At 50.6% G+C, this 57,671-nt stretch carries 52 protein-coding genes (1 of these 52 running past the window's edge); 17 read left to right on the forward strand and 35 right to left on the reverse strand.

What is annotated here, in order from left to right:
- Positions 1 to 53: 53 nt before the first annotated feature.
- The 4 genes from AAHB90_RS21785 to AAHB90_RS21800 form a co-directional block, all read right to left on the reverse strand.
- Positions 54 to 1,406, reverse strand: coding sequence for an amidohydrolase family protein (locus AAHB90_RS21785; RefSeq protein WP_342087326.1), 1,353 nt, complete (start codon positions 1,404 to 1,406; stop codon positions 54 to 56).
- Positions 1,407 to 1,507: 101 nt separating this feature from the next.
- Positions 1,508 to 1,801, reverse strand: a complete 294-nt coding sequence (locus tag AAHB90_RS21790) for a type II toxin-antitoxin system RelE/ParE family toxin (protein ID WP_342087327.1) — start codon at positions 1,799 to 1,801, stop codon at positions 1,508 to 1,510.
- The gene (locus AAHB90_RS21795) at positions 1,802 to 2,047 is read right to left on the reverse strand and encodes a type II toxin-antitoxin system ParD family antitoxin (RefSeq protein ID WP_342087328.1); all 246 of its coding nucleotides are present in this window, start codon (positions 2,045 to 2,047) and stop codon (positions 1,802 to 1,804) included.
- Between the two features lie 182 nt (positions 2,048 to 2,229).
- On the reverse strand, positions 2,230 to 2,985 hold the full coding sequence (locus AAHB90_RS21800; protein WP_342087565.1) for an MBL fold metallo-hydrolase: 756 nt from the start codon (positions 2,983 to 2,985) through the stop codon (positions 2,230 to 2,232).
- A 138-nt stretch (positions 2,986 to 3,123) separates the two neighbouring features.
- On the opposite strand from AAHB90_RS21800, the gene AAHB90_RS21805 reads away from it, so the two are divergent.
- Together AAHB90_RS21805 and AAHB90_RS21810 are read left to right on the forward strand one after the other, a co-directional pair.
- The gene (locus AAHB90_RS21805) at positions 3,124 to 3,909 is read left to right on the forward strand and encodes a hypothetical protein (RefSeq protein WP_342087329.1); all 786 of its coding nucleotides are present in this window, start codon (positions 3,124 to 3,126) and stop codon (positions 3,907 to 3,909) included.
- Positions 3,910 to 3,993: 84 nt separating this feature from the next.
- The gene (locus AAHB90_RS21810) at positions 3,994 to 4,632 is read left to right on the forward strand and encodes a hypothetical protein (protein WP_342087330.1); all 639 of its coding nucleotides are present in this window, start codon (positions 3,994 to 3,996) and stop codon (positions 4,630 to 4,632) included.
- Between the two features lie 110 nt (positions 4,633 to 4,742).
- Here the strand turns inward: AAHB90_RS21810 and AAHB90_RS21815 are convergent, their stop codons facing one another.
- Positions 4,743 to 6,110, reverse strand: a complete 1,368-nt coding sequence (locus tag AAHB90_RS21815) for an alpha/beta hydrolase (RefSeq protein WP_342087331.1) — start codon at positions 6,108 to 6,110, stop codon at positions 4,743 to 4,745.
- Between the two features lie 177 nt (positions 6,111 to 6,287).
- On the opposite strand from AAHB90_RS21815, the gene AAHB90_RS21820 reads away from it, so the two are divergent.
- The 3 genes from AAHB90_RS21820 (at position 6,288) to AAHB90_RS21830 (ending at position 8,542) form a co-directional block, all read left to right on the forward strand.
- A complete protein-coding gene (locus AAHB90_RS21820; RefSeq protein ID WP_342087332.1) occupies positions 6,288 to 6,737 on the forward strand; it encodes a glycine zipper family protein in 450 nt (149 codons plus the stop codon).
- A 293-nt stretch (positions 6,738 to 7,030) separates the two neighbouring features.
- Positions 7,031 to 7,684, forward strand: a complete 654-nt coding sequence (locus tag AAHB90_RS21825; protein ID WP_342087333.1) for a dihydrofolate reductase family protein — start codon at positions 7,031 to 7,033, stop codon at positions 7,682 to 7,684.
- Between the two features lie 93 nt (positions 7,685 to 7,777).
- Positions 7,778 to 8,542, forward strand: a complete 765-nt coding sequence (locus AAHB90_RS21830) for a methyltransferase domain-containing protein (RefSeq protein ID WP_342087334.1) — start codon at positions 7,778 to 7,780, stop codon at positions 8,540 to 8,542.
- Positions 8,543 to 8,598: 56 nt separating this feature from the next.
- Here the strand turns inward: AAHB90_RS21830 and AAHB90_RS21835 are convergent, their stop codons facing one another.
- Positions 8,599 to 9,489, reverse strand: coding sequence for an SDR family oxidoreductase (locus AAHB90_RS21835; RefSeq protein WP_342087336.1), 891 nt, complete (start codon positions 9,487 to 9,489; stop codon positions 8,599 to 8,601).
- A 79-nt stretch (positions 9,490 to 9,568) separates the two neighbouring features.
- Between AAHB90_RS21835 and AAHB90_RS21840 the strand changes: the two genes are divergently transcribed.
- The 5 genes from AAHB90_RS21840 to AAHB90_RS21860 all read left to right on the forward strand — a co-directional run bounded on the left by AAHB90_RS21840 (position 9,569) and on the right by AAHB90_RS21860 (position 13,520).
- Positions 9,569 to 9,955 carry a winged helix-turn-helix transcriptional regulator gene (locus tag AAHB90_RS21840; RefSeq protein ID WP_342087337.1) on the forward strand — a complete coding sequence of 129 codons (387 nt, stop codon included), beginning with the start codon at positions 9,569 to 9,571 and terminating at the stop codon, positions 9,953 to 9,955.
- Positions 9,956 to 10,043: 88 nt separating this feature from the next.
- A complete protein-coding gene (locus tag AAHB90_RS21845) occupies positions 10,044 to 10,454 on the forward strand; it encodes a DUF6157 family protein (RefSeq protein WP_342087338.1) in 411 nt (136 codons plus the stop codon).
- Between the two features lie 57 nt (positions 10,455 to 10,511).
- Positions 10,512 to 12,164: a PQQ-dependent sugar dehydrogenase gene (locus AAHB90_RS21850; RefSeq protein WP_342087339.1), complete on the forward strand. Its 1,653-nt coding sequence runs from the start codon at positions 10,512 to 10,514 to the stop codon at positions 12,162 to 12,164.
- Between the two features lie 48 nt (positions 12,165 to 12,212).
- Positions 12,213 to 12,794: a hypothetical protein gene (locus AAHB90_RS21855; protein ID WP_342087340.1), complete on the forward strand. Its 582-nt coding sequence runs from the start codon at positions 12,213 to 12,215 to the stop codon at positions 12,792 to 12,794.
- A gap of 30 nt (positions 12,795 to 12,824) precedes the next feature.
- Complete coding sequence (locus AAHB90_RS21860; RefSeq protein ID WP_342087341.1) at positions 12,825 to 13,520, forward strand: aspartate/glutamate racemase family protein; 696 nt, start codon at positions 12,825 to 12,827, stop codon at positions 13,518 to 13,520.
- 84 nt (positions 13,521 to 13,604) lie between these two features.
- Here the strand turns inward: AAHB90_RS21860 and AAHB90_RS21865 are convergent, their stop codons facing one another.
- The 17 genes from AAHB90_RS21865 to AAHB90_RS21945 form a co-directional block, all read right to left on the reverse strand.
- Complete coding sequence (locus tag AAHB90_RS21865) at positions 13,605 to 15,176, reverse strand: M81 family metallopeptidase (RefSeq protein ID WP_342087342.1); 1,572 nt, start codon at positions 15,174 to 15,176, stop codon at positions 13,605 to 13,607.
- 140 nt (positions 15,177 to 15,316) lie between these two features.
- Positions 15,317 to 16,363, reverse strand: a complete 1,047-nt coding sequence (locus AAHB90_RS21870; protein WP_342087344.1) for a PDDEXK nuclease domain-containing protein — start codon at positions 16,361 to 16,363, stop codon at positions 15,317 to 15,319.
- Between the two features lie 189 nt (positions 16,364 to 16,552).
- Positions 16,553 to 17,860, reverse strand: coding sequence for a glycoside hydrolase family 71/99-like protein (locus AAHB90_RS21875; protein WP_342087345.1), 1,308 nt, complete (start codon positions 17,858 to 17,860; stop codon positions 16,553 to 16,555).
- Between the two features lie 116 nt (positions 17,861 to 17,976).
- Complete coding sequence (locus tag AAHB90_RS21880) at positions 17,977 to 18,666, reverse strand: DUF3823 domain-containing protein (RefSeq protein WP_342087346.1); 690 nt, start codon at positions 18,664 to 18,666, stop codon at positions 17,977 to 17,979.
- Positions 18,667 to 18,772: 106 nt separating this feature from the next.
- A complete protein-coding gene (locus tag AAHB90_RS21885; RefSeq protein ID WP_342087348.1) occupies positions 18,773 to 20,668 on the reverse strand; it encodes a RagB/SusD family nutrient uptake outer membrane protein in 1,896 nt (631 codons plus the stop codon).
- A 12-nt stretch (positions 20,669 to 20,680) separates the two neighbouring features.
- Complete coding sequence (locus AAHB90_RS21890; RefSeq protein WP_342087349.1) at positions 20,681 to 23,824, reverse strand: SusC/RagA family TonB-linked outer membrane protein; 3,144 nt, start codon at positions 23,822 to 23,824, stop codon at positions 20,681 to 20,683.
- 226 nt (positions 23,825 to 24,050) lie between these two features.
- Positions 24,051 to 24,311 carry a hypothetical protein gene (locus AAHB90_RS21895; protein WP_342087350.1) on the reverse strand — a complete coding sequence of 87 codons (261 nt, stop codon included), beginning with the start codon at positions 24,309 to 24,311 and terminating at the stop codon, positions 24,051 to 24,053.
- A gap of 36 nt (positions 24,312 to 24,347) precedes the next feature.
- Positions 24,348 to 24,986: a hypothetical protein gene (locus AAHB90_RS21900; protein WP_342087351.1), complete on the reverse strand. Its 639-nt coding sequence runs from the start codon at positions 24,984 to 24,986 to the stop codon at positions 24,348 to 24,350.
- A gap of 248 nt (positions 24,987 to 25,234) precedes the next feature.
- Complete coding sequence (locus tag AAHB90_RS21905; RefSeq protein ID WP_342087352.1) at positions 25,235 to 27,472, reverse strand: TonB-dependent receptor; 2,238 nt, start codon at positions 27,470 to 27,472, stop codon at positions 25,235 to 25,237.
- A 106-nt stretch (positions 27,473 to 27,578) separates the two neighbouring features.
- The gene (locus AAHB90_RS21910; RefSeq protein WP_342087354.1) at positions 27,579 to 28,295 is read right to left on the reverse strand and encodes a LytR/AlgR family response regulator transcription factor; all 717 of its coding nucleotides are present in this window, start codon (positions 28,293 to 28,295) and stop codon (positions 27,579 to 27,581) included.
- Positions 28,292 to 29,311: a sensor histidine kinase gene (locus AAHB90_RS21915; RefSeq protein WP_342087355.1), complete on the reverse strand. Its 1,020-nt coding sequence runs from the start codon at positions 29,309 to 29,311 to the stop codon at positions 28,292 to 28,294. The genes AAHB90_RS21910 and AAHB90_RS21915 overlap by 4 nt, the downstream gene beginning before the upstream one ends.
- 102 nt (positions 29,312 to 29,413) lie before the next feature.
- Entirely contained in the window at positions 29,414 to 34,405 is a 4,992-nt protein-coding gene (locus AAHB90_RS21920) for an Ig-like domain-containing protein (RefSeq protein WP_342087357.1), read from the reverse strand.
- Positions 34,406 to 34,480: 75 nt separating this feature from the next.
- Positions 34,481 to 34,789, reverse strand: a complete 309-nt coding sequence (locus AAHB90_RS21925) for a DUF6916 family protein (RefSeq protein WP_342087358.1) — start codon at positions 34,787 to 34,789, stop codon at positions 34,481 to 34,483.
- Complete coding sequence (locus tag AAHB90_RS21930) at positions 34,771 to 35,268, reverse strand: GNAT family N-acetyltransferase (RefSeq protein WP_342087359.1); 498 nt, start codon at positions 35,266 to 35,268, stop codon at positions 34,771 to 34,773. Before AAHB90_RS21930 ends, AAHB90_RS21925 begins: the two co-directional genes overlap by 19 nt.
- 50 nt (positions 35,269 to 35,318) lie before the next feature.
- Complete coding sequence (locus tag AAHB90_RS21935; protein ID WP_342087360.1) at positions 35,319 to 35,837, reverse strand: phage tail protein; 519 nt, start codon at positions 35,835 to 35,837, stop codon at positions 35,319 to 35,321.
- Positions 35,838 to 35,884: 47 nt separating this feature from the next.
- Positions 35,885 to 36,400 (reverse strand): phage tail protein, encoded by a 516-nt coding sequence (locus AAHB90_RS21940; RefSeq protein WP_342087361.1) that lies wholly within the window; start codon positions 36,398 to 36,400, stop codon positions 35,885 to 35,887.
- Between the two features lie 46 nt (positions 36,401 to 36,446).
- A complete protein-coding gene (locus AAHB90_RS21945) occupies positions 36,447 to 36,953 on the reverse strand; it encodes a phage tail protein (protein ID WP_342087362.1) in 507 nt (168 codons plus the stop codon).
- 515 nt (positions 36,954 to 37,468) lie between these two features.
- Between AAHB90_RS21945 and AAHB90_RS21950 the strand changes: the two genes are divergently transcribed.
- The 4 genes from AAHB90_RS21950 to AAHB90_RS21965 all read left to right on the forward strand — a co-directional run bounded on the left by AAHB90_RS21950 (position 37,469) and on the right by AAHB90_RS21965 (position 46,169).
- Positions 37,469 to 38,836 carry a glycoside hydrolase family 140 protein gene (locus AAHB90_RS21950; RefSeq protein ID WP_342087363.1) on the forward strand — a complete coding sequence of 456 codons (1,368 nt, stop codon included), beginning with the start codon at positions 37,469 to 37,471 and terminating at the stop codon, positions 38,834 to 38,836.
- Positions 38,837 to 39,004: 168 nt separating this feature from the next.
- The gene (locus AAHB90_RS21955) at positions 39,005 to 42,268 is read left to right on the forward strand and encodes a DUF1553 domain-containing protein (protein WP_342087365.1); all 3,264 of its coding nucleotides are present in this window, start codon (positions 39,005 to 39,007) and stop codon (positions 42,266 to 42,268) included.
- An 11-nt stretch (positions 42,269 to 42,279) separates the two neighbouring features.
- Positions 42,280 to 43,758 (forward strand): DUF1501 domain-containing protein, encoded by a 1,479-nt coding sequence (locus AAHB90_RS21960; protein ID WP_342087366.1) that lies wholly within the window; start codon positions 42,280 to 42,282, stop codon positions 43,756 to 43,758.
- A gap of 218 nt (positions 43,759 to 43,976) precedes the next feature.
- Positions 43,977 to 46,169, forward strand: coding sequence for a glycosyl hydrolase family 95 catalytic domain-containing protein (locus AAHB90_RS21965; RefSeq protein WP_342087368.1), 2,193 nt, complete (start codon positions 43,977 to 43,979; stop codon positions 46,167 to 46,169).
- Positions 46,170 to 46,188: 19 nt separating this feature from the next.
- On the opposite strand, the gene AAHB90_RS21970 is transcribed toward AAHB90_RS21965, so the two are convergent.
- From AAHB90_RS21970 to AAHB90_RS21990, 5 genes are all read right to left on the reverse strand, one after another.
- Positions 46,189 to 46,632, reverse strand: coding sequence for a DUF3592 domain-containing protein (locus AAHB90_RS21970; RefSeq protein WP_342087369.1), 444 nt, complete (start codon positions 46,630 to 46,632; stop codon positions 46,189 to 46,191).
- 11 nt (positions 46,633 to 46,643) lie between these two features.
- The gene (locus tag AAHB90_RS21975; RefSeq protein WP_342087371.1) at positions 46,644 to 46,994 is read right to left on the reverse strand and encodes a hypothetical protein; all 351 of its coding nucleotides are present in this window, start codon (positions 46,992 to 46,994) and stop codon (positions 46,644 to 46,646) included.
- A 28-nt stretch (positions 46,995 to 47,022) separates the two neighbouring features.
- Entirely contained in the window at positions 47,023 to 47,517 is a 495-nt protein-coding gene (locus tag AAHB90_RS21980; protein ID WP_342087372.1) for a hypothetical protein, read from the reverse strand.
- A gap of 2 nt (positions 47,518 to 47,519) precedes the next feature.
- A complete protein-coding gene (locus AAHB90_RS21985; RefSeq protein ID WP_342087374.1) occupies positions 47,520 to 48,020 on the reverse strand; it encodes a DUF4468 domain-containing protein in 501 nt (166 codons plus the stop codon).
- Between the two features lie 157 nt (positions 48,021 to 48,177).
- Complete coding sequence (locus AAHB90_RS21990; RefSeq protein ID WP_342087375.1) at positions 48,178 to 49,149, reverse strand: GlxA family transcriptional regulator; 972 nt, start codon at positions 49,147 to 49,149, stop codon at positions 48,178 to 48,180.
- Positions 49,150 to 49,327: 178 nt separating this feature from the next.
- Between AAHB90_RS21990 and AAHB90_RS21995 the strand changes: the two genes are divergently transcribed.
- From AAHB90_RS21995 to AAHB90_RS22005, 3 genes are all read left to right on the forward strand, one after another.
- The gene (locus AAHB90_RS21995; protein ID WP_342087377.1) at positions 49,328 to 49,819 is read left to right on the forward strand and encodes a VOC family protein; all 492 of its coding nucleotides are present in this window, start codon (positions 49,328 to 49,330) and stop codon (positions 49,817 to 49,819) included.
- 8 nt (positions 49,820 to 49,827) lie between these two features.
- Positions 49,828 to 50,238 (forward strand): VOC family protein, encoded by a 411-nt coding sequence (locus AAHB90_RS22000; protein WP_342087378.1) that lies wholly within the window; start codon positions 49,828 to 49,830, stop codon positions 50,236 to 50,238.
- Between the two features lie 190 nt (positions 50,239 to 50,428).
- Positions 50,429 to 52,708, forward strand: a complete 2,280-nt coding sequence (locus AAHB90_RS22005; protein WP_342087379.1) for an excinuclease ABC subunit UvrA — start codon at positions 50,429 to 50,431, stop codon at positions 52,706 to 52,708.
- A gap of 78 nt (positions 52,709 to 52,786) precedes the next feature.
- On the opposite strand, the gene AAHB90_RS22010 is transcribed toward AAHB90_RS22005, so the two are convergent.
- From AAHB90_RS22010 to AAHB90_RS22040, 7 genes are all read right to left on the reverse strand, one after another.
- On the reverse strand, positions 52,787 to 53,143 hold the full coding sequence (locus AAHB90_RS22010) for a helix-turn-helix domain-containing protein (protein WP_342087381.1): 357 nt from the start codon (positions 53,141 to 53,143) through the stop codon (positions 52,787 to 52,789).
- Between the two features lie 14 nt (positions 53,144 to 53,157).
- Positions 53,158 to 53,463 (reverse strand): type II toxin-antitoxin system HigB family toxin, encoded by a 306-nt coding sequence (locus AAHB90_RS22015; protein ID WP_342087382.1) that lies wholly within the window; start codon positions 53,461 to 53,463, stop codon positions 53,158 to 53,160.
- Positions 53,464 to 53,616: 153 nt separating this feature from the next.
- On the reverse strand, positions 53,617 to 54,198 hold the full coding sequence (locus AAHB90_RS22020) for a hypothetical protein (protein ID WP_342087384.1): 582 nt from the start codon (positions 54,196 to 54,198) through the stop codon (positions 53,617 to 53,619).
- A gap of 1 nt (position 54,199) precedes the next feature.
- Entirely contained in the window at positions 54,200 to 55,063 is an 864-nt protein-coding gene (locus AAHB90_RS22025; RefSeq protein WP_342087385.1) for a metallophosphoesterase family protein, read from the reverse strand.
- 11 nt (positions 55,064 to 55,074) lie between these two features.
- Positions 55,075 to 55,464, reverse strand: a complete 390-nt coding sequence (locus AAHB90_RS22030; protein WP_342087386.1) for a hypothetical protein — start codon at positions 55,462 to 55,464, stop codon at positions 55,075 to 55,077.
- Positions 55,465 to 55,497: 33 nt separating this feature from the next.
- Positions 55,498 to 56,751, reverse strand: a complete 1,254-nt coding sequence (locus AAHB90_RS22035; protein ID WP_342087387.1) for a hypothetical protein — start codon at positions 56,749 to 56,751, stop codon at positions 55,498 to 55,500.
- Positions 56,752 to 56,882: 131 nt separating this feature from the next.
- Positions 56,883 to 57,671 carry the 3' portion of a hypothetical protein gene (locus AAHB90_RS22040; protein ID WP_342087388.1) on the reverse strand. It continues 105 nt past the right edge of the window, so the window shows 789 of its 894 coding nt (coding positions 106–894); its start codon lies beyond the right edge, outside the window; it ends in the stop codon at positions 56,883 to 56,885.

Below are 57,671 nucleotides of genomic sequence, written 5' to 3' on the forward strand. Positions count from 1 at the left end.
TTGCACGCTGTCAGCCTGAGCGGAGTCGAAGGCGAGCCCTACCGAAAGAACCCCTACCTAATCTTAAACAACTCAATCGCATTATCCCTCAGCAGCCTCCGCGCGATGTCGATCGCCTCGGCCTCCGTCAGATAGGCATCCCGGACCTTTTCACTCAGTACTTTTGAGACGATGGCCCTAGCGATGAGCGAATGGCCGTAGGTGCCTTCGACGTTGTGGTAATCGCCGCCGAATGCCATTATTTTGTTTGCGGGGACGGTTTCGAGCCATTCGTGGAGGTAGCGCTCGCTGTATGAGGGCGAGATGATGGCCGACCAGCACATGTCGATGTACACGTTGCGGAATGCCTTCGCCTGCGTGGAGAGGATGCCGCCGTACGGGAAGCCGCCGTGGAAGAGGACGAATTTCACATCGCGGTATTGGAGGAAGAGGTTGGCGAGGTGCGACGGGTTGGCGTTGTCGATGATGTTGCCGTCGCCGGATTGCAGGCCGGTATGGAACTGAAACGGTATGTTGTTCTTGCGTACGAGCTGGATGATCTGGTGCATGACGTAGTCCTGGAATGGTTTTACGTCGTTGAATGCGAACGTTTTATCGCCCGGACTGTTCATGAGCCTCGCGAAAACGCTGTCGGCGACGGGCTTGGGCGTGTCTTCATACTTCAACGTGCGGTGATAGGCCAATGCCGATTTGACGCCGATAATGCCCCGGCCCATCGCCTCCTGAAACGCCCCGGCGAGCATCGCAATGTAGGAATCGAGGTCGGAAACGGGCGCATTGTACTCCTTACCGAGCGCGAGCACTTCCTGTTTGGAATGAATGCGGATGAAGGCATCGAACTTCTCCACATACCGGAACATCGGGTTTGCCGAGCGGCTTTTCTCGACGTCCTGGATCGAATATTTGATCTTCGCGCGGTCTTTCAGCACATAATCGTACCATTTACCATTGTAAGATTCGCGCAGCTTTTGCGAAAGCGGCAACACCGTCGAATCGTTGAGGTCCTTTATGCCATAAAGCCTGTCGATCGCCAGCAGCACGGTACGATTATACGCGGTGTTTTTGGATGCTTCGAAAAACGGTTTGATCCGCTTCCATTTCTCGATCACGGTATATTTGTCGGTCAGCAGCTCGGCGAATTCCGGCTTGCTCATCCCGGCGGATTTAATGTCGTCATCGGCATAGTGAAAAAGCAAATGCATAAAGTCGATCGGCCCTTCTTTCGCCACGTCGGCTTCTTCCATCAAATGCTCGTGCGTGTCAACGATTTCGAGGTGATCGACATAGGTTTTAATGCGTGTTTCGAAGCCGGGTTTCGGTTTCGGGCGCAGGGCGATTTGGGAGAAGGTTAAAAAGGGCAGGAGGGTTAGCAATGCGGCGTTGCGTGTTGTTCGGAAAATGTTCATTGGGAAAGTGTCAGGATATTTTGGAGTGAAATAATTGCCTGACTTTATTACCGATGGTTTTGTGATTGATACCATTGGGAAATGAAAAATCCCTTTGAAGGTCAAAGATGCAGCTCGACATCCATGCTCACATGAAGAATGCGGATGATTTCGATGACGTAATCCGAGGACTTTCGGAAGAAGATATTATGCTTGACACAAAGGGTTTTATAATACCCTTTGCGAATCGAGTCGATTGGTTTGGCCTTCGCTTTGGCGTCCGCAATGGCTTGGAAGCAACTGAATAATCCATCAAGATACTTTTCCGCCTGCTCCACCGACCAAGTGTTTTCGGTATAATCCCAAATATCTTCCAAGTCAGATTCGGCTCGACGAGCCAAGCGGTATGATCCCATTTACGATTTCCTTTTTGTCCGCATTCTGGCTTTAAATTCCTCCGGGTCGAAGTCTTCCGCCCAGCCGCTTTGCTCGCCTTCTGCTAATGCCTGTCTCAAAAGCTTCAATTTTTCTTCTTCTCTTTCAAGCAACCGCAGACCAGCCCTTACAACCTCACTCGTGGAGGCATAGCGGCCAGTTTCAATCTGATTTTGAATAAATGTATCAAAATGAGGACCGATGGAAATGGATGTGTTCTTCGTCATGATAAATCTTGCTGAGTTGCTGATTTAATAAAAGTACCAAAAATTGGTAACATTTACGCACAAAAAAATCCCTCCGGAGATTGGAGGGAGGGGGCGTTGTTCGGTACGGACTGTCTTCAACCTCTTTCGCTGAGACTGACATTGTTCCGGTACGGACTGCCTTCGACTGCGCATACCCAATGTCACTTCACCGTATACCAATCCCTAACCCGCACATCAATCTTGCTATCCTTCTCATTCACCAATTTCTTGAATGCCTCGGTATCACTGAACCCATTCTGCCCGCGATAGTGATATGGATAAACCACCTTCGGTTTGAATGCCAAAACAGTAGTGGCAGCCTCGTTGATATCCATCGTATAAGGCAGATTCATGCAAACAAACGCGACATCAATGTTTTTCAATGCCTTCATTTCCGGAATGCCCGATGTGTCGCCGCTGAGGTAAACCGACTTGCCCCCCAATTTGAGGACATAGCCGTTACCGCGACCTTTGGTGTGGCGCGAATCTGCGGTTTCGGGGAGGTTGTACATCGGGATGGCGGTGATGCTAATGCCGAGCTTTTCCGTGGTCTGGCCGTTGGCGAGGACGGTCGTTTTGGCTTTCAATGCATCGGACATCTTATCGACTACGGCTTGTGGGGCGACGATGATGGTGTTGGCCAAGTCGAGGGCGTCCAGCGAGGCTGGGTCGAAATGGTCGCCGTGGATGTCGGTGATCACGATCAGGTCGGGTTTGGCGATGCCTTTGAAGGTCTTATCGCCCTGGTACGGGTCGGCGTAAATGGTTTTGCCGTTCCAGGTCAATGCGAGTGTGGCGTGGTTGAGCGGCTGGATTTTGAGCGGACCTTTGGAGGTCGGAATATCGTCAGGTTTGGGAAGTTGGGCCCAGCAAAGCGAGACCGCGAACAGGAGTAAAAGTGTGAACGTAGTTTTCATCATGTGTTTCATTTTTAGTTGATCAAATTTAGGGTTTGCCGGACGTCAATCAAGCTTTGCGATAATTTTTCATTGCTTTTTAATCGCGAAGTGAGAGAACTGGCTAGCTTGCAAGTCGATCGGTTACAGCTTAATCAAATGACTGGATATTGTAAAGTAGCGCCGCGATGGGCGCGGTTTGTGTTTTGTTTTATATCAATTCTCATCACTAGTCGTGCCTATGAGGGGCTGGCCCAGGAGTTTGTTGTAGCGCCATTTAATTTCAATATCCAAAATGGCTCCTACACGCCCGCAAGTACGAATGCAAAAGCGCTTGCGGAAGTGAAAACGGAAATTCCGCCGCAGACTTTCATGCAAAAGCCTGATCCGAATTTATCGCTACTATATCCGCAGCCGGGCGGTATTTTGCTTTTTAAGTCAAAGAATTTGAAAGACTTAACCAATGTAGCGGGCAAGCTGAGCGGCCCGTCTATGGCTGTGGTTGATACAATTTTTTACAATCAGGTTTATGTCCAGAAAAGTGCTAATGGCGAAGACTATTCTTTTGATATGGTTTATTCTTTACTAATTGACGGAAAGCGCTACTATACCGATTTCCGGCCGCATACCGTCGATTACAGATATCCGCTGGTGTACCACAAACAACTTTTCATGATAGCTTCGCAAGACATGGGCTACGATATGTACGCAGATAAAGGCTATCCCGAACATTTCCACATCGCAGTTTTCGACCTGCAAAATGGCGGAATCAAAACGCGTTTCGTGAGAGAGGAATTGCCATTTCATTATGGTTACGAATTTCTGGATGAAAGCGACGAGGCCATTAAATCGGAGTACAAAGCCGCAGACCAGAGTTTTCGGATTGAAATTAAAGGACTTAATGAGACCTACAAAGGTGTTTGGGATGGGAAGGAGTTAAAATGAAGGAGCCTAACTGTTTTCCAAAAAGTCACTTTTTAACGCAATCCGTCTATCTTCGCGCCCTATTTTTAATTCTAAACAACACCAATGAAGCATTTTACCCGCATTACTTTTCTAATCCTGCTCCTGATACCGATGCTGACCGTCGCGCAGCAAAACGAGGAAAAGCAAGTCAAGAAGACATTTGACGATTACAAATCTGCTATCCTGAATGATAAGGGCGAGGAGGCTGTCGAACAGGTTGATACGAAGACGATAGCCTACTATGGCAGTATTCTGGAAAAGGTGAAAACAGCGGATTCGTTGCAGGTCGATAAGTCTTCTTTAATGGATAAACTGATAATCCTGATCATTCGCCACCGCATTTCGAAGGAGGAAATTATGACTACGAACGGCAAGCAGTTGCTGGTAACGGCCATCAAAATGGGTATGGTTGGGAAGAGTTCTGTGATGAACAATGAGGTGGGTGCCGTGAAAGTGAATGGAAATTTTGCTTCGGGAGAACTTTTGGTGCGTGGGCAGAAAACGCCGCTCGCATTTGAGTTTCATAAAGAAAGCGGCGTATGGAAGCTGGACCTCACGGCACTTTTCCCGGCGGGTGAGGCGGCGTTTCGTCAAATGGTGAAGCAAAGTGGCGAGCCTGAAAATGAGTATTTGCTGTCGCTGATCGAAATGACATCGGGCAAGGAGCCAGGGGCGGATGTTTGGGTGCCCACCCAGCGATGAACGTGCTTCATGTCAAGCTGAGCAGACGCGGCCAACGGAACGATTGTCAGCCTGAGCGGACCGGGCCGCCGGGCGGTCGCTCAGGCTGACAACTAGATTCAATACATCCTCTACACAATCGGCGCCTCTTCTTCCGGCACTGGCGGTTGCACGGTCGCTCCTTCGAGTTGTTTCAAAACGTGCGCCACAACAGGCCTGCAACTGAATAGGTATGCGTGGTGGCTCATCAGGAAGTTCTTCTCCCAGAAGGTTTTGAGAAGGTTAATGTCGCTGTAATCGCCGTTTCTGGCCTTGGTCATTGCTTCGTCGTCATTGTTCAGGAAGCCGTAAAACAGGGGATCAGGCGTGGGGTCAGCGCTTTCTTGGATGATATCCAGCACATTATGGAAATTAAAACCTTCTTCGAGTTTCAGATTAGGGTCTTGTTTGAAGATTTCGTCGCCGTAAGAGCCTAGGTTACGGAAATCGGCGGTGAGACCTTCGGCATCGGGACGGGGATCAAAGCTGGCGGTGTTTTCGTTCAGGTTGAACTGTTTGGAGCTCACATACAGCAGGTAGTCGCTCGGGTCGTAGTAAATGTGAACGTGTTTGCCGAGCTGTTTCAATGGCGTGTAATTGTAATGAAAATGCGGTCCTTTGAATTTTCTCCGCATATTTCTCAACTGCACGCCTCCCTGCTGCACGGCCAGGTGCGTCACGTCCGGGGCCATAAGGAAAATGTTCTCGAAAATGCCCGTCGGAATGCTATGGCCCTCGCCCGGATTGATCATGCCGTTCAGCAACTGATGGCCGAATGAATGCACGACAAGGTTCAGCGTTTTTCCAGCTTCTTTCAGCTTTCGCGAGAGCACTTCAAAATATTCAAACAATCCATTTCGCGTAAACTGCTCCCCATAACCGATCGAGCGGTCGTCGGCTTTTTTGCGCCAGCCATATGACGGCCAGCCGAAGTAAAGCACATTCGCCACGCTGTTTTCGGGGTGTGCGAGGTAGCTTTGGACGAATTGGGGAACAAGTTCCAGTTTGAGGCCCGGTTCCCAGTCGAACCCGTGAATGTAAACAAAAACGTGTTTTCTCGATTCCGGCAATCGGCTCACAGCCTGTGTCACGCCCGTTGCCCATACCTCCGGAAACAGTTCAGTAACCCGGAAATCGCGGTTTGGGGAAGGAGGGAGGTTGGCGAAAAAGAGCTTGTTCGGCGCATCGGCCATATCAATGATCGGTATGCCAGCATTGTGGGCGCGGTAGCAAATGAAGAAATTGGATTTATCAAGGTCGGAAAGGCCTGAATACGCATCCAATTCGACCTTATTACCGATCACCTTCGTGCCGTCAGCGGTAATGTACCAGCGCTCACGATTGTCATACATAGCGCCGGTGATCAGCACGGTGGTGCCCCGGGTCAAAAATGGTTTCGGGCCATTCGGGCCGGGACGCTGGGTTTGCCGGTCGAGGTCGTCATTGATAATGCCTTTCATGTGAGGTGGTTGTTTTGGTATCAAGGTAGTTCTACAAGTTACCCAGTATTTGGATTCTACTCAATCGTTTGTTATTAAGCGGTAGCCAGTTTGTGGTTAAGATAATTCAAGTGGGTAAAACGGCACCTGTGGCACAGTTTTGGATCATTTATTGGCATAACCATCCAAACACCAAAGATGAAAGCTGTTATTTCGATGTTATTCGCCGCCTCAGTTCTGGTAGCTTGTAACACGCAGTCAGACAAGCAAGAAGCCGTTCTCAAAGCTCAGCAAAAAACCATTGATTCCATGCGCGTAGCGATGGAAAAACAGGCTATTATAGATTCGATGAATGCATTGCAGGCTCAGCATAAGGAGGCTGAAAAGTGGGAAGAAATCGAGAAAAATGAGGCAACAAGCCACACACAGGCCGTTGCTAACGCCCCTGCGCCTGCCCCGGCTAAGAAAAAATGGAGCCATACCGCCAAAGGAGCGGTCGTAGGTGCGGGTACCGGTGCGATCACCGGCGCGATCATCAACAAAAAGAGAGGCGAAGGTGCGTTGATCGGTAGTCTCATCGGTGCCGGCGTAGGTGCGGGTACCGGAGCGATCGTCGACCACCAGAAGAAAAAACGCCAGGGACAATAATCTTCACATACGCTATATAAAAATCGATTGCCGGTCGTGAGGCCGGCAATTTTTTTGTGTATTGGTTTCTAAATCCGCTGGTTGGCTGTTTGTTTACCTGTGTTGATGGCTCTGCATCAGCATTTCCCTTTCGCCGTTTCCGGAAACCTAGGGTTAATTGCCGGTAGCAGGACAAAATTTGTCGCAAATGGCCCGTCCGAAAGACGTTTTGACACCCGCTGTAAGTCTCAGGGCACCGGTAACTTTGCATTATCGGAATCAAAGACTATCAACCAATTAACTTTTCGGAAACCATGAGAAAGATCATCACCAACACATTCGTCACATTAGATGGTATAATCCAGGCACCCGGCGGTCCGGAAGAAGATCGCGCCGGCGGCTTCGAATTCGGCGGCTGGTCGTTCCATTATTGGGACGACGTCATGGGCCAGGTAATGGGCGAGGGGATGAGCCAGCCCTATGACCTCCTGCTGGGCCGCAAAACGTATGACATTTTCGCCGCCCACTGGCCATTTATCGAAAACGACCCGACGGCTGACCAGTTCAACGCATGTAACAAATACGTGGCCACCCAAACCTTGAAAGACGCGACCTGGCAAAATACGGTGCTGCTCAATGGCGACACCCTCGAACAAGTAAAAGCGCTCAAAGCCGAAGAAGGCATCGATTTGCAGGTGCACGGAAGCTGCGATTTCATCCAGACGCTCCTGCGCCATAACCTGATCGACGAAATGAATATCTGGATCTTCCCGCTCGTGATCGGTCATGGCAAGAAGCTTTTCGCAGACGGAACGATACCTTCCAATCTCAAATTAACCAAACACGCGATATCCAGCACGGGCGTCATTATCACAACTTATGTGCCCGATGGCGAGATCAAAACGGGGTCGTTTGCATTGGAAGAGCCGACGGAGCTGGAAACGAAGCGCCGGGAAGGGGTTTCTTGATGCTGGTTAATGTTACTTTACCTTGTAATTATAACACCAACTGTTATAATTACAAGGTAAAATCGTTTTCGAGCAACTGTACAATCGTAGCTAATGGCCTGGAATCCGGATGTATACAATCAATTCAAAACGGAGCGCTCGGCGCCGTTTTACGATCTGCTCGCGCTTTTGAAAGTGCGGTCCGGGCTGGAAGTGATTGACCTGGGCTGCGGTACCGGCGAGCTCACTGCCAAAATCGCCGACAAGTTGCCGCATTCAAATGTCCTCGGCGTGGATTCGTCTGCGGAAATGCTTGGGGAGTCGGTTCAGGCGGGTGGAAGTACTCTGCGATTTGAATGCATTCCCATTGAGGAAAAACTCAAAAATGACCGGCAATGGGATGTCGTCTTTTCTAATGCAGCCTTACAATGGATTCCCGATCATGAAAGCCTTTTCCCAACGATCATTTCGCATGTCAGGCCCGGCGGCCAGCTGCTCGTGCAAATGCCTGATCAACCACATAATATAACCAACCGCCTGCTCGCCGAACTCGCGGAAAAGTCACCCTATGCCGATGCATATCAAGGCTGGAACCGGGCATCGAACGTACTTACCATCGACCGGTACGCTGAAATCCTCTTCGAATGCGGCTGTAAATCCATGCAGGTGTTCGAAAAGGTGTATCCATTGATCTTAGATGACATCGACGCATTGGTGACCTGGGTGTCCGGCACCGCACTGCTGCCTTACCTGGAACGCCTGCCGGAGCCATTGAAAAAGCCTTTTCTGGATGATTATAGGGACTTACTAGGGAAACATTTCTCGAAAAAGCCTGTGTTTTATGCTTTCAAAAGAATTCTGATGGAAGCGGAGTTTTGACAAAAACGATGACCGATGCAGCACCACCAGTCATCGTTTTTAACTCTAAACTTTAACTATTGTCCATAAGCCCCCGCAAACCGCTTCGCAAAGTCTTCCAGCTTAAAAGTCCCCTTCACACCCCCACCATTTTCCCAATAATCCTCCTGCATTGTGCCGTTCTGCAACGCCTGCCCCATGTCGCGGTAGAGGCCGGCGAAGCTTTCGTTGAGGCCGGCTTGGAGCATGCCGTTGTAGGCGTCTTCGTCGGAGAATGTGATCCATGGCGTGCCTTCTTTCCCTACGGCTGCACCCAGCACGGCTGCGATTTCGGACGGATGGCGTTCGTCGCTGGAAATGTAGGTAATGGTTTGTGCCTCCGTAAATGGCGCGAGAAGCTGCTCGGTGGCGACTTTGGCGATGTCGTCCGTGTCGGTAAGCACCAGTTTCTCTTCCGTACCGCCGAAGTTACTACCCGCAATGCCCGCGTTTTTGATCAGGCCGATCTGTGCATACAGGTTATTGAAGAAGTAGGACGGACGAAGGATTTTAACCTCCAAACCGGGAATAGCTGCTAGTTTTTCTTCCATATAACCCAATGCATCGATGGGTCCCGCGCCCTTACGCAGGTGTGCGCCTATGCTGCTCAGGAGCACAATACGTGTGATACCGGCAGACTGAATAGCTTGCAGATATTTATCGGCCACTTCGAGCTGGAATGCGGCATAATCGGTAACTGAGAAATCACTCGGGATCATTAAATAAGCGATATCGCCGCTATTAAATGCGCCTTCGAGGAATGCCTCGTCCTGCACGGAACCAATGGTCGCTTGCGCACCGAGGTTTTCTATCTGCTCCTTTTTGGTTGGATTACTGCTGATTACCGTCACTTCATGACCGGCTTTGATAAGGTTTTGAGTTACCGGCAAACTGATATTTCCAAGTGACCCTGTGATGATGTATTTCATGTTCTTTTCGATTTGTTTTTTGATGCGACAAAGCTATATTTGTACTTACTTTTTGACAAGTACTTACCCGAGAGTATGTATGACTAAAATCAAGGAAAACTCTACCTACAATGCCAATCGCGAAATAGTAATGCAGGAGTGCCCGGTTACCTATGTGATGAACAAGATAGGAGGTCACTGGAAGCCCATCATTCTGTACCACCTGTTGGCTGGGAGCAAGCGTTACAGCGAGATAAAAAAGGCAATGCCGCACATCACCGAGAAAATGCTGATCCAACATTTGAAACAGCTCGAAAATGATTGCCTCCTCATCCGCGAGGCCAAGCCGGTGGTGCCGCCATTTGTTACTTACACGCTTACAGAGGCCGGCCGGGAGCTCGAATCGGTGATCAATGCGATGGCTGAATGGGCATATAAGGACATGAAACGGAGCAACTTGCCGGTGGCTGAGGAAATGGCCATATGACCGTCGGGCAAAGTTTTTTTGCTGAGCTGCTTGTCTGCTGACATACTGTTGTCAACAGCGCCATTATTTTGCGCCAAAATAATCCGTCATGAAAGTCCATACCACCAACTACGAAAACACATTCATCGAAGTGGCCGACGATTGTCCCGCTGCGGGCGGTGAAGTGCCGCCGATGAAGGGCGACGCTAAAACTGTGGCCGCCATCGAGTACGAGATGATTAGTAAAAATCCTTACAAATTCACCTCCGACGATGTGCTGTTTCAGGTTTTTGCGGAACGAAAAGACCTCACAGAGAGTGAATTGGAAGAGGCCCGGAAGCAATTCTTTTCAAAAGGACAGGCTTGTATGCGCGCCTCGCCTTTAACCAAACGCTATGGTTGGGGCGTTCACAGCGATAAGGACGGGAAGATCGCGTTGTATGCATGCGACAGTCCGGAATACAAAAAATTCACGTCCGGTGACATAAAGACGGTGAAGGCGATGAAATCGAAGCGGTAATCGTAACGGTTTGGGAAAGAGTTTTTTATATTTACAATCCGCCTCTAACCCGAATCCATGAAATCTCTCTTTTGCCTAGTCTTACTGCTGACCATCGCATTTCATCATGCCTTTGCGCAGCCTCAGCTCGCCATTGAGCCAGTGGCATCGGGGTTTACACGGCCTGTGAAGGTCACGAATGCGTCGGACGGCCGCCTTTTTGTGGCGGAGATTGGCGGGAAGATTAAAATCCTTAAAAACGGCTCGGTTCTCTCACAACCCTTCCTGGATATTGGTGCTAAAATCAATGACCCGGATTGGGCAGGCATTTTCAGCATCGCATTTCCGCCCGATTACCAGGCCTCTGGCTTTTTCTACGTCATGTATGTAGTGAAAAGTAAAACCGAGGTGCAGATATCGCGGTTCTCCCGACAGCCAGCCAATGCCGATCTGGCCGATGCCAACTCGGAGGTGAAAATCCTGACGATCCCGTACGAAGATGTCCTCGGCGGCCATCGTGGAGGTGATATGGCATTTGGTAAAGACGGGTTTTTGTACATCTCAACCGGCGACAATGGTCCCGGCTCCCGCGGCGTGTTGGGAGATCCTTCGAACAATTCGCAGAACATGGGCAAGCTATTTGGCAAGCTTCTCCGATTAGATACCAGCAGTCCGACGCCGGGCGACAACCCGCTGAGCAAGATATTTGCGCTCGGCCTGAGAAACCCCTGGCGGTTCGGCTTCGATCGGCAGACAGGCGATTTGTGGATTGGGGATAACGGGCAGGATGGCTGGGAAGAGATTAATTATTTGGGTTACCCGTTCGGCGGCGCCGTTTCGAATTTTGGCTGGAACTGCCTGGAAGGCACGCAAACCTACAACGCATCGCATTGCGCGCCGGGAACGTCTTACATTGCGCCCAAGCTCACTTATCCGGGTTTCGCCAATAATGGCGGCAACGATGCTTCGGTGATGGGCGGATTTGTTTACCGGGGTTCGCGCTATCCGTCGATGAAGGGCTATTACTTTTTTGGTGATTATTCGACGGGAAAAATAGGGTATATCAATCCGCAGGGAACCGCGACGCCCGACGCCGGTATTTCCTATTCGTCGCTCATTTCGTTTGGGGAGGATCATGCCGGAGAGCTCTATACGTTGTCGTTTTTGAATGGTACTTTATCCAAAATCACCAATCCGGGCGATCCGCTTCCAGTGAAATTGCTTTTTGTGAGGCTTACCAAAACCGATAACCGTTTTCAGATTCATTGGAAAACAGCGCAGGAAAGCAAGTTCTCCCATTTTGAAGTGCAGCGTAGCCGCAATGCCCATACTTTTAAAACACTCGAAACAGTACGCGGCGAAGGAGCGGGGAGTGCCTATGTGTTCACCGACAATGAGCCATTGAGTGAGACAAGCTACTATCGCCTGAAAATGGTCGATGACGACGGCACTTTTAAGTACAGTGCATTGGTAACGGGCACATTGGATATGCGCGAGGAACCCTTTGTATTTCCAAACCCGGGCGGCAGCCAGATCACCATCGGAGGGCTTGTAAAAGGCGATGAAGTTCGGGTCTACAACACTTCGGGATTGCTGGTACTTAGCCGCGATATGGCCGTCGACGGCGAGTGGAAACTGAATATGGAAGGGAAGACTAAGGGTATTTACACCGCTTTTATAGACAATGCAGCGTCCGGGTTTTCGCAAAAATTGAAAATTGCCTACAAGTGAATGCTTTTTCGGTGTTGATTTTTTAATTTACAAAAAACTATCATCGCCATGAAAAGGAACATTCTAACTCATCCGGGTCTCGCGTGGCTGCGCGAGACGCTTCTCTTTTTTCGTAACCACCTTCTGGTCGTCCTGGGCCTCGGCCTCGTCGCCGCTATCGGGCGGATTGTGCAGCTTGGCGCCTTCGGGCCTGTATCGCCGGGCGTGCACATTGCCATGGAAGTAGTGGTCGAATCCGCCAGAATAGGGCTATTCCTGTACGCACTCGGCCTGACGAAAGTCAAAAAAGGTTTTGCGCGGATGAAACTGATGTTCACGAGCCGCAAAGCCTGGTCGGAACACTGGCAAATGGCACGCATGCGGCTGCGATCCGAGTGGCGCACATTGCTCGCCAGTTTCGTCATTTATCTGCTCATAGCATGGGTGATCAACCTGCTGATCGATTATACGGCCTATCAGACTTGCCTCTACTACAAACTCAAAGTCAACAATATCATTGCCGAACAGTCTTCCGAATGGGTGATCATATTGTTTTTCAAAAATCTGTCAGTTATCCCCCTAACGCTCATTTTCAATGCATTATTCCTTCTCTGGTTGACCGGCCGTGTTTCGGACCGTGATCATGCCTGAGTATTTTTTATATCTACACCAACACAAAAAATGAAAAAGTTAGGTCTCGTAGGCGGTATGAGCTGGGTCTCGACCGTCGACTATTATCGTTTTATCAACGAAGGCATTAATGCGAAGCTAGGCGGACTGAATTATGCCGAATGCATTATTTATTCGGTGAATTTCAATGCGTTCGTAAGTAACAACACGGCCGGTAAATGGGATGGCACTTTCCATATCCTGCTGGATGCGTGCCGGAGCCTCGAAAAAGCGGGCACCGAGGGCATTGTACTTTGCGCCAACACCGCGCACGCTGTCGCCGACCGTTTGGAAACTGAAATCAATCTCCCGATCGTACATATTGTAACAGCCACTGCGTCCGCGATCCATGAAAAGGGACTTCGGAAAGTCGGGTTGCTCGGTACGAAGTTTACAATGGAAATGGATTTTTATAAAGATAAACTGGTTAGCCTCGGCATTGAGCCGATCATTCCTGCAACCCAGGAAAGCCGTGATTTTATCCAAAACACTTTGCGCGACGAACTGGGAAAGGGTATAATTTTGGAAAAAACCAAGAAGGAATACCTCGCTATCATCGACGAACTGATCGGTGACGGCGCGGAAGGGATTATTCTCGGCTGCACGGAAATTCCGATGATTATCGGTCAGGAAGATGTGCCGGTGCCTGTTTTCGACACGACAAAAATACATTCAGATGCCGCGGTGGCATTTGCACTGGCGGAGTGAAAATCTATTAAATTTGATGTGGAAGAGTTGAAAGCAAAAGCGGCGCTCCATTGGTGAAACGCCGCTTTTCATTTTTCAGGGAAACTACAATGTGTCCGACGACGGTACCAACTTCGCCCTTAAATCAGGTTCCTTCATGTCCTTATCCAGCGGGAACATCGGGCGTTTAATGCGCTTGTAGGGCAACCGCTCCAAATCCTGATCCACGCCGCCCGGTGTAAGCGACAAAATCCAGTCGGCACGCATGTTGTAAAGCTCCGGTTCGAGGTACCCGATTTTTACAACGACAATATCCGACTTGCGTGGGTTTAGGCCCAGTCGGGTAAAATCGGCCTCCTTATGGTAAGGTTTGCGTTTTTTCGTGACGATCACGTGCACGCTGCCCACTTTCACTACCACCTCGGTTTCCGCATTCACGTCACCCTGGTAAATGGCTTCCACGGTACCGACCAAATGCACGGGCGGCGCAAAGCGCGCATCCACCTTCGCACCCGCATAGGCGTCTATTTTGCCCCCAACACCCGCTTTTACAGCGGCTTCTACCAGTTCCGGGCCGGGAATGGATGCATAAATGAGCGACGGGCCATTTTCTGCCTTGAATTCAGGACGTTTCAGGATTTCAGTGATCGTCCAGGTAACATCACCCGCGCCCCCGGCGGTAGGGTTGTCACCGGAGTCGCTGATGAAAAACGGATGCTTATCACTTGCGAGCGCCTTGTTCAATGCGCCTTTCAGGTCGTCGGTAGGCGCTACAAAATCGAATTCCTTACGCACATCCCAGAAGCTTTTGGCCAGCATTTCGGCATTTTTGGTCACCTGGGCCTTATCGTCGCCAGTTACCATCACCACGGCATGGTTACGCGGCTCATCCGCCCAGGCGTAGCCTACCCACATGGCGGCATCGATCACACCCGGCTGCACCGAAGCAGGCGCTACCTTCGCATAAAGTGATTTTCCGGGTTCAATGCGGGTACTCGTCTTTTCGCCGGGCAGCAGGATCGGCACCGGAATCCAGGCTTTGTACGCAGGTTTGCCCTTTCCGCTTTCGAGGCGCGACAATAAATTTGCCACGGCTCGTCGTTTAGACTGCATCGCATCCTCGTGAGGCGCCATGCGGTAGCAGGTAATGAGGTCGGTATTTTGTGCGAGACGCCATGAAACGTTGCCGTGAAGGTCCATACAGGTCGAAATAAGCACTTTTTTGCCAATCACCTCGCGAATGCGGATGATGAGGTCGCCTTCCGGATCATCCAGCCCTTCCACGCTCATCGCGCCGTGAATATCGAAATACAGGCCGTCGTAGGGGCCATTCTTTTTTAGTAGTTCGAGCGTCTGCTTCACCAGCGATTCGTAAGCTGCGCGCGTCACCATACCGCCCGGCAGCGATTTGCCAACCAGCGCCGGCAGCCATTTCGCCCGCTTCCGCAAGCTGGAATCCGCCGCCATAAAAGGGTAGGAGATAAAGATCTGCTCGCCGGTTTTGGCCTTGAAGGCCGGTTCCTCGGTCCGCGCCGGCGAAAACGTGCTCGATTCAATGCCTAGCCCGGCGATCGCAATGCGGGGAAGCGCTTTGGATTTTTTTTCTCCATCCGCGAAGCACAGTATTTGTGCTCCCGTCAAAAGGAAAGAAATGATTAGGGAAAATGTAATTTTCATATATTTTGTTTTAACAAACTGGCCCGAGGCCTCTATTTTGTTTAAACATAATGAAAAATGACGAAATGGGATGGGTGGGTGAATTTGTGCAAGGATAGCTTGCACAAATTCACTACTTTTTGAGGCAGATCATGGAGGAGCTACTTGCGTGGTTTGCTTGGAGGCCGTTTTGACTGCCCAATCTCCTTTTTGATTTCCAGTATCGATGGCAGGGAGGCTTTTAGGCTCTTAGGAATCGCTTCAATCAGTTCGTATTGCGAAATTCCAATCGGTTTGCTAAGATCACGCAACGCATATTCGGCGATCACGCCATTTTTATCCTGGCAAATCAACAAACCGATACTTGGCTGATCGCTCTCAGATTTCAGTTTATCATCTACTACCGACAGATAGAAATTAAGTTTACCGGCATATTCCGGCATGAATTTTCCCTTTTTAAGCTCTACTACCACATAGCAATGCAGCTTCACGTGGTAAAAGAGCAAGTCGATGTAGAAATCCTGATCACCTACTTCGATATGTACTTGCTTTCCGACAAATGCGAATCCCGCACCGAGTTCCAGCAGAAACTTCATGACATGATCGGTCAATGCATCTTCCAACTCCTTTTCCTGGCATAGGTCGGTCAAATTCAGGAAGTCAAAGATGTAAGGGTCTTTAGTGATCTGCTGTACCAGATCCGACTGTGGCGATGGCAATGCAGAGCTAAAATTTGAAATGGCTTTCCCTTTTCGCTTGAAATACCGGGAGTCTATTTGGGCAACCATGACGTCCCGAGACCAACCGTTTTTGTAGGCCTCCTTCACATAAAAAAGCCTTTCTTCATGGCTTTTTACCTTATTAATCAAGGTAATGTGATGGTACCAGGGAATTTGTGCAAGCGTCGCTTGCACAAATTCAGGGTCGGGATAGATAGCGGCAAATTGCCGCATGTATTTGAGGTTTCTGGCCGACAGACCTTGCATGTCGGGAAATTCTTTTCGCAGATCTTGCGATAGTTTGTCGATTACTTTGGCGCCCCATTCCGACCGGTTTTGCCGGTTCAGAATCCAATTTCCGATTTGCCAGTATACTTGTAGTAATGCCGAATTAGCTGCCAGGTTTACCTTAAATCTGGCCAGCCGGATTTCGGATTTGATTCGGTCTAAAAAGTCACCATAGTCAACGGGCAAGTTGTCGTGTGTCATAGAAATAATGAGAGGGTGAAGCCACAATTTAGTGGTAATACCAATCGCATTATTCCCATTAATGCATGATTTGTTCAAACTGCCGGTATTAATTAGCAGAAGGTTTAATGCATTTATACCTTATGAATTATTACAAAAAATGGCAATTTGTGCAAGCGTCGCTTGCACAAATTCGAGCCTGTATATCAATCACTTACGCGCCGGTTTCGTAGCCCCGTAACCACTCTTCCCGTGAAACCATTCGGCCCCTTGCCCCACGAGCCATAGGTAATAATCAGAGGGCAGGTCCGCTTCTATCCCTACGAACTTGCCATCCGCATTCAATGGCGTGTCGCCTTCCTTGCGGGTTTTGAAAATGGCGGTGCCTTCGTCCACCTCGTCGAACATGGCCACATACAGGGCTTCGGCGCCAGACATTTTGGCGCCCGCGATTTGTTGCCAGAGGAACTCGCCTTTGTTGCGGGGGATCTGGTTGTAGAGCGACTTGTCGTTTTTGAGGTTACCCCAGCTGAAACCGGGAAAAACGAGCGGCGCGTAGTCGATTTTGTTCGTTTTGCACCATGCAATGTCGGCTGACAGGTTCGGACCGGCAACATTCAGATAGGTGGAGGCATTATAGCGCCCGACGGCCCAGGGCATGATGATATCGGCCTGCTTGATGACCGTATGCAGCAGAGGCGAATTTTCGGTATCGCGGCCGAGTTCGCGCCAGTAGTAGGGCACGCCCAGGAGTATCGAAGCCTTTTTGGAAGGACCTTTTACCTTGTCCAGCAACTTTTGAATGTCGGCAACGGTGTATTTGCGGCCGTCGTTGAAGCCTACGCCCCAGATTGCCAGCAACGGACGGCCATTGTGACGGAGGTAGGTGGGGTTTTCCTGTCCGTCGAACAGTTTGAACAGCTGTTGAAGCTCTTCCCAATCCTTCGCGATAAAATCCATATCCGCCGAAGTAGAGCCGCTCAGATCGTACATGATACTGATCGCCCGGCCGTACTTTTTGGAGGCTTTTAACGCATTGGCCAGTACTTTATTGAAATGCCTTTTACCGCTCTCACCTTTTACTTCCGACACAAACCTTTGCATATATACGCCGTCGATCCCGTGCTCTTTCATCCATTTGAAATGCAAGTCCACGCTTTCTTCGTCATATGGGCTATACACTTTGGCCGCCTCGCCATTGGCATATTTAAATGCTGTGTTGTAGGTTTTGGGGTACTCGGTCACATCCGGCCAGAAATCAATGGACGCGAAGCCCGGCTCGAACTTGCCCGCCTTCTGATAATGGTGCCAGCCGCGTCCGGCGCCATCGCCTTCGGCCGTGAACCAGCCCTGATACCCGGCCATCACCAGTCCTTTGTAGCTTTTGAAAAGTGAATGCGATTCGTCGTATTTGACTTCTTCGACCGGTTTGGGATCGTCCGTTTCAGGATTTTCATCACCGCCCTTGCAGCCGAACGACATCAGGGAAATGCAGAATAGTAGTTTGAATAATTTCATAAGAGGCTGTAAGCTTTAAGCTGTATGCATTAAGCTTATGGTTGTTTAAAATATTTATTGCCGCAGGCCAGTACTGAAAGCCTGAGGCTTAAAGCCTATTGCCTACGGCTTTTCATTTACAATTCCACCCTTACCGCTTTCGCATAATTAAACTTCGACTCTGGTGCATCAATAATGCCGCCCACGCGGAAGAAATACGGGTTGCCGCTCTTCAAAACATTGCTGTTCGAAGGCAGATCGAGTTCCAGTTGGTACACCTTGTTCGGGTCGATGGCCCCGTTGATCTCCTGCTCCGCGAGCGCCACACGCATAGGCTCGCCCACGGACGGTTCCGGGTGCGCGTACAAGCCGATCTTCTTCACATTATTCAGCACGGTTTGCTGCAATTTGAACTTGGCAACAACTTTCGTTCCCAACTTTTCAATGCTTGCTTCTTTCACCCGAATGTAAGGCTGCACCTTGAAGTCCAGCTGCGTTTCGCCTTTCACAGTCACCTCTTGTGGTGTAACAGGCACAAAGTTTCCGCGGACTGGCGTAATGGTGTACGTGTTGGCAAAAATCAGGTTGTTGCGGTAACTACCGTCGTTTTTGACGATCATCGTTTGCTTGGTCTGCGAAGCATAACCATGCTCAATGTACTCGATCGTGCTGCCGCGAATAATGTCCTGCTCGACCGGCTCATTAGTTTCGGCATCCAGGAATGTACCGTACAATTGCGAATCAGGCGCCGGGTAATTGTCGACGCTGCAAGCCCCCGTGCCGAAAAGGAGCAGGAGGGTGGAAGTATAGGTGATTATCTGTTTCATTGGTAGATATGGTTTTGGCTGTAAGCTTTAGGCGTTAAGCTGTAAGCCTTTTTGTTGTTTGCCAAATGCGCATTGCTTAAAGCTTATAGCTTAAAGCTTTCTTTGATTAATACTGCGGATTCTGGACCAGACCATTCGCTCCGATACCGGGAATATAGCGGTAGTACTGGCGGTAATCGAATGTGGACGGATTGCTGCGGGGCACATTGACGCGAACGAAAATGTACTTCGCTGGCGTTACGCGCAGGTCGAGAACCGGAAGCAATGCGTGGCGCATGGTGTTGTTGAATACCGTGTGGTATTCGCGACGGCGGATCAGGTCCCAGAAACGCTTGTTCTCAAATGCCAGCTCCACGCGTCTTTCCCGGATCACATTATTGATCGTGAGCGGGATTTCGGTTTTATGGCCGGCACGGCGACGAATGTCGTTCAATGCTTTCGCGCCCTTCACTTTGTCGCCTGTACCGCTTTCGGCAATGGCTTCGGCGTAGATCAGCAGGATTTCGGCATAGCGGAAATCGGCGAAATCGGTCACGCATTGGTTCCAGCCTGGCGCGATATTCAATCCCTCATTCAAAAACTTCTTGAAACTCACCCCGGTGCGCGTGTTGTTGCCGCCCCAGGTATCGAAGCCCGAATATTGCGTACGATCAGCCGCGCCGTACGTGTAGTAGGTTTTGCCCGCATGGTTGAACGGGTCGCCGCCCATGATCTGTGTCGAGCCGTCGGGTTTGATAAAACCGGCCTGGATCACGATTTTCTGGCCCTTCCAGCTGGTGCCGGGCAGGATCATCGTCGCCCACATGCGCGCGTCCTTGCCTTTGAAAATATCGTTTTCGGTATCAAATCTTTTGTATTGTTTCGATGCATTGAAACCCGTGTAGTCGCTCAGGTCGTTGGCTGCGGCCGAGGTGGCGAGCGGCGCGCTTTCGCCGGGCTTGTCGTAACTTTCGTAAACGTCCATCAGTTCCAGCGTCGGGTTCATGCGGCCCGGGTGCGGCCAGCCGTTGGCGGTCTGGTTGGGCTGGTACCAAATGCCGTAGTTATGGCCCGTGCCCGATCCCGGCCTTGCGTATCCTTTGATGAAAATGACCTCCTCCGGTGCATTGTTAGGGTCTTCGAAAAGCACACGGTAGTTGTTGGCAGCTTCTTCCGGCGTTGCTGGCGTGGGTTTGTATAAATTAAATTTACCCGAATTAATAATCGCCTCCGACGCCTCGATCGCCGCTTTATAAAACTCCGCTGCCGCCGTTTTGTCCAGGCCCACCAGTTTCTGGTCGACAGCCGTTCCCGAGATCGGGGCACGGTCGGCGTACTTGGCCAGTGAAGCCGCATGCAGTGCCGCGCGGGATTTCAGGGCATATGCCACCCATTTGGTCGCACGCCGCTCGCCGCCGGGCCACGAATCGCCGAGATTCCCAATGGCCGTATCGCATTCTTTCAATACAAAATCCCAGGTTTCCTTTTCAGTGCTGCGGGGCACTTTGAGCGCTTCCACATCGCCTTCATACTTCTGCACCGAGGTGATCAGCGGCACGCCGCCATAGCGCTTCACCAACGCGAAATAGGCATAGGCGCGGATGAATGCACTTTCACCGACCAGCGCCTTACGTTCTTCGTCGGTAACATCGAGGGTAGGGATGATGTCGATCAGGATATTGACGTCCCGGATCAGCTTGTAGCCCTGGTCCCACCATTGGAAATCATCATTACCGATAAAATCACCAAACTCGGTATGCACGGCCTCGTCGGTGGACATGGCCGGGGCGAAACCGCCATTGTTCGGGTCGCCGGTATTCCAGTTGAAGCCCTGACGGAAGAAGGTAAAATCCTCGATCGGCAGCTGGTAATACAGGTTGGCCATATACAATTTCACGCCCTCGGGGTTGGAGAACAGGTTCTCGCCCTGCAATTTGTCCAGAGGCTGCTTGTCGAGCACATCGCCGCAGCTCATCGCTGCGAGTACGAGAAGAAGGGTTAGGGTATTTTTTAAATAGCTCATTATCAATTAATATTAAAATTTGACATTGATCCCGAAGTTGTAGCTTCTCGTCACCGGGTAGGTGAGCCCCGCTCCGAACAATCCTTCCACTTTCTCAGGATCGAAAGGCTTCACGAACGAATCGGCCCAGGTGAAGATGTTGTGCGCATTGCCATACACACGAACATCGTTGATACCGATCTTTTTCAGCCAGGACAGATTAAATGTATAGCCCAGCTGCGCGCTCTTGAACCGCAGGTAGGAAGCGTCTTTCCGCCACGCGCCGCTTTCGGCGTACATCGCGCCCACATTGTAGTTGAACCGGGATGCAGGCCATTCGCCGGGGATCCATTGGCCGTCGGGCGACTGGTGCCATCTGTCGTAGAAATACTCGGGCGTGTTGCCGCGGAATGCGAAAACTTCGGCATAAACCTCGCGGAAACGTACGCTATACTTGCCCGATCCCTGGAACAATGCGGTGAAATCGAAACCTTTCCACGAAGCATTCAATGTCACTCCATAATACATTTTAGGATCGCCACCAAAGAAAAGCGGAATGGCATCGTTGCCGTCAATCACGCCGTTTCCGTCTACATCCTTGTATTTGAAATCGCCGGGAAGCTCTCGGGTATTGCCAAGGTCGCCATTCTGGATGGGCGCGTAAATGACCTCGTCCTTGCTCTGGAACTGGCCTTCGAGCTGGTAGGCCCATACCACGTCGTTCCAGCGATTGGTAGCGCCGCCACGCCATTTGTCCATGCTGCTCAGGAACTCGCCGCGTTCCACGTAGCGGTTCTGCGTGCGGGCAAAGTTGAAGTTACCCGAAATGCCGTATTTGAAATCGCGGATCTGACCATTGTAGGCGGCCGAAAATTCAATCCCGCGTACCCGGTCGCTGTTCAGGTTTTCTTCGGGCAATGTACCGCCGAAAGTGTTGGGCAGCGAAACGTTCCTGCGTGCCAGCAGGCCTTTGCGATCGCGCTGGTACACGTCGAAGGTAAGGTCGATTTTGTTATCCCATAGACCCACATCGATACCCACATCCTGGATATTCGACTTGAACCACGTGAGCTTCTCGTTCACGATCGCCGGGGAAGCCGCGCCGGTGGTGTAGTTGCCGTTGGTAAACTCGTACCCGCCGCCGCCGGTGAGCGAGAAGCCGGGCACATATTGAAACGGCGCACCCGCATCGGCACCCACCAGACCATACGAACCTCTCAGTTTCAGATTGGAAACAAACGGCACCCGCTTCATAAATGCTTCCTCCGAAATCCGCCAGCCGGCCGACAAGACCGGGAACAGGCCCCAGCGACGGTCGGGATGGTAGCGGTACGAGCCATCGTAACGCGCCGCGATTTCCAACAGGTATTTTTCTTTGAAATCATAATTCAAACGGCCTACATATGACTGACTTGCGTATTCCGACTCGGAACCGCTGGTCGTCTGGTTGTTCAATCCCGCCTGGTCGATCTGATCATTGGTGAAAAAAGCATACTCCCGGCCGAGCCCTGCCCAGCGGTTGTGCGATTCCTGCTGCTCGTACACCAATGTCGCCCCCAGGTTATGGTTTTTCGCGATCATTGTATTGTAAAACAGCTGTCCCTGGAACGTAATGCGGTTATTGTCTGTGAAATTGTTGCCGATCCGCGACGGGTTACGCTGCGCATGAGCCGTGTATTTGTCCGTCGCCGCATCATAGGTATACAGGTTATAAGCCTTCGAAACCGACTTCGCGCGGTAGTTGTTGCTATCATAAGCCACCAATCCTTTAATGCGCAGGCCCGGTACGAAGGGTACGGTGTAGGTCAATGCAAAAGTCGATTGGAAGAACTTGTTGACCTCCTGGGAATAACCGGTCAGGCTTCTGTCCGCCAGGGCAACCGGGTTGTAGCCGCCGCTGAGTAATGCGGGGTATTTAGGGTTGTCGTTGGCATAGGGGCGCTCCGTGGGCAATGCAATGCGGGTTCCTTTGTAAATGTTAAAGAAGTTATCGCCCGGTTGCTCGCGTCTATCGAACAGGCCTGAGAGAATGAGGTCGGCTTTGAGATTTTTGGTTAAATCAATCCCAATATTGGAACGGAAGGTGTATTTCTGGTAACCCATATCGCCGCTTTTGAGCAAGCCGTTTTCCTTCTGATAGCCGAAGCTGGTGAAGTAGTTTACCACGCCTTCACCGCCGGAAGCGGAGATGAAATGCTGCTGCTGGCCCGCCGATTTGTTCAAAGTTTCCTTATACCAATCGGTGCCCTGGTAGCCGGGAGCGCCGCTGCGGAACTTCTCGATTTCCTCTGGCGAAAACACCGGATTTTCCCCAAGATTCTTCGCTGCGTCGTTACGCATTTCAGCCCATTGCAATGCACTGGTCATTTTCGGCACGTCGGTAGGGCTCTGGCGGCCGTATACCATATTGTAGCTGAACTGCGGCTTGCCTTGCTTACCTTTTTTGGTCGTCACGATCACTACGCCATTCCCTGCGCGGATCCCGAAAATCGCAGCGGATGCGTCTTTGAGCACCGAAATACTCTCGATATCATCCGGGTTGATCTTCTGAAATTCATAACCGCCGTCCCGCGCCACACCATCCACCACATATAACGGCTCGCCAAAGCCGCGTATATTAATACTCGTGCTGAAAGAGCCTGGTTCGCCGGAATTCTGGCGGATCTGTACACCGGCCACTTTCCCTTGCAGGCTTTGTGCAAGGCTGGTATGCGTAGTTGTTTTGATTTGTTCCGAAACGATGTTCGAAATGGCGCCCGTGAGCGTCTGTTTGCGCTGCGTGCCGTAACCCACTACCACCACTTCCTGCAACTCGTCGGTGCTGGGTTCGAGCTGTACGTTAAAGTTCGTGCGGCTACCGACGGTGATCTCCTGCCTTTTGTAACCCAAAAAACTCACAATAATCACCGATCCGGATTTGGGAACCGAGAGGGAAAATTTTCCATTGGCATCAGTAGTCGTACCCTTGGTGGTACCTTGCAGTACAATGCTCGCTCCGGGAATGGCACTGCTTTTCTCGTCTTTGACTTCGCCGCTGATGAGCGTTTCGTCGGCGGCAGATTGTGCCATCACGCCCACTTGAACGAGCAGCATTACGCATAATGCAATGCACACACGCCAGGGCATTGTCCGGGCTGTACGCCTGCATGAGGGGTTTGATAGAAGTTGTTTGTCCATACCGTAGGGCTAAGTTCCTTTTCGTTTAATTGCATGAGAGCGGTCGGCCGATCCGTGGGGTCAAAGTAATCGGGGGTTGATTAAGAAATGGTTAACAAACCATTAATGCAGCGCTTAATCCCGTTGATTTTTACATTATCCCGGTAAATTATTGGGGGATTTTGGGGTGGGGCAACAAAAAACGCCCCGCGATGAAGCGGGGCGTCCGGATTGGAGTTAAGGCAAACTATGGTTTTGCTTGTTCCTTTTCGTGAGAATCGTCGCAATGTTCCCAATGTCGATGGTGAGACGCTGCGGCATACGGCGCGCCCCCGCGGAATGCGAAAATGTTCATCATGATAAAGGCAAAAATGATCGCTACGGCGGCGATGCGTGCGGCGATCGTCAGGCCGCGGCGCTTGGAGAACGGTCCGTAAATGTATCCTATGATGAAGACCATACAGGCTACGAACAGGATACGTGCGAAAATCAATAATGCGAAAAACATGGTTTTTAAAAGTTTAAGTGAAACAATGATGAAGGGCTACCGGAGCAGCACTTCGCTTTCCGCTTTGCCCCAATGCGGCATTACGCTGAATGTGGTCGCCGAAAGATTCCGAATGGCCTTTCCTGCGAGTTCCCGAGCCAAATCTTTGTCGCCACCCCAGAGTTTGGGCGTATAGTACTTCGTCCAGGCTTCGAGGTAAATGGCGCGTGGGTTCCCGGCGTCGAGTTTCTGTGCTTTCTTTAAAAACTGGTCGGAAAGCGGGCCGAATTGCCTGCCCATGGTCATGGGACTGATGAAAACCTTGGTGCGGTAGATCATCGCCTGCACTACGTAGATTTCGGATAACACTTTGCCGTCACCTTTCGCAAGCGACTCGCTTTTCTTGATCTGTGCCTCTCCGCGGACGCTGTAAGGTTCGATCTTTTCGCCGTCGTCTTGCAACAAAAACCCGATTTTGGCATTACAAAAAGCGGCATAGTAGTAGGGCAGCCATTCGGTTTTTTCGGTATTTCCGAGCTGAACGAAGGTTTTTTCCAGGCCCTGGAAGTCGCTGACGGATTTGGCCTGATCCAGTTTTTTCACGGACGCTTCCAACTGGGTCGCATAATCTCCGTTTTGCGCAAATGTGAACGCAATGGTGCAGGTAAGCAGGATGGTGATGATGAGTGATTTCATGATTTTGAATGATTGAATGATTGAATGATTGAATGACTGAATGATTGACCGGGTCGCCGGAGCGATGATTGAATGAACCGCCGTGGAACGGGGAATGAGCCGCCGTGGAACGGGTCGCTTTGGAAGGGGGGATAAGTGAGTGAGTGTAGGGTCTATGAGTTTAGCGTTGATGAATCAGGTGGCTCGGTCATCGTTTGCAGGCTTTGAACTTTTAACTTATAAACCCTGAACTCATAAACGCTAAACCCTCAGCCTCCGTCCAGTAGCTCTTCGGTGCGGTCGATGCCCAGGCTCATAAATACGCCGATGAAGTAAAACCGTGCGGCTGGCAAGGTGACGGGTGCCCTGAACTGGCCGTTGTATGAATAATTGTATCCGAAAACTTGCCTGGTACCGAGTACATTGTTGGCCCCGAATGCGAAGCCGGAGTAATCCCTGAATTTAGATTTTTTGAAAAAGGTCATCATTTTCGATACGTGGAGGTTCAGCACATTGTAAGGGCGGGTGGTGCCGGAATCGTAGATGCGCGAACCGGCGTCACTGGCTGGGCGGATGTCGTAGTATGGTCGACCGGCTGCGTAGGAATACGAAACATTGACGTTGGTACTAATCCCCTGGAAAAATCGCTTGACTGCGATCGTGAACGTATGCGGGCTCGTGAACGACGGCCTGATACTTTGAGGATAATCCAGGTAGTCGCGTTTGGTGTCGAGGTACGTGTAAGTTAGCCAATAGTCCAGGTTACGGACCGTCTTTTTATCCCGCCAGAAAACTTCCAGCCCCTGTGCATAACCATCACCTCCCAGGGTGACGTCCGGGTTACTCTTCACCAGGTTCTTGTATTTTTTATAGTAAACCTCCGTTCTGAAAAGCCGGTTATTGGCCTTTTTGGAATAGTTAAGGACATAGTGTTCCGATCGCGAAAATCCCAGTTGCTCGTTTTGGAAAAGATACCGGTTTTCAGGCTTTTGGTAGAAAATACCATACGCGAGGTTTAGCTGACCTGCCGTACCGAGGCGGTAACCCAGGCTTGCGCGCGGAGCTACCACCGCTTTGCGCAAAAGGCTCGAATATTCGCCCCGTAAACCCGGCCGGAAGGCCAAATGCTCGCCGAGATGAAGATCGCTTTCGATGAAAACGGCCGATAACTGGTCGCGGAGCAGCGTTGTCGTACCATTGTATTCTTGAACGTCGTGAAAAAAGAAAGTCTCGCCCCCGAAACGTAATGCCTGGCTGCCGTCGAAGTGGCGCGTGAGCACCGCACGGCCTTGCGCGAAATGCGAACGGAGTGTTATGTCGCCGTTTTTGGTTGAAAACGGTGCATATGGCAGAGCAATAAGTTCGCTATTTGCGCTCAACAGGCGGTTGTGGACGGTGTTTTTATCAAAAGTGTACGCAATGCCGGCATCCAGGCGCCAGTCGGTTCCGAGGTCTGTCCGGTAGCTTACCGTTCCGTACATATTCGGATTTTTCAGTCTGAAATCGGAGCGGAACGAAGAGCTGTCAATGTCGGGGTTACGCATACCGATATTGCTTTGGGCGTAGGCGACGTACCCCTTCAGCATGCCCGTTTTTCCGGTCTTGAAGCGGACGTTCGCATTCGCGCTGGTATACTCCGGCCCGTGGTAATAATCGGGGCGCTGTGGTACCACGCTGTTGTAGAAACGTTGATTGCTGTAAGCGAGCCCGCCCCCGTAGCTGCTTCCGCCAGCTTTGGACAGATGCTGAAAACCCGCGCCGAGATTCGAAGGAAATACGCTGAAATTAGCGGAGCTTTTTTCAGGCAGATCGATACTTTCCAGGATCAGTGCGCTGCTCATGGCCTGCCCGTACAGCGCCGAATAGCCGCCGGTGTTGAACAAGACGCCTTTAAAAAGGAACAGATTAATGCGCGCCGGCTGCATAATGCCGGGCACGGATGCATAATTCGGGTTTTTCATGAGCGTGCCGTCCACGAACATCCTCGTTTCGTCATTGGTACCGCCGCGGACAAACAGCCCCTCGCGCTCGCCTACCTGCTGCGCGCCCGGGAGCGACCTCAATGCATTGGAGATATCCCCGCCATTACCCGCCACGGTATAGGCATCGATGGGTGTCAGCGAAGCACCTTTGGCTTTGTCGCTGGCTTCAAAACTACCGGCACTGACGGTCACGGCGTCGAGGGTGTTGACGGCATCATCCAGGGTAATGGAGAGCGTAAGCGTACTGTCGGTGATGCTGATAGGTCGCTGATGTGTTTTGAAACCGAGCGATGTAACGATGAGCGTCTGATTGCCACGTTGTGTGGTCAGGAAGTTGAACTTACCAAGCGAGTCGGCCACCGCGCCGGAGCGCGAGCCTTTGAGGTGGATGTGCGCACCGGGAACAGCTTCGCCGAGCATACCGGTTACTTCGCCGCTAATGCGGCTCTGCGCCCGGACTGCGAGCGTAAAGAGCACGCCTACGGCCGTTACGATGAGTTTAATTGTAAGTGCATTGGAAGTCATGGCTTTGTTTGTTTTTTGATCAAAGCTATGACGTACCCCAATGCATTTCAGGGAGAGTAGACGAGGCGGTAAATGGCTGCGACGAAGTGGTGAAATCCTGCGACGATTACTCGGGCGTAATGCTCAGGATTTTGCGGAGATGGTCTTTGTAATGCTCGCTGACAGGAATTTCTGTTGCGCCGATCATGACAAAATCGCGTTTGACTGCCGTAATTTTCTGAACGGCTGCCAGGTAAGATTTGTGGGTGCGGACGAATGCCGGTTCAGGAAGTTTTTCTTCCAATGCTTTGAAAGTCATGCGGGTAATAACGGGCTTTGCGGCTGAGGAAAGGTAAATTTTGATATAATCCTTCAATCCTTCGACCCAGGCCACATCGGCCGCCACTATTTTTACCAGCGAATACTCGACATTGACAAAGAAATCGGGCAGCTCTGCCGGGGCAACGGGCACGGGCGGTTTTTGTTTGAGTTGAAACAGCTCGTATGCACGGTTACAGGCTTTCAAAAAGCGCTCCATACTCACCGGTTTGAGCAGGTAGTCGACAACATTCAACTCGAAACCTTCCAATGCATATTTATCATAAGCAGTAACCAGGATTACCAGGGGAGGGTTGGGGAGGCTTTTCAGGAACTGCAAACCGTTGAGCCGCGGCATCTGAATGTCCAGAAAAAGCAGATCGATCGGCTCGTTTTGCAGTATATCTATGGCTTCCATCGCATTGCGCGCAGTTTTGACGAGTGTCAGGTAAGGTACCTGGCGGATATTGTCCACAAGCAGGTCTAGCACAAGTTTTTCGTCATCAACGGCCAGGCATCGCATCATCGTAAATTCAGGCTCAGGTTTACTGTAAACACATTGTTGCGGTCGTCGATACCGAGGCTGTACTGATCGGGGTAGATCAATTTCAGCCTCGTGCGTACGTTTTCGAGGCCTATGCCCGAATGATCGTCCTTCGCCGAGCCGGGGCGGGAATCGTGCGGGTTTTCGACCCTTAATGTGAGAAGCCCGCCTGCTACTTTAAGGTCGATCAGGATGTAAGGCTCGCCGGTCCACGAGGCGCCGTGTTTGAACGCATTTTCCACGAACGGGACCAGTATCATCGGCTCTATGAAGAGACCGGCAGCATTGCTGTCCATTTGAATATCCAGCTCAATGCGCAGGGTGTCCGAAAAGCGCAGCTTTTGCAATTCAATATAACTTTTGAGATAATCAGTCTCCTGCCGAACGGTTACCTGCGTCGCCTGCGTGTCGTACGTCATGTAACGCATGAGATCGGCGAGGCGGATGAGTGCGCCTTCGAGCTGGTCAGATTTTTGTCTGGCGAGCGCTACCATATTGGTCAATACATTGAAAAGGAAATGTGGGTTAACCTGCGATCGCAGCAGTTTCAATTCGGCGGCGACTTGCTGCGCCTCGTATTCTTTCCGAGCTCGTTCTTTTCGGATTCCGTCGCTCACCCTGCGGTAAACGAGGCTTGCCGCGAAGACGAATACCGACGGCGCGAAAATAAATCCGGCTGAATTTCCAAGTATTACTTCCGGGAATAACCGGGCGATCAACTGGTATTTGAGAACGAAGGAAACTACAATCAGCGCGATGGCACAAGGGACATAGAGCCACCACCATTTCCGGGCAAGTTTAGGATAAAGATAAAAAGCGTTGAAATAGAAAATTCCTGCATGGATTAATCCTGCCATGGTAAAAAATGCAGGGGGCAGACCGCCGATCTTGTATCCTGCGTCAGCCGACGACAAGAAGTAGGGCAGGAGCAGAATCGTCGTCCATATGCTGATATGGATCGCAATTTCCCATTTCTGCTGCGTTTTCAAGGGTGTCATCTGAAGTGTAAAAACCAAATTTATAAAAAATCAGGCGGAGAGAAACTCCCCGCCTGATACAGTTAATCTAAACAACACATTAACGATGCATTAGTGCCGTATTTATCGGTTGATTAGCACTTTCCGGTTGGTTATCTCACCGTTCTTGTGCGTGATCGTCAGAATGTACATGCCTACGGGCAGGTTTTTTACATCGATGGTTTTCGAGACGGTCTTGCCTGATTTGTAAACAGAAAGTCCCGTCAGACTATGCATTTCTACCGATTTAACCTGGCTCCAATCTGTACTTTTCAGGTTCAGAATGTCGGAAACCGGGTTTGGATAGGACTCGGATAGCAATGCGGCGTCGGCGAAATTAACTTTGATAATCTTGCTGTAAGCGAAGGTCTTGTCGATATCGACCATTTTCAGGCGGTAGAAATTATCGCCGGAAGCAGGTTTTTTGTCGACAAAGCCATAGTTCACAACGGCATAGCTTTCGCCCTGCGATTTCTTTGTACCGATCGTTGCCCAGTTTTTACCATCGGCGCTGCGCTGGATATCGAAGTGATCACTGTTGGATTCTTCTGCGGTATTCCATTTCAAAGCAATGGTGTTTTCAACTTTCGCACCGCTGAAATCAATCAATGTTACCGGAAGCGAGCAGTCTTTGTAAGCTGTGAGCGTATCCGTGCAATTGTTCAGTGTAGCCACAATAATCGCCGTTTGCTTGCTTGGAATACCTACCACGGTGTTCCCATCAACGGTGCCTTTGTCGGTGGTGATCACAGCGCCTGCGGTAGCCGTAAAGAAAACCGTGTAAGTCTGAGGATCCACCGCATAGTTACATAGATACTCAGCGCCCGTCAGAGCGATGGTTGGTTTCTCATTGACATCTACAGTGGCCGTTTGTCCGGCAACTGGTGTTGAAGCTCCGCCCGCTCCGCTTACGTTGGTCAACGAATAAACAAATGTTCCCGTGGCAGTGGTTGGTACGTTTACTGTCGCCGTCGTGTTGGCGCCGGTTGTTGTGACCTGCAGATCGGAACCGCCGTTAATTTTGTAGGTAAATGTAAACGGTGCAACCCCATTGACTGCAGTAAATGTAATCACGGGCTGTGCGTCATTCTGGCAAGCGTCGGTGCTACCGGAAATCGTCGCCGTAAGATTATTGGCCACGGTTACCACAGCGGTTTGTGCAGGGGATGGCGTAAGTGTGCAGTTCTGCGCGTCGGTTACACTCACTAATTCGTATGTAAACACACCTACGACAGCGGTCGACTGGCTGACGGTGGCGGTAGTGTTAACGCCTGTCGTGCTGACCGTCTGGTTCGATCCGTTGTTGATCTTGTAGGTAAATGTGTAAGGCAAAGTACCACCGGTAGCGCCGAACGTTACCAAGGGAGCCGACGCGCCCTGGTTCACCGTGGTAGTTCCTGCGATGCTCGAACCTGTGATCTGGTTCACTGTCAACACGGCAGCTGAGGAAGTGCTGTTGTTACAAGGATTCGTAATGATACAGCGGTATTCCGAGAGGTTATCCGAGGCCGGAACGTTGCTCAGCGTCAATGTAGCATCGTCGGCAGTAGGGTTTGTACCGGTTGTGATATCTGCGAACGCCCCGCCGAAAGGTTTTTTCTGCCATTGGTAAGTGACACCGGTCTGAGAAGTAGCCACGGTGAAAGAAGTCCCGGAACCCGCGCAGATTGTCTGTGCATCTGGCTGGTCGGTAACCGGAGGCGCCGGGGTAGGTGTCACCGTTATCGTGAACGAGCAGGTAGGTGCGGTTCCAATACCGTTCGATGCGGTTACCAGTACGGTTGTTGGGCCGGCCGGGAATGCATATGGGAACGTGATCGGGTTGCCGCCTACACTGTAAGTAATGGTAGGTGCCGGACATCCGTCTGCGGTTGCCGCGAAAGTTTTGGTGGATGTACAAGTTCCCGGATCAGGCGAGAATGTCTGATCGCCCGGGCAGAAAGTGATCACCGGTGTAGAAGTAACGGTCGTCGTAGTAGGGTTGTTAGTTCCCACTGTGTTCGGATCGTCGGTCAGCACCGAGGCAAAGTTGGTTCCGCTTACAGTACCCTGGGTAGAAAGCTGGCACACCGATGCCGGGATGTTATTATTGATCGTCACACGGAATTTGATGGTTGTGCTCTTGCCATTTGGCAGGGTAAAACCGCTTCCTGTTCCATTTACCGTCACGGTCTCGCCCGACTGTGCCGCCTCGGTTCTGGCAGGGTTTGCAACAGCAGGTTCTGTCACTTCATTGGCAACCGGTTCAGCAGCGGGTGTTGCAACTGCCACGGCAAGTGTTGGTTCCCCGGCAGTTGTGGTTACAGGTTCGGCCAATTCTTTCTCTACGGATGCTTTTTCTGCCAAAACTTCTACGACGCCTTCACGGAAGGAGATGGCGCCCGGTGTTGGGCAGGTTGCATTGAAGGTAAATGACCCGGTACCGCTTGGAAAGGCCCGGCCCACCGGCGTGTTGCCACCGTTGTTCCACACGTCGACGATGGAGGAACCGCTTCCCTGCGAGCGTATCGTCGTGCCGGGATTACCGGCCCTGGCGCGATAGGCAAAGTTGGTAGGCGCCGACAGCGTGACCGCGTTACCGCTCACGTTACTACAAATGATCGCGGTGTTGAGCGGAGCCACGGCCTGGGCAGGCGCATTGACGTCGATACCGTACCAGGCGACAGGCCCGGTAACCTGAATGTTGTTAGTTTTAAGTGTAAAGCTGCTTTCGGCGCCGCCTGTGCTGAGAGCGCTTGCAACGATACCATGAATGTTGAGCACATTTTTAACAGTATTGCCCTCTATCACGACGATTGCTTCCGGGTGGTCAGCACCAGCGATGACCCCTTCTACCGAACTGACGATACCCGACACTGCGGAAGACCCGGACAGGTTGTCTGTTGTATTGTTTTTGATGTATCCCTCGATATGACCATTTCCGGAGCCGAACGAGTTGATCCCGATGCCCCCGAAATGTTTGACATTATTGTTTTCGATATTGAAGTACATCTTGGCATTGCTGGCTGCGGCGACATCAAGCCCCCTGCCCACACCACTACCCGGATCTACTACCGTGTTCTTTATGTCGGCCGTTATCACAGCATTATCATTGGCATATACCTCCACACCGGCCGTCCGGCAGTTCAGGAATTTTGAATTGTTCCCAACCCTCACTTTCATCGTGGAACTGCCGTAACCTACAACTTGAAGACCGGAAGCACCGTCGGCATCCTGGAATGTGGAGTTGTCGACGGTCAGCAGGAGCATATTAGTGCTGAAATTAGCAAAATATACCGCGCGGCCTCCCGGATCGGTGAACGTTGAATTCACGATCGAGTTTGTGCCGCCCGTGTTTACCGCGAAAATACAGCCTTCAACCGTAATGCCGGCCGATCCCGATGATCCGATGGAACCATTGGTGAAATTGAAATTGCTGGAACCCCGGAGATTAATACCTTCCTGGGCTACGGTTCCGCTGATAGCCACGCGATCCATGGTTAAACCGTTGGTATTGAGTGCATATACCGCCGCATTGGCATTCAGGTTATTCATGTCAGAAGCGGAGCCTGATGGCGCCGTACCGTCATTTTGATTGGCATTCACCAGATTCATGTTTTTGAGCGTGATGCCCGTGGTATTCGACAACTCGATCCCGCGCTGGCCGATATTCTGGATCGTTCCGCCCGTTCCTGCTGTCGTCCCGGTCCCGTTGATCGTAAATGTGCCCGAGGTGCCCGAAATGATAATCCCCTTCGTACTACCATTAGCGTTGACGGAGGTTAGGGTTACATCCAGCGCGATACTGCCCGAAATGTCGATAGCCGGTACCGACGTTGCCGTGATGTTTCCATCAGGTATCGTCAGCGAGCCTGTGCTCGTAGCGATTTTAATCGGGCTGACACTTCCTGTGGCAGAAGTACTGGTTACATCGGAGAAAGTCGCCGCGAGGGTTTTGTTGGACAGGTTCAGGGACGAGCCGGAGCCTGAGAGCCCTACTTCTTCTACATTCAATGTTCCCGAGGTGGAACCTGCTATTTTAGTACCGCTGGTGTTGCCGATATTAAAGCCTCTTAAATTGTTGGTAGCTCCCAGGTTAATGGCATTCACCGTTCCGCCGGAGGTGGTGATAGTCGGCCGGGTCCCGTTGGTGGCAGGCAATAAATTGGCGCCGCTCGGAGCCAGGAAACCCGTAATGGTCAGAAGGCTGGCAGTGGCGCCCTGGCCGATCAGCTTCTGATTGTTGCGCAGCGTGAGCGGGCCGGAGTAGGATCCGGTATAAAGGAAAATGTACTGATTGTCCTTGGGATGAAGTCCCGCACCGTCGCCATTGATCGCCTGGAAAGCTGCAATGTCGTTAAATGGTCTGGCGAGCGTTCCGTCCCCACCAGCGGCAGCCCCTGATTTGATGAACCAGATCATATTGGTGGCGCTTCCCACGGCAATGGTTACCGTAGCGGTAGAAGTCATCCCCGAACCGTTCTGGATGTCGTAAGTAAAGGTATCATTACCTGAGAACCCCGCTGCCGGATCGTAAGTAAATGCACCTGTCGCGGCCGTAATGGTGGCCGTACCACCGCCTGTCGTCGTAACGGTTGTGGTACTGCTGACGCTGAGCACGGTACCCGAAGGGCTTATGTCGTTGGAAAGGATCCCTTGTCCGGCGGCGATATCGATTCCCACGTTTCCGATTGTGGAATAGCTGTCATTTACCGCAATAGGACTGGCTTTCACCGAACCTGGTACGAGGGTGGTATTCGCGTCGATCGTTTCCGTGAACGTGGTACCGGTGGCAGGATCAGGCCCTGTGTTGCTGATTACGACGGTATATTCGAGTACGCCGCCGGCCGTGGCCCCACCGCTGATGACGGCATAGGCGTTCGTTGCGCTGATGCTGGGTGCAAGCATGGCCCGGGCACCAGATTTTTTCCGTGCCCTTGCGTAGGGCACCTTTTCCTGTGGTTTCGCGTCGGTTTGCTTTTTCGGTTTCACGACCCATTCGCGAGCAGCGGGTGTGTCGCCCGAGAGCTTGCCGGCCATTTCGGCCCCCGATGCCAGCAGGGCAATACATGCCAGGTAGAAGTAGAAATTTTTCATGGTTTCAGTTTGAAGCGTAAGATTGAATCATAGGTGAAAGTGTTTTGAGATACGTTGAATCGGGATTGAGTCCGGTTAGGAGAAAACAGCTTCGTACCGTGTGCCCAGCGGATCCTGAGCTATCGGCACCAAGAAAAGATCGAATTGTTGGCCATCCGAACGAACGACCCTGTAAATGCCTTGTGCAATGACCCTGCTATCGCCATTGGTCTGGAATTCCACCGAGAAGGAACCTCTTTCAAGGGGAGAGTAGCCATTCAGTTCGGTAACCGCCACAATGGTGGATGGCAGGGAAAAATTTTCTGCGAAATGGATCACTACCGGTTCGCTCGTCTGCGACCGGAATTCTGCTGCGGTAATCTGGCTTAAATCGTATGTCTCCATTCCATTAAATGATAAATTCCATTGGTTTCACTAATTGTCTTAAATCCAAGGCGGGTATACAGATTCTTGGCCGGATTAAAGGCTTCTACATGGATGGTGAGCGGCCTTTCGAAATCAGCCGCCCTGTTCATGAGATCTTTAAAAATATCCTGGCCCAATCCGCGGTTGCGGTAGTTGGGCAGGATACTGATGTCAATGATCCGCATACCCTTACCTTGAAAATCGTCGTGGAGATAAAGCCTCCCGACGCCTTTGTGTTTAAATTCAATAACCCAAAATTCGGCACCGGTGTAGTTTTTCTGATAGTACTCGTGTTGTGCTTTGAACTGGCTGTTCAGGAATTCTTTTTTCATGAGATCAGTCCAGAAAGGAACCCTTTCCATCTCTGCTTCCCTCGTGCTGGCATAAACTTCCCGGAGGAAGGGCATGTCTTTGGACGTAATCGGTCTTAGTGCAAGGGCGGTATTAGTAAGCTTCATTTTTTATTAATAATCAGAAAAACATAAACAATGCCGATCAGTGCCTGTTGCTAGGGGCGCTGGGGGAAAATGCCTTGCAACGCGATACAGAAGTTCACGGTGATATACGGCATCATGTTATTATGCGGCAGGCCGCTCCCCATCATGGAAAGCGATTGGAAATGCATTTGCACAGTGGGCTGCCCGGTAGCGTATATATTCCCCTGCGTGGAAAATCCGAGCGTCGCGTTCTGGGGCGTTTTGATCTCCGCGGCTTCCGGCGCCGCGCTCATCACGTGCGTATGGTTGGGCATCTCGCTTTGAAGTAAGGTCACAGTTTCGCTGCCGGATTGCTCCCCGAGAAAGCGTTCCGAAAGCCCCGATCCCTGACCTGGTTGCATGGGTGAACTGCCCTGAAGGTCGGGCAATGCGAAAGTGGACTTGCCGTCACCGCCATAAGTAGTTCCTAATAATGAAAACAACGCGGTATTCTGCGAGATGGGCATGAGCTGTCCGTTACAAAATGCCCAGCCGGTGGGAGGGAAATTGAAAGGATATATTCTTATCTCTGCTACGAATTGATCTGCCATTTTGATTGATTGGGTTTTGAGGTTCTACAATTGCCTGTCGCCTGAGCCTAGGTTTGCGATGGAAATATTCCGAACAGCGAAATGATAAAGTTGATACACAGATATGGCTGCATATTCGAATGCGGCTGACTGCCGCCGACCGGGAGGATATCCGGGCCCATCGGCTGGCTGGGTATGCTCGCAATGAATCCATTGGTCGTAGTCGACGTCCCGATTACGGCATCCTTAGGGCTTGCCGCGTCGGCGATGTTATTGGTCGCCGTAAAAATATGGTTGTGGACAGGGATTTGCTGTGTAGTGAGGGTCACCTCTTCTGATCCACCACTTTCGCCAATGGTATAAGTGCCGCCGCCTGAGAGGGTTCCCTGGTGGACAGGCAGACGTCCCTGCAGATCGGGCAAGCGAAAAGTTTCCTCTCCGTCGCCGCCGTAGGTTGTTCCTATCAATTGGAAAAGGACTTCGTTTTCAGATATCGGGAGTGTCTGTCCCTGGCAGAACAACCACCCGTTGGGCGCGAAGTTGCCTGCAAACAGTCTGATTTCTCCCACATAAGGCTGTGCCATATATTTTTAGGTTTTTGTTTAAATGAATAAAATTTGCGGGCACGCGCTAGTTTTGGCTTGGGAATATACCCTGCAACGCAATACAGAAATTGATCACCATAAAAGGCTGCAGGTTGTTGTGCGCCTGGCTGCCGCCAACGTTCGAAACGGTCGCGGGGTTGAGTCCTGCACTGCCCGGCACTGTCGAATAGAAGTTGTTGGGCAGCGTGTTGGCCAGGTAAGCTCCGGAAGGGTCATTCAAGTTCGAAGGGCCGGAATCGATCGCCCTGACAAAGTGATTGTGTTGCGGCAACTCGGACATTGTGATGGTGTGAGCCTCCTGGCCGCCCCTCTGGCCGAGGTCAAAACCGTTGCCAAAATGAACGGGTACCCTGCCCCGGAAATCCGGCAGCGCGAAGTTAGTCTGCCCGTTACCCCCGTAGGTGGTCCCCAGCAGTGCGAAGAGCGCCTGATTTTGGTTGATAGGGAGAAACTGCCCATTGGCAAGCGCCCAGCCTTTCGGCGCGAAATTGAAACTTACCATCCGGATCTCAGATAGAAATGGTTCAGCCATAAAATGAAATGGGTTAATTGATGGATAATGTAAGATATTGACGTTGCTCTGCCGGTTATCGGCAGTGTCGATGAAGTGCAATCAGTATGGGTGTTGATGAGCGGTATTAAACGGGCCGAAATCTATCCTGGTCAGGAGGAGGCCCATAAAATAGCTGCGATAAAAGAAGATGTAGAAATTCTTTTCATAGGGAGGCACGTTCAGGTTAGGATTCTGTAAAAATAATACTCCAATATTAGTGATATATCGCCATTTCGATGAAATAATTTACTAAGCGGTAATAATTATTCTACGTATAATCATATTGAAAGGCGGGCCTGATTATGGTAAAATATTGGTAATGAATTGATTGAAATTATTTCCAATGCTCGAAATTTTCTTGGCCGTGCAATTCGCCGAAATAGACCCCTACAAGCCGGGCTACTCGCTTTTTTTAGATTATTCGAATACCGGATATTAAAAATCGATTCCCTTCGGCTTTATCAGTTGATCCTACTCAGCTAAATCGGTATTCGATGAAATCACATATTCTCCTGATTCTTGCAGTCTTCTGCTGTACGCTCACGGATGCACGCGCACAACACTATACGATAAGTGAAAACAAACGGTTTTTACTCAAAGAAGGCAAACCATTTTTCTGGCTCGGCGATACCGCCTGGGAACTCTTCCACCGCCTTGACCGCTCCGACGCCGATTATTACCTTCAAAAGCGCGCTGAGCAGGGTTTTACGGTTATTCAGGCTGTTGCATTGGCCGAATTCGACGGCCTGGTTGAGCCTAATCCGTATGGTGAAAAACCATTGATCAATAATGATCCGATGCAACCGAATGAAAGCTATTTCAAGCATGTCGATTATATCATCGACAAAGCGGCGATTTACGGATTGACGATCGCTTTTCTGCCTACCTGGGGAGACAAGGTGTTCAAAAGTACCTGGGGCAAAGGGCCGGAGATTTTCAATGAGAGCAATGCGAAAGCGTACGGAAAGTGGCTGGGGAACCGCTATAAGGCCAGGCCGAATATCATATGGGTACTTGGAGGAGACCGCCAGCCACGGAAAGACAGCCGCGACGTGGAGATATGGCGGGCAATGGCCGCCGGGATCGCCGAGGGAGTAGGAGGCCACGACAAGGCATTGATCACCTATCACCCGCAGCCCAACAAGGAAGGATCCAGCGAATGGTTCCACGACGATGAATGGTTCGATTTCAACATGTTTCAGACCGGACATTGCCGCGATACGCCCGTTTATGACCACATTCAAAGATCCTACGACCGCAAGCCGGTGAAGCCGGTAATCGATGCGGAACCTATTTATGAAGATCACCCGGTGTGTTTCAATGCAAAGGAAAATGGCACTTCAAGTGCCTATGATGTTCGCAAATCGGCCTACCTCGATCTTTTCGCGGGCGCATTCGGGCATACTTATGGCTGCCATGACATCTGGCAGATGTACTCGCCGACCCGCGAGGCAGTGAACGGGCCGCACGTTTTCTGGCAGCAGGCGCTCGATTTGCCCGGTGCGCTGGAAATGAAATATGTACGGAAACTGATCGAATCGCGACCGATCACCGATCGCGTTCCAGATCAGTCCATTATTCTAGAAAATGCATTGCCGGCAGCTGAACGTGTGCAGGCTACGCGGGGGAAGGATTACCTTTTTGTTTACACGGCGTCAGGAAAGGCTTTTTCCGTGAATCCCGGAAAGATTTCGGGTACCGACCTCGAAGCGTTCTGGTACGATCCGCGCAGCGGGAAGGTACGGGATGCTGGAAAATTCGATAATAAATCGGTCAACAAGTTCATCCCGCCCACTTCCGGCTATGGGCACGACTGGGTGCTGGTAGTAGACGACCGGGCCAAAGGTTACCATAAACCATAAATGCATAGTGCAGTATACTAATCATTTATAGCCTGTTTCGATCGGTTCCAGCCAATGGAAATGGGCAAAAATGATTAAATTAGGATTAAGAAAATGGAGAATTGTACCGCCTGATGCTTTTGCTGTTGGTTAGTTGTTTTAAGCGCCCGCTGATTATCCTATTAAGTGATGTTGAATTCGTGGTTTAAATATTCGTTGCTGGTCGCCGCCGGCGGATTGTTTTTGACGTCGTGTGACAGCAAAATAGATCTGCCGGACGATGTGGCCGCTGAAATGAACACCCTGGTCGCACCTGTTGACTATACTTACGATGTCAAGCCGATTCTTTCAGACCGTTGCTTTGCCTGTCATGGACCGGATGCGAACCACCAAAAGGCCGATTTACGCCTCGATATGGCCGAAGTGGCTTATAAAAAGGAAGCGGAAAGCGGCTTGAAGGCCATCCGGCCCGGTAAACCCGGCAAGAGTGAGCTGGTACATCGCATACTCTCCGCCGACCCCGATATTGTAATGCCCACACCCGAATCGCATTTGTCGCTTACGGCCCGTGAAAAGGCCATTCTGATCCGCTGGATAGAAGAAGGCGCCGAGTACAAGCCACATTGGGCATTTACCAAAGTAGAAAAGCCTCAGGTGCCGAAAGTGAAAAACGAGGCCTGGGTGAAGAATGATATCGATCGGTTTATCCTTAAAAAGCTGGAAGATAAGCGCATTAAACCTTCACCTGAGGCGTCCAAAACCACATTGTTACGCCGTGTCTCACTGGATCTGACCGGATTGCCGCCCACGCCGGAGGAAGTCACGACATTCCTGAACGACCCGTCACCGAATGCTTACGAAAAGGCCGTCGACAGGCTCCTCGCTTCGCCGCATTACGGCGAGCATATGGCAGTCCCCTGGCTCGATGCTGCGCGTTACGCAGACACACACGGGTACCAGGACGATGGCCTGCGCACGGCATGGCCGTTTCGCGATTGGGTGATCAGTTCATTTAATAAAAATCAGCCTTACGACCAGTTTGTAACCTGGCAGCTGGCCGGCGACATGCTGCCCAACCCGACACGCGACATGATGGTAGCTACGGCATTCAACCGCATGCACCAGCAAAGCCAGGAAGGCGGTATTATCCCCGAGGAGTACCGCAGTGCATACGTTTCCGATCGCGTGGATACGTTTGGGAAAACATTTCTGGGTCTGACTGTCGAATGCGCGCGCTGCCACGACCATAAGTACGACCCGATCAGCCACAAGGATTATTATTCATTGTATGCGTTTTTTAACAACAATGACGAAAATGGCCAGATTCCGTACAATGGCGAGGCGAGCCCGGCGATCACGCTGCCGACGGCAGAGGCAGATTCCCGACTGAAATACATTCATGCCAATCTGGCGAAAGAGCAATCGGCCATTACAGCGAATGCAGCCGTTTACGAACGCGGTTTCCGCCAATGGCTTGCTACGGCCCGCACGGCGCCCGAAAAAGCGCTATTGCCCAAGAAAACTGATTTGCTCGGCCATTTTACATTCGATGAACCGACCGGCAAGGAGTTTGCCAACCTGGCCAACCCGAAACATAAGGCCAGCGCCGAGGGCGACGACAGTCTTTCGAACGTCGCTTCACGCAATGGCCGGATTGGAAAGGCGCGGTATATTTTTGGGGATAATGCGGTGAGCTTCGGCGATAATTTTGCCTTCTTCGAACGCAATCAGCCATTCAGCATCAGCATCTGGCTTAACTTGCACGACCCTGCCGTGAGCGGGTCGTTGCTGCATAAATCGAATGGGGTAATGAATGGTTACCGCGGCTGGAATGTGTTCCGGGAAAAAGACGGCCGTATCAGGCTGACGATGAGTCATGTTTGGCCGGAGAATGCGATTGAAATACAAACCGTGGACAAGTTCCCAATGAACAAATGGACGCAGCTGGGCTTCACCTATGATGGTTTAAGCAAGGCGGCTGGCCTGAAACTCTTCGTGAACGGGCAGCCGGTGAAGGTTACCGTGCATAATGATCACCTGACGGAGAGTATTTTGTATGGAAAAAATAAAACGAACTGGTACGTCGACAGGCTGAATATTGGCCGGCTGTCGGATCAGCGGACGAAGAACTTCGAGGTCGACGAATTCCGGATTTACACACGGGCGGTTAGTCCGCTGGAAATGCAAGGGCTGTATACCTTCAAAAACGAGCTGCTACTGGCACTGAAAACCCCGGAGGCACAGTTGAAACCGGCGCAGTTGGCGTCGTTGAAGGACTATTACCTGACTAACATCGACGCGGGTTTCAAAAAAGAAATGGCGGCCAGCCGTGCGCTGATCGGGGAGGAAACGGAGATTATGGACAAGCAGATCGACGTAATGGTGATGAAGGAGCGGAAATACCCACGCAAAACATTCATACTCAATCGCGGAGCTTACGATGCACCCGGAAAGCCCGTAACGATGGATACGCCGGATGCATTCTTTAAAATCCCTAAGGAATATCCAAAGAATCGCCTCGGTCTGGCTAAATGGCTGCTGGATAAAGACCATCCGCTATTCAGCAGGGTAACTGTCAACCGGTTCTGGATGATGTATTTTGGCAAAGGAATAGTGATTTCCAGCGACGATTATGGCAACCAGGGCGAATTGCCCACGCATCCCGAACTGCTCGATTACCTTGCCGCACGCTTCCGGGAGTCGGGCTGGAATGTGAAGGCGATGCAAAGGCTGATCGTAACGTCGGCTACCTACCGGCAATCGTCAAAGATCGAACGGAACGTGCAGGATCTCGACCCGGATAACCGGCTGTACGCGCGTGGCCCGAGCTACCGCATGAGTGCCGAGCAAATACGCGACAATGCATTGGTATCCAGTGGATTACTCACGCGCAGGGTAGGGGGCAGGAGCGCGTACCCCTACCAGCCCGCGGGCCTTTGGGAAGCGCTTGCAACGCGTAACGAGGTCACTTACAAGCAACAGCACGGAGATTCACTCTACCGTCGAAGCCTTTATACGATCTGGAAACGCAGTTCCCCACCGCCGATGATGCTCAACTTCGATGCTGCTGAAAGGCATTTCTGCATTACCAAACGGCAGAAAACCAGTACACCCTTGCAGGCCCTGGTTGTCATGAACGACCCGCAATTTGTGGAAGCATCGCGGGTACTGGCACAGCATATGCTGAAAAACGGGAAGTCGGTCGACGAGCAGATCGACTACGCATTTACAGCTTTGACGAGCCGCCTGCCCGATCCGAGAGAAAAAATGGTGCTGAAAGAACTGTTTGAAGAGGAATTGAAGGATTTCAGCCAGAATCCGAAAAGGATGAAGTCGATCCTGGCGGTGGGCGAATACCCGCTCGACAAAACCCTGGACCCGGCGCAGCTTGCGGCTGGAACCATCGTGGCCAGTACGGTAATGAATTTTGATGAATTTTTGATCAAGCGATAACAAGCAAAGCAATGAGCTTTTACAGAGAACTTGAAAACCATGTGCACGAGCAACTGAGCAGGCGTAACTTCCTGTCCAAAACCAGCCTTGGTTTGGGGGCGGCAGCGATGGCATCGCTTTTGAGTGCAGACAATTCATTGGCCAGGAAAATAGGAGAAAAAGCTACGGAAGCTGCCGGTTTGCCGATAGGGCACCCGCATTTTCCGCCGAAGGCCAAGCGGGTGATTTATTTGTTCCAAAGCGGCGCACCGTCGCAGCTTGAACTTTTCGATTACAAACCTAAACTGGAAGAAATGTGGGGCAAAGACCTGCCCGAATCGGTGCGGAAGGGGCAGCGCCTTACCGGTATGACTGCCGGACAGAGCAGCTTTCCGCTGGCCGCCTCGAAATACAAATTCCAGCGGTACGGGGATAATGATATGATGATCAGTGAATTGATGCCCTACACCTCGGGCATTGTCAACGATGTTACATTTATTCGCTCGATGTTCACGGAGGCCATTAACCATGACCCGGCCGTTACCTTTTTTCAGACAGGCAGCCAGCAGGGCGGACGTCCCTCGTGGGGCTCTTGGGTGAGCTATGGCCTTGGCTCCGATAATCAGAATATGCCTTCGTTCGTGGTTTTGCTTTCGAAAGGCCGCGGCGGAGACCAGCCATTGTATGCCAAACTATGGAGCAACGGATTTTTGCCATCCATTCACCAGGGTGTGGTGTTCCGCTCCGGTCCGGACCCTGTTTTTTACCTCAATAACCCTGAGGGGATCGATCGCACGAGCCGCAGACGAATGCTGAACTCGCTTGCGAAATTGCAGCAGGGCCAGTTCGAAAAGCTGCTTGACCCGGAAATCAATTACCGGATGGCCCAGTACGAAATGGCCTATCGTATGCAGACGGCCGTTCCCGAAACGATGGATATATCCAAAGAACCGGATTACATTTTCGATATGTACGGAGAAGATTCGCGTAAGCCGGGGACATTCGCGGCCAACTGTGTACTGGCCCGGAAGCTGATCGAAAAGGACGTGAAATTTGTACAACTGTACCACCAGGGCTGGGACCAGCATGGTAATTTACCTAATGATATCAAGACGATGGCCAAAAGCGTGGATCAGGCGTCGGCAGCATTGATTAACGACCTGAAACAGCGCGGTTTGCTGGACGAGACGCTGGTGGTTTGGGGAGGCGAGTTTGGCCGGGGGGCCTACTCCCAGGGCAAACTTACCCGGGACAACTACGGTCGCGACCATCATCCCCGCAGCTTCACGATCTGGATGGCCGGCGCGGGTGTGAAAAAGGGGTTTGTATATGGACAAACCGACGATTTTGGCTATAACATTATCAAAGACCCCGTCCATGTGCATGATTTCCAGGCGACGGTGATGCACCTGATGGGAATTGACCACGAGCAGCTGATATTTAAGCACCAGGGCCGCCGCTACCGCCTTACCGATGTGCATGGCAAGGTGGTGAAGCCGCTTCTGGCATAATATTCCAGTTTAAAACAGAAGGAGGTTTTACATGGCCTCCTTTGTGTAAGGTCGGATATTTTTTTTCTGGCATTATGTACATACATTTGAACAAATTAATTGGAATTGTCTACTTGGGCTTTGTACCTCATCAGGGCGGTTACCTCAGGGCCGCGCCCGATTGGATGGATATGAGCCGATCCGGACAACAGAGGCGATTCTAAAAAGTTAAGATGCGTATGAAACAGACTATCCTAACCCTTTTTCTTCTGTCTAATTGTTTAACAGGCATTTCTCAAACGCGTAAGGCGATGGTCAGGCCTGTATCTTCTTTTCATAATACCTGGTCGAAGCCTATGGTTTCCACACCCAGCCGTAACAAGGTCGACGCTCCGCTGATGGGCAACGGCGATCTGACGATGAGCCTGGGTTACAAGGGCGAAGTGCTTAGTTATTATCTTTCCAAAAACGATTTTTGGCGGCTGGTATCGCCGGAAACTCTCGCCCGAAAAGACGATGTCTCCGGCCCCCGGCCCGCCGGTTCCGCCGACATTCGGATCGAAGGCTTGGTGAATGCTGATTTCACCGCCACGCAGCAACTGGCCAATGGGGTTACTATCTGCAACTTTGCATCGGATGGGGGAAAGTTAGTTTTCAAATCATGGGTGTCGGCCGTGGATAACCTCGCTTTCGTTGAAATTACCGCGGTCGGTCACGCTCGCAGGATATCGGTGAGTTTGAATGCGCCCCATAACCAACAAGCCAGGTTGAAGAAGGGGGCGGAGGCCAATACCTTGTGGATGACGCGCGCGTTTGCGGACAGTGTCGACATGGCCACGGAGGTGGCCGTTGCCTTGAAGGTCATCGATAGTGGTGATAGTACATTTACCGTTGAGCCCGGAAAAAAAGTAACCATATCCATCGCAGTTGAGAGCAATTTTAAGCGGCAGAAGCCACTGCAATTTGCATTGACCCAAATAAAAAAGGCGGGCAAGACCACTGCAGGTTTGCAGATGGCAAAACATGACGTATGGTGGCAGACGTATTGGGGAAAATCTTCGGTGAGTATTGAAGACACCATTTTAATGAAGGCCTATTACCAGGGATTGTATACGATGGCGGCGTGCAGCCGAGATCCGCGTTTCCCGCCCGGCCTTTTTGGCTGGGTTACCAGCGACGATCCGCAGTGGGCAGGTGACTACCATTTGAACTATAACCATCAAGCCCCGTTTTATTCACTTTACTCTGCCAATCGCCTGGAACAGGGCATACCCCATGACGCTCCGCTGATCGATTTTATGCAAAGAGGGCAGTGGTATGCAAAAAACGTGACGGGTACCCGCGGAATACTCTATCCCGTCGGAATTGGTCCGCTTGGAATCGAAGTAACGAGAAATCATCCAAGGTATCCGAAAACCAACAACGAAGAACAGGGTGGTCTCTTCTTCGGGCAGCGTTCCAATGCAGCCTACGGTTTGTTGAACATGGCGCAGTACTGGCGATGCACGTACGACGAGCGTTATGGCAGGAAGATATACCCGTATGCATTGGCGGTGGCCGATTTTTGGGAAGATTATCTCAGGTTTGAAGAGGGGCGGTATGTCATTTATAACGATGCTATTCATGAAGGTTCCGGGGCGGACATGAATCCTATCCTGACACTCGGCCTGGTTCGCAATACTTTTAACCTCATGCTTGATTTAAGTTCCGCTTTGAAAGTAGATCAGGACAGGCAGGCCAAATGGAGGGATATTCTCGATAAACTGAGCGCTTTCCCCGTTCAGGAGCGAAATGGCATACGGGTATTTCGTTATACAGAAAAAGGCGTAGACTGGTGGGAGAATAATGGCCTGGGCATTCAGCATATTTATCCTGCCAATGCCATTACCCTCGACAGCGGTGACGAGTTGCTGATTTTGTCCCGCAATACGATCAGCGATATGAAGCGGTTTCAGGATGCGAATACCAGTAGCAGTTTTTTTATGGCGGCAATTCGGGTAGGTTATGATCCGGGTATCGTATTCAGTGAGCTGCGTAAATATGCTTTGCATACCTACCCGAATGGTTTTCAACTAAATAACCCGCACGGGATTGAAAACAGCTGTACGGTTGCAAATGCCCTGAACGAAATGCTGTGCATGAGCGTGGGTAATGTGATTCGCCTGTTTAGGGGCCTGCCGGAAGGGCAAACCGCGGCATTTGAAGACCTGAGAGCCTGGGGAGCATTTCTCATTTCAGCCAGGCAGGTCAACGGACGCGTCGCGGAAGTCCGGATTAAAAGCGAGAGAGGAAAGGTTTGCACGATTGTCAATCCGTGGCCCGGCAGAACGGTCCGGGTATTGCGTAATGGAAGGCTGGCGGGATCGGTTTCCGGCGAGCGCTTCACACTTCCCACGCAGGTGGGTGAGCGCATCGATTTACTGGCGGATTAATTCATATTGTTTACTTTTTTCAGCCGAAGAGCCAGAGGAATACCGCTTTCACTGCCGGGCCGACGCTCCATATTGAAAACAGCCAGAATATTGCGCCCATTCCGGCAAAGACATAAACGAACAGGTAATTGCCTTGCAAATGCACATTATCGGGATCGTTCGGGTCGTAGTATAGCGTCACTTCCTGGCCTATCTGGTATTCTGGCGGGTTGCGTGCCTCCGAACTGTGAAATACGTGTTCAGTGCCGTCCTTTTTTAAAAAGCGGATCGATGGGGCCAGCGGGTACTCCCGCGGCTTCAAACGGTGGAGGTCTATGACTATGCCCTTCGTTTCGATCCCGTTCTCGATCAGGTTTCGGCTGTTACGGTAGATGGTATACGAAATAATTGCCAAAATCGACCCGACGGTAAAGAATAGCAGAATGAACAGTTCAAAGCCCGGTATGCCCTTATTTGTTTCCATGGTTTGAGGTGTTAAAGCCAGCGATAAATTTCCTGTAAGCTTCCTTCAAAGTGCTTCGGAGGATTTCCCATTGAATTCGCAAAGGGATAGGTACCTCTTACGGCGGTTCCGGTCCCGGCTTGGAGATCGAGGCGGAGATCGCAGTATTCGCGGCCCGGATACAATCTGGTTTTCAGTTCGACCGTAGAATCGTCAATCCATTTGGCTTCGTCGCAACTCCAGGTAGACGGCATATCGAAGATCAGCTGGTTGTTTGCAACGCGGTAAATGCCCGGCTCGGTAATCCAGTGGCTCATACGCACTTCATAGGCACCGAACCGGACGGTATAGGTTTGGTGTGGAGAAGGAATTTCGTCGATCATGATAGAGGATGCTAATTGGTAGAACTGACTATTTCGTCCTGGCAATGAGGTTGATGAGGATCCAGAGCACGAGCAATACCCCAAGCCCGATCCCTGCCCATTTCACGACAGGCAATGCGTAGGGTTTGAATTTGATAAAAAGGCTGGTCCCGATCATTCCGAGAAATAAGAAGATCACCCCGAAAATGACCAGCATGATCCACAGCGTACCAACACCCGAATTCCGCGAATCGTGATAATCGATGGCGCCGCAGAATTTGGTGGCAAGGGAAGTGATGCCGATCAAACCGGCAATGCCTATACGCAGCATCCACCAGCCAAGCCCGCTTTGTGACCAGTATAAAGGTGCAAACGAGAGGATGATCGCGGAAAACAGGACATACCAGGCGAGACTTTCGAGCCGAACGTTACCGGCTTCGGTAGGTGGCTGATTGGGCGCCACCAGCAACAGCGCCACGCCGTACATCAGAAGCCAGGAAAGTTCGGGACCGAGGAGAAACGTAGTAATGCGGTTGGAGCCCATTGTCAGAACGGCTTGTAATCCTTCACGTTAGCCTGTAAATCAGCAAGTAGTGCTTTTAGTTTGGTGTCGAGTTCAGTAGCAGCGGCTTTGTTTTCGTTTTTCTGGCTGAAAACATCCAGGGGAACGGAGCGGCCGCCGTTGCCTTCCTGGTATTCCACATTCGCCAGCGACGCGCGGTATTTGCGGTTAGCGCATTCAACGGAAAGCACGTAACTGAACTTGTAAACGCCCCCTGCATTGTTTTCCGACCTTGGTATGGTGATCGTAATGTGGCCTTGCGTAACGAGGTCGCCCGTTTCCTTGTCGTCGACGAGCGTCTTATTATCCGGGGCCGACTGGCTTACCCACAGGCGGGCACGCCTGAAAATGTCGATGAGGGAAACGCTGCCGCAATCGACAGTTTCGGTGTAGGCGATTTTGGTGATCATAGCTGGCGAAGTCGAATGCGCGTACGCGGAACCTATCATGCATGCGAGCACGACGATCAAAATGGATTTTGACATGACAATAAATTGGTTCGATTGTTAAAATTGCGGTGCAAAATTGTGTATTTCAACGGCAGGGTGCAAATAAAATGAGCTACCGGTAAATCGAGGTTTGCCTTGAAAAACAATTGTTTAGCACAATACCATTCAATAAAAAAGCGGCTGGTGGCCGCTTCTAGTTCTCTTTGCTGTATTTATTCCGGTATTCAATGGGTGTAAGGCCGGTGACCTTTTTGAAAACATCCCTGAATGCCTTGGTATCGGTATAGCCTACATCGTACATCACCTCGGTCACGTTCTTGCGGGACAGCTCAAAGCTTCGTTTGGCAGCCTCCACCCGCACGCGGCGCACGTATTCGTTGATGGTATTGTTCGTCGCGTTTTTGAAACGCCGCTCGAAACTCCGGCGGCTCACGCTGGCAATATCGGCGAGCTCGATGATCGTCAGTTTTTCCGTGTAATTCTGTTCGATGTAATCCTGAGCGGCAAGAATACCGTCGTCGTTGTGGTTTTTCTGGCCTTTGAAAATCGTGAATGCGCGCTGGTTGTCGCGGTCGATGTCGATTGCAAAGTACTTGGCAGCCAGGATGGCAATGTCGCGGCTGGTGTATTTTTCAAGAATATATATCAGCAGATTCCAGATCGAGTTGGCACCGCCGCTGGAATAGACTTTCCCTTCGTCGGTAATTATGGTACCGTCCACCACTTCGATTTGCGGATAGATTTCTTTAAACTCTTCATAATAAGCCCAGTGTGTAGAACATTTCTTGCCATCGAGCAACCCGGTAGCGCCTAGCAGGAACGCGCCGAGGCATAATGAGGCAATTTCCGAGCCTTTATCGCGCATTTCAAGCATCCAGGGAATGGCAGGGCGGTCGAGTTCGATCGAATCACGGAGGTTGCCACACAATGCGGGGATTATTACAAGGTCGGTTTTGGTCACTTCGCTGAGCAGCTTGTTGATCCGGATGGTGTATTCGCCGTCCTGCGCCTTGATATCGTGGTTAAGGCCGACGAATTCTACATTGAATTTCGGTTCCTTTCCGGAAGCTCTCAGAAAGTCGTTAGCCGTATTAAAGAGCCGGTAAGCGGGCGAGACCGCCTCGATGTAGGAAGATTGTGGGACATATACCGAAATATGTTTCATGACGATTTGGGATTTAGAAGACGTAAATATAGAAAAATATTCAGTTGGCATTTTTACCCCTTGGGATAGGCGTATTTACACCCCTTTTATTTTCGCCCAACCTGTCAAATTTGTAATGTCAATCATCAGCAAACTAAAAACCATTTTTCCGAACCATTCACCTTTAACATTCACAACAATGAGCGAATTGTCAACAGCACAAGGCATTACACCGTTTCTCTGGTACAACGGCGGCGCAGAGGAAGCGATGAACCTGTACACCCGCATTTTCCCAAATTCACGGATCAAATTGCTAAAAACATGGGGTGAAGGCACTCATATGCCGGCCGACCAGGTGATGATGGGCGTCATCGAGATCAACGGACTGACATTGCATCTGTTCGACGCCGGGCCGATGTTCAGGTTCACAGAGGCTGTTTCGTTTTTTGTTTCCTGCAAAGACCAGGAAGAAATTGACTATTACTGGAACGCGCTCACGTCCGATGGCGGCGAGGAGAGCCAGTGCGGCTGGCTGAAAGACAAGTTCGGGCTGTCGTGGCAAATTGTACCTGCCATGCTGAACGAGCGGTTAGCTAGCGGCGACCCAAAGCGGGCCGGGCAGATGTTTCAGGCTGTAATGGGCATGCGAAAACTCGACATTGCTGAAATGGAACGCGCTTACAACGAATAATATACCCAATGGCGATTTACCCCTTCCTTACATTCAACGGCAATTGCAAAGAGGCGATGCGTTTTTATCAGTCGTGTTTCGGGGGGAAACTGCACTTTACCTACCTGGGCGACACGCCCGGCGGTAAGCAGTTTCCTCAGGAGATCAGGCAGCTGGTGTTGCATGCAAGCCTGGTGTCGGAACACATCCGGCTCTATGCATCCGATTTGGGAGGTGAGGAAGGGGTGGCTTCCGGCAACAGCATTTCGCTGTGGATCAGCATTACAGCACCCAGGCAGCTGCAATCGGTATTCCGCAAACTCGCAAAAGAAGGCGAAGTGACCGCACCGCTCTCACCCAATGTCCTCAAAGGCCAATGGGCCACACTCACAGACCGATACGCAGTCCAGTGGATTTTTTCAGCCGCAGTGAGTGAATGAATTTTGAATGACTGAATGACTGTATGATTTTTGAATGACTGAATGATTTTTGAATGATCGAATAGTTTGATCGCTGAATTTTGATTGAAAGAATATTCGATAGATATTGAATCGTTCACCGATCAATAGCACCAATACAACCATTCATTCATTCAATCATTCAATCATTCAGTCATTCAATCATTTAGCCATGAGCCAGCAGGAGTACATCCGCATTCGCGGCGCGAGGGAAAATAATCTTAAAAATGTTTCACTCGACATTCCCAAACGCAAAATTACCATCTTCACGGGCGTTTCGGGGTCGGGGAAATCTTCGATTGTTTTTGACACGATCGGTGCAGAAGCGCAGCGTCAGCTGAATGAAACTTTCAGTATGTTCATTCGTAACAGACTGCCGCGCATCAGTCAGCCCGAGGCGGACGCGATTGAGAACCTCTCGACTTCCATTGTCATCGACCAGAAGCGGCTCGGAGGCAATTCACGCTCTACGATGGGCACGATTACCGATATTTCAGCGGTGTTGCGCCTATTGTTTTCGCGTTTGGGCCAGCCCCATGCCGGTTTTTCCAATGCATTCTCCTTCAACGACCCAGCCGGCATGTGCCCGGAGTGCAATGGTTTGGGTAAAAAGGTTGAAATCGATCTTGAAAAGTTTCTCGATCCTACAAAATCGCTTAACGAAGGGGCCATTCTTTTCCCGTTATACGCCGTCGGAACGTGGTACTGGAAAGCTTACACCTTTTCCGGCATGCTCGACAATGACAAAAAGCTGGAAGATTATTCCGACGAGGAAATGCATACGCTGCTGTACGGAAAGGGTACCTATGAATCCAATTACAATGGAATGGTATTCGATACAAAATATGAAGGTCTGGTCGATAAGTTCAACCGGCTTTATATTCAGAAAGATAGCAGTGAAATCTCCGAAAAAACTGTTAAAAAAGTTGAGCGGTTCCTGAAAATGGGCGACTGCCCCGCGTGTAAGGGTGCGCGCCTGAACGAGAAGGCGCTTGCATGCCGGATCGGAGGAAGGAATATCGCCGAAATGTCAGCCATGGAGGTGGCGGAACTGGTCAAGATTATCCGTGAAATTCACGACCCTGTATCGAAACCGATGATCGATACCCTGACCGAGCGCCTCGAACACTTGGTAGACATTGGCCTGGGTTACCTGAGCCTCGACCGGGAAACCGGCACATTATCCGGCGGCGAATCGCAGCGGATCAAGATGGTGAAGCATTTGAACAGCAGTCTCATCGATATTACCTACATTTTCGACGAACCGAGCATTGGCCTGCACCCACGCGATGTGCACAGACTGAATGAATTGCTACAAAAATTACGTGACAAGGGAAACACCATTCTCGTCGTAGAGCATGATCCCGATGTGATCCGGGTGGCAGATTACATTGTTGATGTAGGTCCCAAAGCCGGAAGTGCAGGTGGCGAGATCGTTTATTCCGGGGATTATAAAGGCCTTTTGCAAGCCCAGACGCTTACAGGCAAATTTCTCAACCGGGATTTAAAGGTTAAATCTGGCTTCCGCCAGCCGACAGGCGCATTAAAAATAAAGAATGCAAAACGTCATAACTTAAAAAATGTATCCGTGGACATTCCTACGGGCGTTTTTACGGTAGTGACGGGTGTTGCGGGCTCGGGGAAGAGCTCGCTGATCAACGGCGTTTTTCTTTCCCAGCATCCCGAAGCGGTCGTGATCGACCAATCGGCGGTTGGCGTATCCATTCGTTCCAATCCGGCTACTTACACCGGCATTATGGACGATATCCGCAAGCTGTTTGGCAAAACCAATAAAGTGAGCCCGTCGCTGTTTAGTTTCAATTCTGATGGCGCTTGTCCTGAATGTCAGGGGCTTGGTTTCATATTCACGGACCTGGCATTTCTCGAACCTGTGAAGACAGTTTGCGAAACCTGCGAAGGCAAGCGTTTCAAACCTGAGGTTTTGGAATACAAGGTCAATGGCAAATCAATTACCGACGTGCTTGATATGCCCGTCGAGGAAGCACTGGCATTCTTTAAAACCAAAGACATTACCCATAAACTGACCGCCATGAACCAGGTGGGCCTCAACTACCTCACGCTCGGTCAGCCGCTCAGCACATTATCCGGAGGGGAATGCCAACGCATCAAACTCGCCGGCGAGCTCCACAAAAACGGCACGATTTATGTCATGGATGAGCCTACGACCGGCCTGCATATGTCGGACACCGGTCACTTGCTCGAAATCATCGACCATCTTGTCGACCAGGGTAATTCCGTGATCGTCATCGAGCACAATACCGAAGTAATGAAACACGCCGACTGGATCATTGACCTCGGCCCTGAAGGCGGGCACAAGGGCGGTCAGGTGTTGTTTGAAGGTACGCCCGCGGATTTACTACAATCTAAGGAATCGCTGACGGCAGCGTATTTGCGAGGTGAGCGAGCTGACGGAGTGTTACCAGTGGTGTAGCGAATGGGCCATGTTTTTGGTCAGCTTAAAGGATTATTGCGGGAAAGGGACGGGGCTGGCTTGGCTGGCAAGGGAGTTTTAGCCCAGTAGAACCTGCGCTGGAATGCCGAGTTTTTCGTGAAAAAGCTTTGCTAAATTTAGCGTAAGCGGCTTTTTTCTGTTTAGCAAGGCAGAGACATAGCTTTTGCTCCCGACCCATTCTACCAGATCTTTATTTTTCAGGCCTTTTTCATCCATTTTGAGTTTAATAGCATCGATTGGATCCGGTGAAGGAATGGGATAATGCTCGTCCTCATAAGCCTTTACCAAAAGTAAAGCTATTTGGAGTTTATTGCCTTCGGGGCTATCAGGCACTGGTGCAGCATCGAATTGAGTATCAATCCATTCCAGGAATTGATCGTATTGATCTTCGTTTTTGATCGGTTTTAATTCCATCGGAAAATAACTTCTTATTTGTGGTTAATCGTCTTGGCATCAACCCGGTCATAGTCAGAATGCGTTCCAAACCATTTAATCTGAATTGTCTTATAATCAAACATGATTCTAACAATCAGCCGGTAGTGACTTCCAAGTATGTTGAAGATGATCCGGTTATCACCAATGATACTGGCATTCGGGTAAAGCGCTTTCAGCTCATTGAAATTTTTTAAATCTGGTGTTACGAGTTCTTTGTACCATTCTTTCAATGCATTGGCTGCTGGCGGATACAGATTACAATATTTAAGTAAAGTCCTGCGTGTGATAATGTTAAACATGCGAGTTTACTAATAGTGAACAAACTTATTGGGTTTTCGAATGACAAACAAGTCTGCATTCACTCATTATACGCCGTTTTGGAAAAAAGTAACAGAACCCGTGAAGAAAGTTTTGGAGGTTAATAACAGAGCAGCCAATCTATTCTACCCGGCTTAAAACCCCAATCGCACGCCAACTCCCGCCTTTACCACTTCCCCGATCCGCAGTGAACCAGCGTTCAATACGTAGCTGACCATATAAAGGTCGTTGGTATTGAATTCGAGGTAGATGCTTAGCGTTCGGACACCGGTATTGGAGGCTAATTTATAAGTTAAGGACGATTCGGTTGCCAAATGCAGGCGGAATGCGGGTTTCCACCAGTAGTAATTGGGCGGGTAGCGGGAGGGAAGCCTGAAAAAGTAGTCATTGCCGAATTGATAACTGCCTTTGAATCCGATATCCAGGGGATTGACCTGCAAATGATTGCCCACCTTGATGCGTACCGGCTGATAAAATATACTACCGGAGAATAAATGCAAAGGCCCACCCTTCGCCGGTGGCACATATCCGTACTGCAGGTTGGTGCGTAAATGCCGGTTAAAGAATTCATGCCCGGCGCCTACACCCACCCAGCCGTTACTGCCTGCATATTGAATTTGTGCAAAATCGGGGGCCAGTTTTCGGGCGAGCTGGGCATGGGAGGTACTGGCTGCTCCCGTTGCAAGGAGCGCCGCCAGAGCGAACGTGTTTTTCATGTCAGTAGTGGATGATAGATTTCAGGATCTTGCCTTTGGAAATTTGAAGCAGGACAAATGCACTCTGTTCGAAAGAAAAACTGGTCATGTAGTGCACCTTGTCGCCAAATGGAAAGAAATCCTCGTGTTGATGAACGTGACCATGCAGGGAAAGCAGCAGGTTCGGCGTGCTTTGCAGCAGCTCGGTATAGGGTTTCACCGATTCGGTGCCAAATTCCGAAGCATTGAAAGGCGGCACGTGTGAAACGGTAAGGATGTAATCGGCACCCTCGGTATTTTGCAATTCTTGCGAGAGCCACCTCAAGTCGGGAATATTCTCTCCGGGAGCTTCCAACCCGTTGGTATTGTGGGCGATGAATTTGATTCCCCCATATACAAACGAATAGTTCAGAGGCCCGAACATTTGCTGAAAGATCTGCCTGCCGTTCGCCACCATGTCATGGTTGCCGATGATGCCAAAATACGGGACGTGTAAGGCGGAAAGCCGTTTTTGTACCCATTTGAATTCCTGCAATATGCCGAAGTCAGAAATGTCGCCGGCCAGCAGTACGAGGTCCACATTTTCCAGGCTGTTGACCTTTTTTACAAATCGCTCCTGCTCGTCGTACCATCGCTGCGTGTCACCCGCGAAAACAATGGTAACGGTATCATCTTCCGCATTTTGCCGGAGCCGGGCGAGGTTTTGTGCATTCAGATTGGAAGGGCTGGAATGATCGAACGATTGGTTGGGGCTGAATTCGAACTGATCGCAACCTATCAGGAGTGTTGCGGAAATCAGGAGAATTAGTAAAGTCGGAAAGGTCAGTGAAGTCAGGAATTGTTCGACATTGCGTAGTAGTTTGAGAACGTTCTTCTGATTTTTCATGGCTTTGATGGCTAGTCGGTTTCATTGATTTTTTCAATTCGTTCGATTTCCCGGAGCAGGGTAGTTAATGGGGCACGGCGGTCGATGAGTTGTTCGAGTTTGATGAGGCTATCGGCTGGAAATGGACTTTCCCGATGCTGCAAAACATGAAACAGGACGTCACGGTCGTCCCAAAATCTTCGGATTTCCAGTGCGGTGTTCTTTGAAATATGCATTTGCTGTGTGCCGTACCCGTGCCGCAGGTGCATTAATTGCCAGCTGATTTGCTTTCTGGTGCGATCGTATTTTAGTTGCCACACCGTCCGCATTCGCGCATCGTCTCCGCTACGCTGACAGAGAAATAGCATGATGATGGTAATGGACAAAGCGATGCCAGCCCACTTTTTTGAAGTGCGTGTCATAGGATATAATGTTATTTCCGGTAGCGGTGGAAATCAGAATGCTAGCCCTACTGTGATATTAGTCGTGAACCCAAAATCGGTTTCGCTGCCGTTGAGATAGTCCTTAAAATTGTAAGAGGTGTTGCAATCGACATAACCGTGTCGAAAGACCCTCAATTGGTAGCCCAGCAGCGGGCCCGCATGTATACTGTTGGTTCTTATGTTGAGGTAGGTGGAGTTGTATCGATACAGGTGATGGGCGCCTTTGTAATAAACAAACGCCGTGTTGATACCGGTGTAAGGTCCCGAGAAGCCATGGCCGCCTTTTCCTCTCAGTTTCTGTATTTTGCTTAGGAAATAGCACCGCGGCTGGATGGAGAAGCTGGCTGATTTTTCCTTCGATCGCGACCTCATATAACGGAATCCCGGAATGTACTCAGGACTTCTGATGTCGTTAAATCCGTCGCTGTGGTCGGCATTTACTTGAAAATTGATACTGAACGGCGACGTGCCAATCTTCTTTTCGTAAGCAAAAGCAGTTCGGATTCTGACCATGTATCTTCCCAGTGTCAACTCGGGCAGCCGGATTTTCCATTGGCCTGACAGGTGTTCATCGCACAGAAAGACGTCGCACAGCGGTCCAATGTCAGCCTTTTTCCAGTCTCCGAATGCCAAACCGACGCTCGCCTGGGTGGAAAGGTCCCAGTTATCCACGATGCCATAGTGAAAAAATGGCGTTCCCTGTTGCAGGGCGATGGCAAAATCCATGAAGCCGAAATTCAGGAACCTCCGCTGGAAGCCTAATTTCAGACCTATCCGTGGATCATCGTCCATGGTGCTTGGCATATTATAAAAGATCGCCAGATAATTGCCACTGAAATTGTTGGCGCTTTTGCCCTTCCTGATCCGTCTCCCCATGTTCATAAACCACCGTAACTGAGCGTCCAGGACTGTGTTTTGAAATGACTCCCGGAACGGTGTCTGGGGATCATAATAAGGAATGTGACCTGAAAGGGCAATCGAAAATGCCGGCAGAAACTTGAATTCATACCCCAGGTGTAGCGACGTGCTGTTGATCGTGCGATCGTCTGACAATGCAAATAGTTTTGCCTGGTAATACTGCGACAGGCCCACCTTGAACATATGTCGCGTAGGAACTTTGGTCATGAATACATTTTCATATCGGTCCAGAAACCGCTGTTTGGCAAGTGTGTCGCTTTCTTCGGAATAGGATATGCTCACGGTATCTTGTGCTTTTGCCGATGGAATGGTAAAAAGCAACAGGAGAATCAGTACACCTTTTTGCATTGATTTACAATTGGAATGGAATGGTTTGGTGTAAATGTGCTCTCAAATAGGTGTCTGTTGGTTAAGTTTTTGGGGTGAAATGAAGAGGAGGGTTATTTTACTTTCATGACTAATAGTTAAAGCACCCGTTTTTATTTAATCGTAACCCTTCCGAACTCGGCGTTGATGTCAACACTGGCGAGCTGGTTGCGGGAAAAAAATGCTTCTTTGAAATCGGCGGTGTTGCGTTTCCATTTGAAACCGTTCGGTAGTTTCATGGTGGCGTAAGCGCCGTTGATCGTATAGTCGAAATGCTGCCAGTTTTTCGTCAGTAGCAATACTTCGGCCTTTTTCGAATGGATCCCGAGGCTTGTAAGCCCTACGGTAGGGTATATTTCTACATTGCCATAGGCTGCATCGATGCGTACGGCCCCGGCGATCTGTTCCAGGCGGACCTTGGTATGGTCGCTCGAAAAGGTGAATGTTCCCGCGAGCTCATTGCCCGAAAGTTCTCCGAATGTGGTTTGAAGCGCGCCCTTGCCGCTCAACCCGGTCAGATTTGTTGTACAGAAATCCGCTTTGAGGTTCAGCTGGTTGGTCAATCCGCGCAAGGTAATGGTGCCGAACGAATTTTTGAGATCTACGGCACAGGAGGCAGGCAAATGGATCGTATACCGCGCTTTCAGGTTCGAAACAGGCTTGCTTTCCCCTTCTTTTAATACAATATAATTGCGCAGAAAATAGTCCTTGCCGTTACGGTCGGCAATGTACTGCAATTTGGAAAGGTCCTGCGTAGCCGTAGCACGGTCGGGATGACGGGCCGAAAGTTCCATAATGACGGTGATGTCGGAGTTGTCCCAGGTCACGATTTCGATATCCGCTTTTTCCGCGCTGATGTACAGCGTCCGCACGGCCGGTGCGCTGACGGTCTTTTCGATCCT

This window comes from Dyadobacter sp. OTU695 (assembly GCF_038440355.1).
Classification (GTDB): Bacteria; Bacteroidota; Bacteroidia; order Cytophagales; family Spirosomataceae; genus Dyadobacter.

Bases quoted from the DNA above. Each gene is read 5' to 3' on its own strand.
- AAHB90_RS21785 (WP_342087326.1), bottom strand. From the start codon at position 1,406: ATGAACATTTTCCGAACAACACGCAACGCCGCATTGCTAACCCTCCTG.
- AAHB90_RS21790 (WP_342087327.1), bottom strand. From the start codon at position 1,801: ATGGGATCATACCGCTTGGCTCGTCGAGCCGAATCTGACTTGGAAGAT.
- AAHB90_RS21795 (WP_342087328.1), bottom strand. From the start codon at position 2,047: ATGACGAAGAACACATCCATTTCCATCGGTCCTCATTTTGATACATTT.
- AAHB90_RS21800 (WP_342087565.1), bottom strand. From the start codon at position 2,985: ATGAAAACTACGTTCACACTTTTACTCCTGTTCGCGGTCTCGCTTTGC.
- AAHB90_RS21805 (WP_342087329.1), top strand. From the start codon at position 3,124: ATGACTGGATATTGTAAAGTAGCGCCGCGATGGGCGCGGTTTGTGTTT.
- AAHB90_RS21810 (WP_342087330.1), top strand. From the start codon at position 3,994: ATGAAGCATTTTACCCGCATTACTTTTCTAATCCTGCTCCTGATACCG.
- AAHB90_RS21815 (WP_342087331.1), bottom strand. From the start codon at position 6,110: ATGAAAGGCATTATCAATGACGACCTCGACCGGCAAACCCAGCGTCCC.
- AAHB90_RS21820 (WP_342087332.1), top strand. From the start codon at position 6,288: ATGAAAGCTGTTATTTCGATGTTATTCGCCGCCTCAGTTCTGGTAGCT.
- AAHB90_RS21825 (WP_342087333.1), top strand. From the start codon at position 7,031: ATGAGAAAGATCATCACCAACACATTCGTCACATTAGATGGTATAATC.
- AAHB90_RS21830 (WP_342087334.1), top strand. From the start codon at position 7,778: ATGGCCTGGAATCCGGATGTATACAATCAATTCAAAACGGAGCGCTCG.
- AAHB90_RS21835 (WP_342087336.1), bottom strand. From the start codon at position 9,489: ATGAAATACATCATCACAGGGTCACTTGGAAATATCAGTTTGCCGGTA.
- AAHB90_RS21840 (WP_342087337.1), top strand. From the start codon at position 9,569: ATGACTAAAATCAAGGAAAACTCTACCTACAATGCCAATCGCGAAATA.
- AAHB90_RS21845 (WP_342087338.1), top strand. From the start codon at position 10,044: ATGAAAGTCCATACCACCAACTACGAAAACACATTCATCGAAGTGGCC.
- AAHB90_RS21850 (WP_342087339.1), top strand. From the start codon at position 10,512: ATGAAATCTCTCTTTTGCCTAGTCTTACTGCTGACCATCGCATTTCAT.
- AAHB90_RS21855 (WP_342087340.1), top strand. From the start codon at position 12,213: ATGAAAAGGAACATTCTAACTCATCCGGGTCTCGCGTGGCTGCGCGAG.
- AAHB90_RS21860 (WP_342087341.1), top strand. From the start codon at position 12,825: ATGAAAAAGTTAGGTCTCGTAGGCGGTATGAGCTGGGTCTCGACCGTC.
- AAHB90_RS21865 (WP_342087342.1), bottom strand. From the start codon at position 15,176: ATGAAAATTACATTTTCCCTAATCATTTCTTTCCTTTTGACGGGAGCA.
- AAHB90_RS21870 (WP_342087344.1), bottom strand. From the start codon at position 16,363: ATGACACACGACAACTTGCCCGTTGACTATGGTGACTTTTTAGACCGA.
- AAHB90_RS21875 (WP_342087345.1), bottom strand. From the start codon at position 17,860: ATGAAATTATTCAAACTACTATTCTGCATTTCCCTGATGTCGTTCGGC.
- AAHB90_RS21880 (WP_342087346.1), bottom strand. From the start codon at position 18,666: ATGAAACAGATAATCACCTATACTTCCACCCTCCTGCTCCTTTTCGGC.
- AAHB90_RS21885 (WP_342087348.1), bottom strand. From the start codon at position 20,668: ATGAGCTATTTAAAAAATACCCTAACCCTTCTTCTCGTACTCGCAGCG.
- AAHB90_RS21890 (WP_342087349.1), bottom strand. From the start codon at position 23,824: ATGGACAAACAACTTCTATCAAACCCCTCATGCAGGCGTACAGCCCGG.
- AAHB90_RS21895 (WP_342087350.1), bottom strand. From the start codon at position 24,311: ATGTTTTTCGCATTATTGATTTTCGCACGTATCCTGTTCGTAGCCTGT.
- AAHB90_RS21900 (WP_342087351.1), bottom strand. From the start codon at position 24,986: ATGAAATCACTCATCATCACCATCCTGCTTACCTGCACCATTGCGTTC.
- AAHB90_RS21905 (WP_342087352.1), bottom strand. From the start codon at position 27,472: ATGACTTCCAATGCACTTACAATTAAACTCATCGTAACGGCCGTAGGC.
- AAHB90_RS21910 (WP_342087354.1), bottom strand. From the start codon at position 28,295: ATGATGCGATGCCTGGCCGTTGATGACGAAAAACTTGTGCTAGACCTG.
- AAHB90_RS21915 (WP_342087355.1), bottom strand. From the start codon at position 29,311: ATGACACCCTTGAAAACGCAGCAGAAATGGGAAATTGCGATCCATATC.
- AAHB90_RS21920 (WP_342087357.1), bottom strand. From the start codon at position 34,405: ATGAAAAATTTCTACTTCTACCTGGCATGTATTGCCCTGCTGGCATCG.
- AAHB90_RS21925 (WP_342087358.1), bottom strand. From the start codon at position 34,789: ATGGAGACATACGATTTAAGCCAGATTACCGCAGCAGAATTCCGGTCG.
- AAHB90_RS21930 (WP_342087359.1), bottom strand. From the start codon at position 35,268: ATGAAGCTTACTAATACCGCCCTTGCACTAAGACCGATTACGTCCAAA.
- AAHB90_RS21935 (WP_342087360.1), bottom strand. From the start codon at position 35,837: ATGGCAGATCAATTCGTAGCAGAGATAAGAATATATCCTTTCAATTTC.
- AAHB90_RS21940 (WP_342087361.1), bottom strand. From the start codon at position 36,400: ATGGCACAGCCTTATGTGGGAGAAATCAGACTGTTTGCAGGCAACTTC.
- AAHB90_RS21945 (WP_342087362.1), bottom strand. From the start codon at position 36,953: ATGGCTGAACCATTTCTATCTGAGATCCGGATGGTAAGTTTCAATTTC.
- AAHB90_RS21950 (WP_342087363.1), top strand. From the start codon at position 37,469: ATGAAATCACATATTCTCCTGATTCTTGCAGTCTTCTGCTGTACGCTC.
- AAHB90_RS21955 (WP_342087365.1), top strand. From the start codon at position 39,005: ATGTTGAATTCGTGGTTTAAATATTCGTTGCTGGTCGCCGCCGGCGGA.
- AAHB90_RS21960 (WP_342087366.1), top strand. From the start codon at position 42,280: ATGAGCTTTTACAGAGAACTTGAAAACCATGTGCACGAGCAACTGAGC.
- AAHB90_RS21965 (WP_342087368.1), top strand. From the start codon at position 43,977: ATGAAACAGACTATCCTAACCCTTTTTCTTCTGTCTAATTGTTTAACA.
- AAHB90_RS21970 (WP_342087369.1), bottom strand. From the start codon at position 46,632: ATGGAAACAAATAAGGGCATACCGGGCTTTGAACTGTTCATTCTGCTA.
- AAHB90_RS21975 (WP_342087371.1), bottom strand. From the start codon at position 46,994: ATGATCGACGAAATTCCTTCTCCACACCAAACCTATACCGTCCGGTTC.
- AAHB90_RS21980 (WP_342087372.1), bottom strand. From the start codon at position 47,517: ATGGGCTCCAACCGCATTACTACGTTTCTCCTCGGTCCCGAACTTTCC.
- AAHB90_RS21985 (WP_342087374.1), bottom strand. From the start codon at position 48,020: ATGTCAAAATCCATTTTGATCGTCGTGCTCGCATGCATGATAGGTTCC.
- AAHB90_RS21990 (WP_342087375.1), bottom strand. From the start codon at position 49,149: ATGAAACATATTTCGGTATATGTCCCACAATCTTCCTACATCGAGGCG.
- AAHB90_RS21995 (WP_342087377.1), top strand. From the start codon at position 49,328: ATGAGCGAATTGTCAACAGCACAAGGCATTACACCGTTTCTCTGGTAC.
- AAHB90_RS22000 (WP_342087378.1), top strand. From the start codon at position 49,828: ATGGCGATTTACCCCTTCCTTACATTCAACGGCAATTGCAAAGAGGCG.
- AAHB90_RS22005 (WP_342087379.1), top strand. From the start codon at position 50,429: ATGAGCCAGCAGGAGTACATCCGCATTCGCGGCGCGAGGGAAAATAAT.
- AAHB90_RS22010 (WP_342087381.1), bottom strand. From the start codon at position 53,143: ATGGAATTAAAACCGATCAAAAACGAAGATCAATACGATCAATTCCTG.
- AAHB90_RS22015 (WP_342087382.1), bottom strand. From the start codon at position 53,463: ATGTTTAACATTATCACACGCAGGACTTTACTTAAATATTGTAATCTG.
- AAHB90_RS22020 (WP_342087384.1), bottom strand. From the start codon at position 54,198: ATGAAAAACACGTTCGCTCTGGCGGCGCTCCTTGCAACGGGAGCAGCC.
- AAHB90_RS22025 (WP_342087385.1), bottom strand. From the start codon at position 55,063: ATGAAAAATCAGAAGAACGTTCTCAAACTACTACGCAATGTCGAACAA.
- AAHB90_RS22030 (WP_342087386.1), bottom strand. From the start codon at position 55,464: ATGACACGCACTTCAAAAAAGTGGGCTGGCATCGCTTTGTCCATTACC.
- AAHB90_RS22035 (WP_342087387.1), bottom strand. From the start codon at position 56,751: ATGCAAAAAGGTGTACTGATTCTCCTGTTGCTTTTTACCATTCCATCG.